The 57,671-nt window shown below is 46.6% G+C and carries 40 protein-coding genes (1 of these 40 running past the window's edge); 20 read left to right on the top strand and 20 right to left on the bottom strand.

The window, feature by feature from the left end:
* Nucleotides 1-65, top strand: the 3' end of a protein-coding gene (locus FEM33_RS10420; protein WP_139012004.1) for a sensor histidine kinase. Its footprint begins 1,465 nt before the window's first position; only the last 65 of its 1,530 coding nucleotides appear in the window; its start codon lies beyond the left edge, outside the window; it ends in the stop codon at nt 63-65.
* Nucleotides 62-427, top strand: a complete 366-nt coding sequence (locus FEM33_RS10415; RefSeq protein ID WP_139012003.1) for a response regulator — start codon at nt 62-64, stop codon at nt 425-427. The genes FEM33_RS10420 and FEM33_RS10415 overlap by 4 nt, the downstream gene beginning before the upstream one ends.
* 75 nt (nt 428-502) lie before the next feature.
* On the opposite strand, the gene FEM33_RS10410 is transcribed toward FEM33_RS10415, so the two are convergent.
* The 5 genes from FEM33_RS10410 to FEM33_RS10390 form a co-directional block, all read right to left on the bottom strand.
* On the bottom strand, nt 503-1,561 hold the full coding sequence (locus tag FEM33_RS10410; RefSeq protein ID WP_139012002.1) for a sensor histidine kinase: 1,059 nt from the start codon (nt 1,559-1,561) through the stop codon (nt 503-505).
* A 33-nt stretch (nt 1,562-1,594) separates the two neighbouring features.
* Complete coding sequence (locus tag FEM33_RS10405; protein WP_139012001.1) at nt 1,595-2,389, bottom strand: LytR/AlgR family response regulator transcription factor; 795 nt, start codon at nt 2,387-2,389, stop codon at nt 1,595-1,597.
* A 180-nt stretch (nt 2,390-2,569) separates the two neighbouring features.
* Nucleotides 2,570-3,364, bottom strand: a complete 795-nt coding sequence (locus FEM33_RS10400; protein ID WP_139012000.1) for a carboxypeptidase-like regulatory domain-containing protein — start codon at nt 3,362-3,364, stop codon at nt 2,570-2,572.
* A 25-nt stretch (nt 3,365-3,389) separates the two neighbouring features.
* Nucleotides 3,390-3,956, bottom strand: a complete 567-nt coding sequence (locus FEM33_RS10395) for a hypothetical protein (RefSeq protein ID WP_139011999.1) — start codon at nt 3,954-3,956, stop codon at nt 3,390-3,392.
* A 310-nt stretch (nt 3,957-4,266) separates the two neighbouring features.
* Nucleotides 4,267-4,638, bottom strand: coding sequence for a hypothetical protein (locus FEM33_RS10390; RefSeq protein WP_139011998.1), 372 nt, complete (start codon nt 4,636-4,638; stop codon nt 4,267-4,269).
* A gap of 139 nt (nt 4,639-4,777) precedes the next feature.
* Here FEM33_RS10390 and FEM33_RS10385 point away from each other — a divergent pair, with 139 nt between their 5' ends.
* The 6 genes from FEM33_RS10385 (at nt 4,778) to mscL (ending at nt 11,800) form a co-directional block, all read left to right on the top strand.
* Nucleotides 4,778-5,773 carry a YhdH/YhfP family quinone oxidoreductase gene (locus FEM33_RS10385; RefSeq protein WP_139011997.1) on the top strand — a complete coding sequence of 332 codons (996 nt, stop codon included), beginning with the start codon at nt 4,778-4,780 and terminating at the stop codon, nt 5,771-5,773.
* Between the two features lie 44 nt (nt 5,774-5,817).
* Nucleotides 5,818-6,729 (top strand): ribokinase, encoded by a 912-nt coding sequence (gene rbsK / locus FEM33_RS10380; RefSeq protein WP_139011996.1) that lies wholly within the window; start codon nt 5,818-5,820, stop codon nt 6,727-6,729.
* Between the two features lie 61 nt (nt 6,730-6,790).
* Nucleotides 6,791-8,353 (top strand): ADP-ribosylglycohydrolase family protein, encoded by a 1,563-nt coding sequence (locus tag FEM33_RS10375; RefSeq protein ID WP_139011995.1) that lies wholly within the window; start codon nt 6,791-6,793, stop codon nt 8,351-8,353.
* A gap of 178 nt (nt 8,354-8,531) precedes the next feature.
* Nucleotides 8,532-9,854: a sugar porter family MFS transporter gene (locus tag FEM33_RS10370; RefSeq protein ID WP_139011994.1), complete on the top strand. Its 1,323-nt coding sequence runs from the start codon at nt 8,532-8,534 to the stop codon at nt 9,852-9,854.
* Nucleotides 9,855-10,272: 418 nt separating this feature from the next.
* Nucleotides 10,273-11,100, top strand: coding sequence for a transglutaminase domain-containing protein (locus FEM33_RS10365; protein WP_139011993.1), 828 nt, complete (start codon nt 10,273-10,275; stop codon nt 11,098-11,100).
* Between the two features lie 265 nt (nt 11,101-11,365).
* The gene (mscL, locus tag FEM33_RS10360; protein WP_139011992.1) at nt 11,366-11,800 is read left to right on the top strand and encodes a large conductance mechanosensitive channel protein MscL; all 435 of its coding nucleotides are present in this window, start codon (nt 11,366-11,368) and stop codon (nt 11,798-11,800) included.
* A gap of 193 nt (nt 11,801-11,993) precedes the next feature.
* On the opposite strand, the gene FEM33_RS10355 is transcribed toward mscL, so the two are convergent.
* From FEM33_RS10355 to FEM33_RS10345, 3 genes are all read right to left on the bottom strand, one after another.
* On the bottom strand, nt 11,994-12,377 hold the full coding sequence (locus tag FEM33_RS10355; protein ID WP_139011991.1) for a hypothetical protein: 384 nt from the start codon (nt 12,375-12,377) through the stop codon (nt 11,994-11,996).
* 311 nt (nt 12,378-12,688) lie between these two features.
* Nucleotides 12,689-14,017, bottom strand: a complete 1,329-nt coding sequence (locus FEM33_RS10350) for a GAF domain-containing sensor histidine kinase (RefSeq protein WP_229214187.1) — start codon at nt 14,015-14,017, stop codon at nt 12,689-12,691.
* Between the two features lie 255 nt (nt 14,018-14,272).
* Nucleotides 14,273-14,695, bottom strand: coding sequence for a hypothetical protein (locus tag FEM33_RS10345; RefSeq protein WP_201747729.1), 423 nt, complete (start codon nt 14,693-14,695; stop codon nt 14,273-14,275).
* Nucleotides 14,696-14,967: 272 nt separating this feature from the next.
* Between FEM33_RS10345 and FEM33_RS10340 the strand changes: the two genes are divergently transcribed.
* The 3 genes from FEM33_RS10340 to FEM33_RS10330 are packed head-to-tail and all read left to right on the top strand — an operon-like array spanning nt 14,968 to nt 18,873.
* Nucleotides 14,968-15,606, top strand: coding sequence for a (2Fe-2S)-binding protein (locus tag FEM33_RS10340; protein ID WP_139011990.1), 639 nt, complete (start codon nt 14,968-14,970; stop codon nt 15,604-15,606).
* A complete protein-coding gene (locus FEM33_RS10335; protein WP_139011989.1) occupies nt 15,603-16,586 on the top strand; it encodes an FAD binding domain-containing protein in 984 nt (327 codons plus the stop codon). Before FEM33_RS10340 ends, FEM33_RS10335 begins: the two co-directional genes overlap by 4 nt.
* A gap of 4 nt (nt 16,587-16,590) precedes the next feature.
* Nucleotides 16,591-18,873: a xanthine dehydrogenase family protein molybdopterin-binding subunit gene (locus FEM33_RS10330; RefSeq protein ID WP_229214186.1), complete on the top strand. Its 2,283-nt coding sequence runs from the start codon at nt 16,591-16,593 to the stop codon at nt 18,871-18,873.
* Nucleotides 18,874-19,175: 302 nt separating this feature from the next.
* Here the strand turns inward: FEM33_RS10330 and FEM33_RS10325 are convergent, their stop codons facing one another.
* Entirely contained in the window at nt 19,176-20,468 is a 1,293-nt protein-coding gene (locus tag FEM33_RS10325) for an amidohydrolase/deacetylase family metallohydrolase (protein WP_139011987.1), read from the bottom strand.
* 637 nt (nt 20,469-21,105) lie between these two features.
* Here FEM33_RS10325 and FEM33_RS10320 point away from each other — a divergent pair.
* The gene (locus FEM33_RS10320; RefSeq protein WP_139011986.1) at nt 21,106-21,579 is read left to right on the top strand and encodes a hypothetical protein; all 474 of its coding nucleotides are present in this window, start codon (nt 21,106-21,108) and stop codon (nt 21,577-21,579) included.
* Between the two features lie 285 nt (nt 21,580-21,864).
* Here FEM33_RS10320 and FEM33_RS10315 read toward each other — a convergent pair whose 3' ends face one another.
* The 4 genes from FEM33_RS10315 to FEM33_RS10300 form a co-directional block, all read right to left on the bottom strand.
* Nucleotides 21,865-22,494, bottom strand: a complete 630-nt coding sequence (locus FEM33_RS10315; protein WP_139011985.1) for an HAD family hydrolase — start codon at nt 22,492-22,494, stop codon at nt 21,865-21,867.
* A 376-nt stretch (nt 22,495-22,870) separates the two neighbouring features.
* Nucleotides 22,871-24,508: a carboxylesterase/lipase family protein gene (locus FEM33_RS10310; RefSeq protein WP_139011984.1), complete on the bottom strand. Its 1,638-nt coding sequence runs from the start codon at nt 24,506-24,508 to the stop codon at nt 22,871-22,873.
* 241 nt (nt 24,509-24,749) lie between these two features.
* Nucleotides 24,750-25,160: a response regulator gene (locus FEM33_RS10305; protein ID WP_139011983.1), complete on the bottom strand. Its 411-nt coding sequence runs from the start codon at nt 25,158-25,160 to the stop codon at nt 24,750-24,752.
* Nucleotides 25,153-26,754 (bottom strand): sensor histidine kinase, encoded by a 1,602-nt coding sequence (locus FEM33_RS10300; RefSeq protein WP_139011982.1) that lies wholly within the window; start codon nt 26,752-26,754, stop codon nt 25,153-25,155. Before FEM33_RS10300 ends, FEM33_RS10305 begins: the two co-directional genes overlap by 8 nt.
* Nucleotides 26,755-26,969: 215 nt before the next feature.
* Between FEM33_RS10300 and FEM33_RS10295 the strand changes: the two genes are divergently transcribed.
* Nucleotides 26,970-27,539, top strand: a complete 570-nt coding sequence (locus FEM33_RS10295) for a Crp/Fnr family transcriptional regulator (protein WP_139011981.1) — start codon at nt 26,970-26,972, stop codon at nt 27,537-27,539.
* A 74-nt stretch (nt 27,540-27,613) separates the two neighbouring features.
* Nucleotides 27,614-28,339 carry an SDR family oxidoreductase gene (locus tag FEM33_RS10290; protein ID WP_139011980.1) on the top strand — a complete coding sequence of 242 codons (726 nt, stop codon included), beginning with the start codon at nt 27,614-27,616 and terminating at the stop codon, nt 28,337-28,339.
* A gap of 62 nt (nt 28,340-28,401) precedes the next feature.
* On the opposite strand, the gene FEM33_RS10285 is transcribed toward FEM33_RS10290, so the two are convergent.
* The 4 genes from FEM33_RS10285 to FEM33_RS10270 all read right to left on the bottom strand — a co-directional run bounded on the left by FEM33_RS10285 (nt 28,402) and on the right by FEM33_RS10270 (nt 37,377).
* Complete coding sequence (locus FEM33_RS10285) at nt 28,402-31,200, bottom strand: VWA domain-containing protein (protein WP_139011979.1); 2,799 nt, start codon at nt 31,198-31,200, stop codon at nt 28,402-28,404.
* Between the two features lie 169 nt (nt 31,201-31,369).
* On the bottom strand, nt 31,370-32,518 hold the full coding sequence (locus tag FEM33_RS10280) for an efflux RND transporter periplasmic adaptor subunit (protein ID WP_139011978.1): 1,149 nt from the start codon (nt 32,516-32,518) through the stop codon (nt 31,370-31,372).
* Between the two features lie 6 nt (nt 32,519-32,524).
* Nucleotides 32,525-36,898, bottom strand: a complete 4,374-nt coding sequence (locus FEM33_RS10275; protein WP_139011977.1) for a CusA/CzcA family heavy metal efflux RND transporter — start codon at nt 36,896-36,898, stop codon at nt 32,525-32,527.
* A 101-nt stretch (nt 36,899-36,999) separates the two neighbouring features.
* The gene (locus tag FEM33_RS10270; protein ID WP_139011976.1) at nt 37,000-37,377 is read right to left on the bottom strand and encodes a hypothetical protein; all 378 of its coding nucleotides are present in this window, start codon (nt 37,375-37,377) and stop codon (nt 37,000-37,002) included.
* A gap of 259 nt (nt 37,378-37,636) precedes the next feature.
* On the opposite strand from FEM33_RS10270, the gene FEM33_RS10265 reads away from it, so the two are divergent.
* Together FEM33_RS10265 and FEM33_RS10260 are read left to right on the top strand one after the other, a co-directional pair.
* Nucleotides 37,637-39,124, top strand: a complete 1,488-nt coding sequence (locus FEM33_RS10265; RefSeq protein WP_139011975.1) for a hypothetical protein — start codon at nt 37,637-37,639, stop codon at nt 39,122-39,124.
* A gap of 134 nt (nt 39,125-39,258) precedes the next feature.
* On the top strand, nt 39,259-40,287 hold the full coding sequence (locus FEM33_RS10260) for an LLM class flavin-dependent oxidoreductase (RefSeq protein ID WP_139011974.1): 1,029 nt from the start codon (nt 39,259-39,261) through the stop codon (nt 40,285-40,287).
* Nucleotides 40,288-40,434: 147 nt separating this feature from the next.
* Here the strand turns inward: FEM33_RS10260 and FEM33_RS10255 are convergent, their stop codons facing one another.
* Nucleotides 40,435-40,878 carry a response regulator gene (locus FEM33_RS10255; RefSeq protein ID WP_161597094.1) on the bottom strand — a complete coding sequence of 148 codons (444 nt, stop codon included), beginning with the start codon at nt 40,876-40,878 and terminating at the stop codon, nt 40,435-40,437.
* 310 nt (nt 40,879-41,188) lie between these two features.
* On the opposite strand from FEM33_RS10255, the gene FEM33_RS10250 reads away from it, so the two are divergent.
* The 4 genes from FEM33_RS10250 (at nt 41,189) to FEM33_RS10235 (ending at nt 49,078) form a co-directional block, all read left to right on the top strand.
* Nucleotides 41,189-42,511: an erythromycin esterase family protein gene (locus FEM33_RS10250; RefSeq protein ID WP_139011972.1), complete on the top strand. Its 1,323-nt coding sequence runs from the start codon at nt 41,189-41,191 to the stop codon at nt 42,509-42,511.
* A 210-nt stretch (nt 42,512-42,721) separates the two neighbouring features.
* A complete protein-coding gene (locus tag FEM33_RS10245) occupies nt 42,722-43,567 on the top strand; it encodes a chromate resistance protein ChrB domain-containing protein (protein WP_139011971.1) in 846 nt (281 codons plus the stop codon).
* Nucleotides 43,568-43,743: 176 nt separating this feature from the next.
* Nucleotides 43,744-44,481, top strand: coding sequence for a DUF2490 domain-containing protein (locus FEM33_RS10240; protein WP_139011970.1), 738 nt, complete (start codon nt 43,744-43,746; stop codon nt 44,479-44,481).
* A gap of 382 nt (nt 44,482-44,863) precedes the next feature.
* Entirely contained in the window at nt 44,864-49,078 is a 4,215-nt protein-coding gene (locus FEM33_RS10235) for a M4 family metallopeptidase (protein WP_139011969.1), read from the top strand.
* Nucleotides 49,079-49,237: 159 nt separating this feature from the next.
* Here FEM33_RS10235 and FEM33_RS10230 read toward each other — a convergent pair whose 3' ends face one another.
* Together FEM33_RS10230 and FEM33_RS10225 are read right to left on the bottom strand one after the other, a co-directional pair.
* Nucleotides 49,238-50,653 (bottom strand): T9SS type A sorting domain-containing protein, encoded by a 1,416-nt coding sequence (locus tag FEM33_RS10230; protein ID WP_139011968.1) that lies wholly within the window; start codon nt 50,651-50,653, stop codon nt 49,238-49,240.
* Nucleotides 50,654-51,120: 467 nt separating this feature from the next.
* Complete coding sequence (locus FEM33_RS10225; protein ID WP_229214185.1) at nt 51,121-57,618, bottom strand: CBM96 family carbohydrate-binding protein; 6,498 nt, start codon at nt 57,616-57,618, stop codon at nt 51,121-51,123.
* Nucleotides 57,619-57,671: the final 53 nt, after the last annotated feature.

The following is a 57,671-nucleotide window of genomic DNA, read 5'->3' as shown; positions in this document are numbered from 1 at the left end:
TTACGAGCAAGCTGGGCGAAGGTACCTGTTTTAACGTTCAACTACCATATCAGGAAGCATTATGAAAACCGTGCTGGTTATAGAAGATAACCTGGATATCCGGGAAAATACTGCTGAAATGCTTGAACTGGAAGGTTTTGATGTAATTACTGCGGAAGACGGACTGCAAGGTCTTGAGCTTGCCGGTAAGCATTGCCCCGATGTCATACTTTGTGATATCATGATGCCTAAAATGAATGGCTATGAAGTGCTTAAACAATTGAAAGAAAACGAAAAAACGGTAAACATCCCGTTTATCTACGCAAGCGCCAGCGTTGAGAAAAAAGAAGTAAAACACGCCATGCAGCTCGGGGCCGACGCTTACATTCGAAAGCCTTTTGACCTGAACGAACTCATGGAGCTTGTTAGTAAATTCACGGATAAATAGGTGATGTAACAGGAGAAAGGAGGGAAGGAAAAAGGAGAAAGGAGAAAGGAGAAAGGAGGGAAGGGAGGAGCTGTTTTACAGGATAGCTGCGGTTTTGCTGGTGTTTTCGGGTTCCGGAGCGATCAGCGGGATGCTGACAAGGAATTTTTCTTCGTCTGCATGCACTTCCACTTTCGACTGATCCAGCAGTTTGTATTTCATGATAATATTCTGCAATCCGATCTGATTGGAATGTACGGCAGTTTTCTTTTTACGCACATTGTTTTGCACATGCAAATGTCCGTCGTGTGTATAAAGCTGGATAGTAAGTGGTTTGCTGGCCGAAATTGCATTGTGCTTGATCGCATTTTCGAACAGCAGTTGCAGCGTTAAAGGCGGAATACGATAGAAAAGAAATTCAGGTTCCACATTCATTTCCATAAAAATCCCGTTGCCAAAACGTGTTTTCAGCAAATGAAAATAAGCTTCTATAAACTCGATCTCATCTTTCAGCGGACACAGGTCACGCGTATTCTGATGAAGCAGATAGCGGTAAACCGACGATAACTGATCCAGAAATTTCTCCGCCAATATCGTATCAATGGAAATCAGGGAAGAAAGCGAGTTCAGGTTGTTAAAAAGAAAATGGGGGTTGATCTGCGTTTTCAGCGAATTGAGCTGGCTCTGCAGATTGACCTTTTTAAGCTCGACCGTTTCCGTATAGGAGACCCGCCAGCGCTGGTACAGATACACGCCTTCATAATACGCCGCGATCTGGACCGTGCCGGCAACGGATACAAGTGTATTGAAAAAATACGGCCTGAACTGGAGATAATCTTCATCATGCCAGAGATTAAAATACTGGTAAAAAAAAGTCTGTGTAATCCGGACAACACTCGAAAAAAATACAAACCATGCAAGCTGATAAAGTACGCGCTGCCTGGTTTGTATGAGTTCGGGAAAACGTTTTCGCGAAAAAATAATTCCAATCCGGTTTACATGCCAGACAATCACGGTGCCGAGCACAAAAAAGAACGGAATACGCCAATCATCGGGATAAGGTACATTGGTGTAGCCGTACATCATCCATTGTCCCAGTAAGGCCAGCAGCGGAATGCCGATGATGCGCATCCACTTGTCGTTTAATTTCTGCATTGAAAAATGCTTGCGTTTTAAGTTTCAGCCCGGTTATCTGCTCAGCCAGTTTCTGAAATTGGCTGTCTGGCCGGCATTTACAATTACTTCGTTTCCGAAAGAAGGCCGGAGAATCAGGGCCAGCCGGCTGCCGGGATAGGTCTGTACTTTTTCAACGCCATGCTGCGCCACAATCATGGTTTCGCTGATCCGGTAAAACTGTTCCGGATCGAGCAGGCACGCCAGTTCATCCATATTGTAATGCAGCTGATACTGCTGCCCGTTCCTGGTCCGGAAGCAGCTCGACTGGCCATCATCATAAAAATACATGATAGCGTCGGCTTCCACGGAAAGCATTTTCTGGCCCTGCTTTGCCAGAAACTGATGGACATAGCCATGATCTGCAGGCTTGCAGACATCCTGTAATTTGCCCAGCAGCTTTTTGATATCGATCGGTTCCGAGGGATTTGCAGCTTGCCGGGAATTGTTTCCGGGCCTCAGATGATGCAGTTTTTCAAGGCTGCGTTTAAGGTCGTCTTTAAGGATCGGTTTCAGCAGGTAATCAATGCTGTTGATCCGGAATGCCGGCATCATGTATTCGTCATAGGAGGTGGTGAATATGACATGGCTTTTTACTTCCACCTGATTGAAAATCTCGAAGCTCTGGCCGTCTGCCAGTTCGATGTCCATAAAAATAAGATCCGGAGCTGCATGATCTTTCAGCCAGGACACAGCATCTTCAATGCTGCCCGCCACACCTTGTATGGTCAGATCCGGGTCTATTTCCGTAACCAGTTTCCGGAGTTTACGTACTGCCAGTTCCTCATCTTCGACAATCAGTACATTCATGTTTGTATATTGTTCCACAGTCATTTACTGTGTAAAGTGATTTCAAAACGTTTGCTACTAAACAGCTGCAATTATAATTAATCTGAATCTGGCCTTCAAACCGGTCAGGAAAAGAATGCTGCATTTTTAACCAGATTTCCGGTACGGGTTATGGACCGGAAATCTGAAATTCCATGTTTGTCAAAGATCAGTATAGCCAATTCCCATCTGATTGGACCGGTACGATTGATCCGTTCCGTAAAATTCCATTGTTACTTCCGGATAATAGGTGCCGTCGTTCCAGGCATCGGTAACGCGCAGTGACTGTCCGGTCGGAACGTAAACTGCGGAAACCTTGTAACGGCCGATCGGAATATCTTTGATCAGATTGTAGCCGGACGTGCCGCTTTTACCGCATCTTAATTTCAGCACTTTACCGCCTGATCCGTCGATCAGCGGACCGTCAGGGCGAAAAGTGAATTCGACGTTTTCCGAATCGCGCAGTTCCGAGTTCAGGTCGCGGTAAAGTTCCGCAGTACCGCCGTAATACAGATCCAGGCTTTTATCCGCAATATGTCCCTGAAGTTTCCATTGAAAGTTCCTGACCGGCTTTTCATCTTCAGTAAATGAGGCTGTATTGTCAGGATGGAGGTTGATCTTGTACACCTTTCCATTATACGCTTTCAGGATGTAGCCTTTTGCTGTCCATTGCCCGAGTCCCGCCACCAGTGAAAGTTTATAGGTTCCGTCTGAAGAAGAACTTACTTCGGCGCCGCGGTTTTTGTATACCGTATTTTCTGTAAATATTGTGGCATCCGGAAGCGCGTTGCCTGCTGGATCTGTCACTTTGCCGACCAAGTATCCCGACTGGCCGTCCGAGTCGTTTTGTTCGGGGTCTATTTCCCCGTTCCCGGTGCAGGAAATCAATGCAAGCAGGATGCCTGCTGTAAGAATTGCCGAACCGGCAATAGAGCGAATGAATATGTTGGCTGACATTACAAGGTTTTTACAGGTTGGGGTTTTATGCTTCAACATTTGAACCGGATAATACAGGAGCTGCTTCTTCTTTTGCAGTCAGGATGGAAAGGGCAAAAAGGGACCATGCAACTGCGGAATAAGTGCCGCCGGCAAAAAAGGCGAAGTCCGTTCTGCCCAGCAGCATGCATACCGGAAACCAGCATCCGAGCACCAGCGGCACCCATTTTTTCCAGCCGTTGATTCTCCCGCTTTTTATTACAACCCACGCCACGCCGAGCATCAGCACATTGCTTACAGGCCAGCAGGAATCCAGTATAAAAAATAGCATGGGGCGGCTTTTGGAAAAAATCTGCCAGATGTTTGAAAGATCGGCTATCACCAGCGTAACCATTACGATCCGGATCATAATCCTGCTGAAATCGTTTGTTCCGTTGTCAAGAATGCGCCGTAATCCTTCAACCGCAGCAAGCCAGCCGGTAATGTACAGCAGGCAGGCCACGCCGGAAAAGCCTGCATTGGAAAAGTCGGGATAATACTTGCCGACAAGCATGTCTATGAACAGGAAAGGGGCACCGATCAGTGCCAGAATGCCAAGTTGTTTATTTTTCATGTTGCTAAATGGATTTGATTACAATGAATTGCTTCAACAGGCAACTGGCCATGATTACCCGGCTGAACCAATTATCAATCAAATGTAAAAGCAGCATGTCCAACTTGAAACGGGCAATCGCCTGAATTGGCAAATCCGGTTTGTAAACTGACAGAGCAGGACTATTAATTGAAAGGATTGAATTTTTATTTACATGGCATGTGCAGAAGACAGGCTGTCAAAATTAAAAATCATCAATCACCCGTTTCAGCATCAGCTTTTCACATCAAAGTGAAAAGATTCCTTTCCGCTGCTTCCGTTTGCGCGGCCGTCATGCTTTTCTGATGAATGAAATCATTTCGCAACGCCTCACTTTCTTCTGCTGACAGTATAAATTCCTTTTCATCGATCCGGTCTGAAATGACGGAATCCGCAAGCTGGATTTCACTGCGATTTGATCCCGGTCAAGCCAGCCGGCTTCCGAATTTCCAAGCCTGTAATCATTCAGAGGTTCCGGGAAATCATAGCTGGAATTGGTAAAGCTGAAAAACAAAACAGGTAAGCCGGAAATGTTCATGACTTTTAACTTTATTCCATGGTCATCCTGCAGGAGATTGTCCGGAAAATGCGTGTTTTTCAAAATGATATGAATGGAATCTGCCGTCGGTATCAATCGCGTGCGATCCGGAACGAAATGCATCATGGAATGAAAATGTTTGAGATGTTAATGAACCGCCGGTTTGCAATGTTTTCTGACCGGCTGGGAATGAATGTACCAAAGTAAATGCATTTATTCAGTACGTTGGAAAAGAAAATAAGCAGGCCGTATAAAGCATACATTTATGAGCGAAGAAAAATACAAGGCACTGGAAGTTACCGAAGAAGGTTCAGGAAATTTTGAATTGAACATCGTGTACAAATCTGTAACCGAACCGCAGGATGGCGAAGTGCTGGTGCGGGTTCGTTACAGTTCACTCAATTATAAAGACGCCTTGTCTGCTTCCGGAAACCGTGGCGTGACCAGACAATATCCGCATACGCCCGGCGTGGATGCGGCGGGTATTATAGCGGTTTCCAAAAGTCCGGACTGGAAAAAAGGGGACGAAGTCATCGTTACCGGATTTGACCTCGGCATGAACACAAACGGCGGTTTTGCGGAGTACATAACGGTTCCTGCAAAGTGGCTGGTCAGACTGCCCGCAGAATTGTCTTTGTGGCAAAGTATGGCTTTCGGAACGGCGGGATTTACGGCAGGTTTGTCGATTATGGCGTTGATACGACAAGGACTCAAACCGGAAAACGGCGCTGTTGCCGTCACGGGCGCAACCGGAGGCGTTGGTTCTGCTGCTGTTGCAATGCTGGCGAAGCTGGGTTATCATGTCATGGCGGTCAGTTCCAAAGCTGCTTCACACGATTTCCTGCTTTCAATTGGTGCCCGTGAGGTTATTCCGCGTTCGGAAGTAGAAGACCAAAGCGGCAAGGCGCTGCTGAAGCCCCGGTTTGCCGCCGCGATTGATACCGTAGGCGGACAGGTTCTTGCCACGGTGATCAAAAGTCTGCATTATGGCGGTGTGGTCACGACCTGCGGTATGGTTAATGGCGGCGAGTTGCATACGACGGTTTTTCCGTTCATTCTCAAAGGCGTTCAGTTGATCGGCATTGATTCTGTTGCTACACCGTACGAGCAGCGCGCCGCGGTCTGGCAAAAACTGGCGGCAGAATGGATGCCTGCTCAGCTTGGATCACTAACGCACGAAATTGGCCTTGAACAACTTCCGGAAGCAATCCATACCATGCTGAACGGAAAAATGCAGGGCAGGACTGTGGTCAGGATTTAGTAAATACTGCCTCTTTTTTGCTTCATAAACTAAAATGCTCCATTATGTCAGGCTCCGGAAAAATTGTTGTGATCGGTAGTTCCAATACCGATATGGTTGTAAAATCCCGAAAATTGCCTGCGCCGGGCGAAACGGTGATCGGGGAAACTTTTCTGATGAACCCCGGCGGAAAAGGCGCCAATCAGGCGGTGGCGGCAGCAAGGCTGGGCGGGAAGGTTATCATGGCCGCACGGATCGGAAATGATGTTTTCGGAAAACAGGCAGTCAGCCAGTTTGAAAATGAAAATATGGATACCGCATTCATAACGGTTGACAAAGAACTTCCTTCGGGCGTGGCGCTGATCAATGTGGATGCCAACGGTGAAAACTGCATTTCAGTTGCGCCCGGTTCCAACAGCAAACTTTCACCCGGCCATCTCGAACAGCTTCTTGAAAATATAAGCGGACAAGACATTGCACTGCTTCAGTTGGAAATTCCGGTTGAGACTGCGGTCTTTGCAATCCGGAAATGCTTTGATAAAAAAAGCCGCGTTATCCTGAATCCGGCACCGGCCAGTCCGCTGCCGGAAGACCTGTTTCCATGTTTGTTTCTCATTACACCAAACGAAACCGAGGCCGGGCTGCTGACCGGGATTCAGGTTACAGACATTCAATCCGCTGCGGAGGCAGCCCGGCAGTTAAGGACAAAAGGAGTGGCGAACGTCATCATTACACTTGGTTCAAAAGGCGCGTTTTTACTGACAGATTCATATTCAGGAGTGATTGCTGCACCGCAGGTGACTGCCGTTGATACAACGGCTGCCGGTGACTGTTTCAACGGGGCACTTGCTGTGGCACTGGCAGAAGAAATGCCGCTGGAAAAAGCGGTGGCATTTGCCGGTAAAGCCGCTGCGCTTTGTGTTACGAGGCTCGGCGCACAATCTTCCATGCCTTACCGCAGTGAAATGCCGGCCTAAACGTAAATATCCTGTTTTGACCCCGTTGTTGTTAAACTGATTTATTGTAAACCGACAGATTATGAAGATATTATCTATAATTGCAATCTCGATTTTGCTGGCTGGCAGCAAGGAAGCCAGCGCGCAGCAGAAAGCAGAAGAATGGTCCGGTAAAAGCATTTCGCTTTCGCAGGAAGATCTGAAAGACAAGATTAAAGGCGGCTGGGCCGGGCAGACGATCGGCGTTACCTTCGGCGGGCCTACGGAATTCAGGTTCAACGGCACATTTATCCAGGATTATCAGCCGATTGTATGGTACGACGGTTATCTGAAGAAAACAATGGAAGAAAATCCGGGCCTTTACGACGACATTTACATGGATCTGACGTTTGTGGAGGTCCTGGAACGTGCCGGCATGGATGCGCCTGTGGATTCTTTTGCAAATGCATTTGCCTATGCAAAATACGATCTCTGGCATGCCAATCAGGCGGCCCGGTACAACATCATGAACGGCATCAAGGCTCCGGAATCCGGACACTGGCGTAACAATCCGCATGCCGATGACATTGATTTTCAGATTGAAGCTGATTTTTCCGGATTAATGAGTCCGGGCATGCCCAATACGGCGGTACAAACCGGTGACAAAATCGGACACATCATGAATTACGGTGACGGCTGGTACGGCGGTGCCTACGTCGGCGCCATGTACAGTCTGGCTTTTATATCAAAGGATGTGAATTACATCGTGAGCGAAGCCCTGAAAGTGGTTCCGGCCCAAAGTACATTTTACCGTTGTATTTCGGATGTGATCAGATGGCAGAAGCAATATCCCGACGACTGGAAGCAGACGTGGATGGAAATCCAGAAAAAATGGTCGGAAGATACGGGCTGTCCGGAAGGTGTTTTTTCAGCATTCAACATTGATGCAAGAATCAATGCGGCCTACATTGTACTCGGGCTGCTGTACGGCAAAGGGGATTTTGACAAAACTTTCCAGATTTCCACGCGCGCCGGCCAGGATTCGGACTGCAACCCTTCTTCGGCGGGCGGCATACTGGGTACAATGCACGGGTACAATAAAATTCCTGCTTACTGGAAAATGGGGCTGAAAGATGTGGAAGACATGCCTTTCAAATACACGAACATGTCGCTCAACAAAGTATATGAAATCAGTTACCGGCATGCGCTGGAAATGATCCGGCGGAACGGCGGTACGGTTTCGGAAAAGACCGTTGAAATAAAACCGCAGCAGCCCAAAGCAGTCCGTCTTGAACAGAGTTTTGAAGGCATGTTCCCGATTTCCAAAACGCCGTTTTCGAAGGCCACCGGCGAAAACGAGTTCAGTTTTGACTTTACCGGAACCGGATTTGTCCTGCTTGGCAATGCCGCAGCAAAAAAGAGCGGATCACCGGATTACATTCTGGAAGCCGATTTATACATTGACGGAAAAAAAGCGGAAACGGTAAAATTTCCGACAACTTCATTGACGCGGCGAAATGAATTGTTCTGGAAATACGGATTGCCGGATAAAAAGCACAGCGTCCGGGTTGAACTGAAAAATCCGCATGCTGATTATGAACTGCGTACATGGAGTTATCTGATTTATGCCGACAAGCCGGTCAATGGAATGGCAGGTTTTAAGTAAAAGGAAAATAAAAGAAATGCGGCCCGGGATGAAGCATTGATCTGGAAAACAGTTTGGATTTAAATTCCTTACAATGTTCTCTATATCAGCTGATTGTTTTCCTGGCAGCCGGAAGCTGACTGCTCACAGCTACTTATTTACAAATATTGGCACTACATTCACCTGAAACTATAAAGTAATGAAAAACAGCAAAGTATTAATCTGGTCAATCGTAGTTGCCCTTGGCGGTTTTCTTTTCGGCTTTGACACGGCCGTTATTTCCGGGGCTGAAAAAGCGATCCAGCAATTGTGGGGATTATCTGCTGTGGAACACGGCTTTACCGTTTCCATTGCATTGATTGGAACCGTCATCGGCGCCATGCTGGGCGGAATTCCTGCGGACCGGCTCGGACGGAAAGCGACTTTGTTCTGGATTGCGGTATTGTATCTTGTCTCTTCACTCGGATCGGCGCTGGCCACGGATTGGTATGTATTTATATTTTTCCGGTTTCTCGGCGGACTGGGCGTCGGTGCTTCTTCTGTGGCGGCACCGATGTATATCTCTGAAATTTCGCCTGCAAAGAAAAGGGGTAAAATGGTCGGGCTGTTTCAGTTCAATGTCGTTTTCGGTATTCTGATCGCCTATTTTTCCAATTATTTCATGCAGGATCTGGGTGAGCATGCATGGCGCTGGATGCTTGGCGTTCAGGCATTACCGTCTCTTGTATTCCTGATTTCAATTTTAAATGTACCCGAAAGCCCGCGCTGGCTGGTGATGAAAAAAGGTGAAGTTCAGAAAGCAAGGGAAATTCTGGAAATCATTGATCCGGACACCAGCGAAGCCACGCTGGTCGCGATCCGGCAGGCCGGCACCGAAACGACTGCCCAGCCGAAAGCCAGGCTTTTTTCAGGAAAGTATAAATCTCCGGTTACGCTTGCGATTGTGTTTGCCGTTTTCAATCAGGTTTCGGGAATCAACGCCATCATTTATTACAGCCCCCGGATTTTTGAAATGACCGGGCTTGGTGCCAAGGCAGCATTTCTGTCCTCTGCCGGAATCGGCTTTGTCAATTTTGCATTTACGCTTCTGGCCATCAATTTTATTGATCGTTTCGGACGCCGGACGCTCATGGCAATCGGTTCGGTCGGCGTCATTATTACGCTGGGGCTGGTTGCACGTGCCTTTTTTGTTCAGGATTTCTCGGGCGTACCGTTGTTTCTGTTTGTGTATATCGCATTTTTCGCATTTTCACAGGGAGCCGTTATCTGGGTTTTTATCTCTGAAATATTCCCGAATGAAGTGCGTGCCAGCGGGCAGGCGCTGGGCAGTTTTACGCACTGGTTTATGGCTGCGGTAATTGCTTTTTCTTTTCCCATCATTGCGGAGTACCTCGGCGGCGGCATTACGTTTTCCTTTTTTGCGGTCATGATGGTTTTACAGCTGATTTTTGTCTGGCGCTACATGCCTGAAACCAAAGGGACTTCACTGGAAGGAATCGAGAAGACAATGATCATTCATTGATCCTGATTTCAAATGATTCAGGTTATTGAAATGAATCCAGGTTGTGTCCGGATTATGCTGTTGTGCATTCGGTACATGAAGCAAAAATGTATACAGTCCGTTTGTTCGGCGGCATAATCCAAAGTTCTGCGTTCAAGATTTACACACATTTGATAACTGTAATTACCGGAAGTATTGCCGGGCTAACATCCGCCTTAAATAATTTATTTATGACCGAATAATACTATTAAAGCCCGAAAAAATATGTCACAATGGCTACGGACAGAAATTCCGGTTGTGACTTCCGGAAAATATTCAATAGAATTCCTTCATATTACAGCTGCATCCAAAATGGTGGAATCCTGCTTTATTGCCTGATTTTCAGGCTGGCATACATTTGTAACAATGATTTTTGAACCAATTAACAATTCAGGAATTTATGAGAATGAAAGGTAAAAGCGTCATAAATTACAATGTGTACGCTCCGACAAATGTAATCTGTATGCTGCGGCCGCGCCGCCAGGATGGACAATCCATTATTCAGGAAGGTTTCAAGGTGAATCCTTCGGTAGAGTTTTCGGAATATACCGATATTTACGGCAATCCTTGTCAGAGACTTGTCATGCCGGTCGGACAAGTGACGATTACAACCGAAGTAGAGGCTCAGGTCAACGTTACCAAACCAATTCCGACGCCCGTTCCTGCGTATGTCATGGTTGGTGATTTGCCCGATGACGTGATGCATTACATTCTTCCAAGCCGTTACTGTCAGTCGGATCTGCCGGAAATCAACGCGCTTGCCATGCAGATTGCCGGCAATTTCAAACCGGGCTACGATCAGGTTGAAGAAATCAGAAAATGGATCCACAATAATGTTACGTATCAATATGGCACAAGCAACGCAAATACAACTGCGCTCGACACTGCCAGAAACCGTATAGGCGTATGCCGTGACTTTACACATCTTGCCATTGCACTCTGCAGAAACCTCAGCATTCCAACCCGTATGACAGTCGGTTATCTGGACAAATTGCAGGAAATGGACCTGCATGCATGGTTTGAGGTTTACATCGGTGACGGCTGGTATGCATTTGATGCCGTTCAGGAACAGACAGAAGGTTACCGGATTGAGATTGCACACGGACGCGATGCTGCGGATGTTGCCATGATTACACAATTCGGAAATGCCACATTACAGTCGCTGCACGTGGAAGTAGAATTGCTCGATCCGGACCCTGCATCGCTTCCCGGTCAGAATGCCCATTGATCAAAATATTGAACCGAGGTAAGCAGGAAGACTTTTACCCGGGATTCCTGTTTTCCATGCAGTAATTTTCCATTGTTGAAAATTACTGTTTTACCGTATTTTTTAATTTATTTGGATTACAAATTTATCAAATGTATGGATGCGGTTACTGCCTCTGAAATCCTGGAAATTCCGGCTGTAATTACGCTTTATAAAACTTTCCGGACAGAATCCCTATGTGCAGAATATCATGTGTTTTTATATTAACAATTAAACTCAACTCGGTATGTTAAAGGAATTCAAGGAATTTGCTTTACGTGGGAACGTAATGGACCTGGCGGTAGGAATAATTATCGGTGCTGCATTCGGCAGGATCGTGGATTCTGTAGTGAATGATCTGATTATGCCCCTTGTCGGAAAGGCAATCGGCAATGTTGATTTCAGTAATCTGTATGTTCCGCTAAATGAAAAAATTACACCCGGACTTGCGCTGGAAGATGCCAGAAAACTGGGACCTGTTTTTGCATACGGCAACTTCCTCACGATCATTATTGATTTTCTGATACTTGCCTTTATTATTTTCATGTTGGTAAGAGGCATGAACCGTATGTTAAGGAAAAAGGCAGAATCGCCCAGCGTACCGCCTGCGCCTACCAAAGAAGAAGTTCTGCTTACTGAAATCCGTGATCTGCTGAGCCAGAAACCATTGAATGTACGATGATTTGAAATGTACTTTATTCTGATTGCACGGCAAGGAAATCGGTTTGATCCAACTGGTTTCCTTGTTTTGTTTGCATGCGCTTTCGGATGGGAAAATCCGCAATCCGGCAAATAACGGAAAGTGAATTGATGCTTTCTGCTCCGATGCGAACCGGGTATTTCAATATCCGGTCTGAATAATATTTCCTGAAATATTAACGGACCGCTGTAATTTTTTCCCGGTAAACAAATCCGGTCAAAAGTCCTTTTCTAATTTCATACCGGATATTCTGGCCCGGCCTGAAAGCAAGATAAACTTCTTTCTCGCATTCCATTTTCATCTTTTCACCATTCCTTGTTTTTACTATAAAATACCAGACTTCAGGGCGTTTCTTTCTGACATTTTTATTGTAAGAATGGCCTTGCGGATCTTTTTTTCTTTGTTTCTTCAAATAGGTCTTTTTGGGTCTGAAATGCCTTTCAACGATAACGCCGGAAATCCATAAAGATTTACCGCCGGCATAATCCGTCAGCAGAAAAATGGTCATGAAAATGACCGACCCCATAATGATTCTCTGCCAAAATGATTTGTTTTTCATTTTAAGAAACGGAAACGCATGCAGGATTTATTCCGGCCATTTACTTGTAATTTCTGGAATGCTTTGTGAAGTTTCTGTAATTACAAAACAAAAGTGTCTGAAACGGAACAGAAACCGTTTTAAAGTTAACGGTTGAATCTTCATAGCAATGATTTTTGCAGTATCAGTTTCCCAATGGTACTGATCCCGGGATGAATGGCGTCTGGAAGCGGTGTACTCCGGTGGAGATACCGGAACGGCCATGTGCGAAATTTCTGTGTCGGCAAAAAAACGGACTATCCCAGATCAAAAATCAGAACAAAATCTTGCATTTACTCAGTCCTTTCCATTGCCGGTAAGGTAATGATAAACGTAGTGCCTTTATTTATTTCCGAATATGCCTGAATGATTCCTGCATGATTTCTGACGATTTTCTTGCAATATGCAAGACCGATTCCTTCGCCGGAATTCAATTTGTGATTCTGCATTTGTGAAAAAATATCAAAAATCTTTTTCAGCTGAGAACTTTCAATGCCGATCCCGTTATCCTGAATACAGATTTCATATTGCAACGGTTCATTATCCGAAATACTCAGTTCATTCTGCTGAAATGGTCCGGTTTTTTTGCTGGTAATATTGATTACAGGCGCAACATTTTCTTTCGAAAACTTTAATGCATTTGAAATCAAATGATAAAAAAGCTGTTCCATTTGTAACGGAATTGCCTGGATGATGGGCAGCGAATTCCAGTTAATTGAGGCATTTCTGAACGCTATTTCCGAAAAAAGTTGAGCGCAGACGTCTCCTGTAATTTTATTTAAATCCACCAGTTCAAAGTCGCCGGGATTGCTCAGCGCGGAATAATCCGACAAGTCTTTTATCATCATGGAAAAGCGCTGCGCACTCGAATCAAGCCTTAAAGCAAGATCTATGATTTTGCTGTTCTGCTTGCCGGATTCATTCACAAGCATGCTGCTGAACAGCCTTATTTTCCTTAACGGTTCCTGAAGGTTATGATTGGAAATGTATTTATACTGCCTGTTTTCATCAATGGAATCCGTAAGTTGCCGGTTCAGATTCTGTACGGCCATACTACTGCTTTCAAGCAGCTGAAGACTTTGCAGATGAAAGGAAATCAGTTCTGCAAACATGTTGAACATTTCAATGGTCTTGGTGTTATTAATGCGTGCGGGTTTCGGATCAATAGCGCAAAGCGTGCCAAAGAAAGTGCCATTCTGCAGCATGATCGGGACGGAAATATAACTTTGAAAGCCGTATAATTTGGGAGTCGGATGGTCGCAGAATTCGATGTCATTTTTGACATCCTCAATGACTACCAGTTTTTGACTTTCCCGTATTTCATTGCATATGGTTGTGCTTAAAAGCAGTTCGCCGCCCGCTTCCAGGCCAAAGTCAATTTCATCCCGTACGCTGCACGCAACCCATTTCTTATCCGTTACCCTGGCAATGGCAGCAAAACCCATTCCGGTGGAGCTACAAATTACTTCCAGCATTTTAGGTACAATCGTAATTTGTTTAATTCTTTCTATATCGTTAACAAAATTGACGTTTGTAGCTACCATGTAGTCGAAAGATTGTAATACGGAGTCCTTGAACCTGACTGATGAAAGCACATTTCCGGTTAAATAGTCCTGAAGCATGCTTTATGATCTATAAAGTTATTACGCTTTTTTAAAAAGCCAAAAACAGAATGGATTAAAATACAGTTAAGCCGAAATGCCCGAACGCCGCGTGTTATACGCAATTTAAACAGCTATGTTGAACTTTTTATACCAGTCAGGATTTTACCTGATGCCCTTGTTTTGCATCATGCAGCTACGTACAGGAGCGTCAATAAAGAATTTCGTACGGAAATTTTGCAGCCCGAATCAATCTGAAATAAACGGTCTGGCTTTTCAATTGTAATATCTTGTTCTTAAAACAATCTGGTTCCCCGGGTATTCAACTCTTTTGTCGTTCTCGGCTGTGATGAAAAACCGGACCGGCTGATAAGGTGTAACAGTTTCCAGCGAACTTTTCAGTTTTTTGGAGAACAGTCCTTTCGAAGTTCCCAGATTTCCGATATTGATTGTTCCGTTCAGATCTGTATCCATCCAAACTACATAAGTGTTTTTCGGCGGGCTCAGTCTTTCGGAAGGTGACAACCGGATTATTTTCAGATTCACTTTATAGTTGTTGTTATCATCTTTTTTAACTTTCACAGCACCCTCTGCAGCCGGAACTTCTCTGGAAGTTTCAAACCGCATCTTTTTTGCACAGGAAGTAAAAAAAAGGGCTGTTACAAGCATGACGAGCAAGGGAACGTTTTTCAGTTTCATTTTTACGTATTTTAATTTGACATAATACATGATACAGAATTCAAAATTGATGCAGTTCTGATCCATGTCTGCTGTTAAAGCAAAAAAGATGCCATCGGAATAATTATTAAATTATTTCGGTATGCCGTTTACGGTCATAGGATTATATGCGTTGGTATTAACTGTTTTCTGCTTCGGTTAAATCTTTGTCTGTTACGGGTACGATATTTTTAATCCGTTCTTACTTCTTCAGTTTACAATCCCCAACCTGTAAAACACAAATCAACTTTTTTATGGGAGATAACCATAATCCTGATCAGCCTGAAAACGAAAGTTTCGCTGAATCGCGTCGTAATTTTCTTAAAAATTCGTCCTTACTGACTGCCATTGCAGTTACTCCCGGAGTTGTGGCCAAAGCAGCGGAAAATGATCTTGGTGAAAAGATAGCCTCGGCGTTTGAAAAGGTTCCTTTAAAGATGGAAATCAATGGCGTGAAACAGCAGTTATCCGTTGAACCGCGTGTTACTTTGCTCGATTTGCTGCGTGAACAACTCAATCTGACCGGGACGAAAAAAGGCTGTGATTACGGTCAGTGCGGCGCCTGTACCGTACACGTGAATGGCCAGCGCGTATTGTCCTGCCTGAGCCTTGCCGTCATGCATGAAGGCCAGAAAATAACCACAATCGAAGGATTGGCCAAAGGCGATCAGCTGCATCCGATGCAGGAAGCATTTATCAAGCACGATGGTTTTCAGTGCGGCTACTGCACGCCGGGACAGATCATGTCGGCCATTGCCTGTATCCGGGAAGGACATGCTGAAAACGAAGCCGATATACGGGAATTTATGAGCGGAAATATATGTCGCTGCGGCGCATATCCGAACATTGTGGATGCAATTACAGAAGTTAAAAATAACGGACAGAAATTATGATTCAGTTTCAATATGTACGGACTTCAACGCCAAAAGCAGCAGTAGACGCGGTTTCCAAAGCACAGAATGCCAGATTTATAGCCGGCGGTACCAATCTGGTCGACCTGATGAAAAGGGATATCATGAAGCCGGAAAAGCTGGTGGATATCAATAATATTCCGTTGAAAGGCATTGAGCAGCAGGGAAATAAGATTGTGATCGGTGCGCTCGCCCTGAACAGCCAGGTGGCCGACAACAAACTTGTTCAGGAAAAACTTCCGCTGCTTTCGCAATCGCTGAATGCCGGTGCTTCGGCACAGATCCGCAACATGGCAACGGTAGGAGGGAATATGATGCAGCGCACGAGATGCAACTATTTTTACGATACCGCTATGCCGTGCAACAAACGCGAACCGGGTTCGGGCTGCGGCGCGCTCGAAGGTTTTAACCGGATGCACGCGATTTTCGGAACAAGTGAAAAATGCATTGCCGTACACCCAAGCGATATGTGCATTGCACTGGTCGCGCTGGATGCGACGGTTGTGACCACAGGCCCGAAAGGTGAAAGGCGCATTCCGTTCTCGGAATTTCACCGTTTGCCGGGCGACAATCCTGAAAAAGACAATAATCTGATGGAAAACGAGCTGATTACTGCTGTTGAAATTCCGGATAATGCTTTTACCAGAAATGTTCATTACCTGAAAATCCGCGACCGCGCTTCTTATGCCTTTGCAGTGGTTTCCGTTGCGGCAGCTTTGCACATTGAAAACAACACGATCAAGGATGCACGGCTGGCTATGGGCGGCGTTTCACACAAGCCGTGGCGGCTGACCGGGGCTGAAAAGGCATTGATCGGAAAACCGGCCAGTGAAGAAACTTTCCGGAATGCAGCCAACATTGCCATGGAAGGCGCAAAGACGTTCAAATACAATGCTTTCAAACTGAAATTAGGACCAAACACCATTGTTCAGGCATTGAAAAATGCTGCGGAACCTGTGTGAATCAATGAATCATTCACTGAATCAACAAATCATGAACGAAGCATTTTTTGATAAAAAAGATTACAAATCGCTGGACAGGGTAGACGGCCGGCTGAAAGTTACGGGTGCTGCCCGGTATTCAGCTGAATATCAGTTGTCCGGACTGGTGTATGCGGTTCTGGTCGAAAGCAAGATTGCCAAAGGCACCATAAAAAGCATTGATTCCAAGGCAGCCGAACGCGCACCGGGCGTACTGGCCGTTATTTCGCATGTAAATGCCATTAAAGTTCCCGGTTATCAGACGAGCAACCAGCATCCTTCCGAGCCGCCTGTAAATGGTCAGCCTCTCCGTGCGTTTTACGATAATAACGTTTATTATAATGGCCAGCCGGTCGCTGTGGTTGTAGCTTCCACGCTGGAAAAAGCGCAGTACGGCGCTTCACTGGTAAAAATCCAGTATGAAAAGGAGCAGCATAAAACGGATTTTGACGCGAATATGGAAAGTGCCGTTTTGCCGGCACAGGCCAAAAAAAATCCCAAGTCACCGGTTGCCGATTACAGCCGCGGCGATAAAAACGCTTTTGCAAATGCACCTGTAAAAATAGATGCGGAATACGTGTTGCCGACAGAAGTACATAATCCAATGGAACTGCAGGCCATTACGGCGCATTGGGAAGCCGAGGATAAATTGACAGTGTACGATAAAGTACAGGGAACACAGCCAACGCAGAAGCAATTTGCCAAAGAATGGAATTTGCCGCCGGAAAACGTAAAAGTCATTGCAACCTTTGTAGGCGGGGCTTTCGGAAATGGTCTGCATAACTGGCCGCATGAAACGGCTGCAATCATTGCTGCAAAGCAGGTGAAAAAGCCCGTCAAGCTGGTGCTTACGCGGGAGCAGATGTTTACAATGGTGGGGTACCGCCCGTATACATGGCAGAAAATCCAGATGGGAGCAACAAAAGACGGGAAACTGGTGGCGATCAATCATGAATCCGTCGGCCAGACTTCCAGCTACGAAGAATTTACGGAATCGACGCTGCAGCAGACCCGGATGATGTATGCTTCTCCGAATATCAATACGCGCTACCGGATTCTGAAACTCGACGTTTCCACACCCATCTGGATGCGCGGACCGGGCGAGGCCACAGGCGCATTTGCACTGGAATCTGCCATGGACGAAATGGCTTTTTCCCTGAATATAGACCCGATTGAATTCCGGCTTATGAATTACACGGACTCCGATCCGGACAAACAACTGCCTTGGTCCACAAAATATTTAAAGGAATGCTACGATGCCGGCAAGGAAAAAATCGGCTGGGAAAAAAGAAAAATGCAGCCCGGATCGGTACGTTCCGGCGAGTGGCTGGTCGGATACGGAATGGGAACCGGTACATTCGGCGCTAACCGCGGTGTCGCAGCTGTAAGGGCAGAACTGGATGCGGAGGGCAATTTGCTGATGCAGTGTGCCATTACGGATATCGGCCCCGGAACAGGAACCGCCATGGTTCAGATTGCTTCCAATACAACCGGCATTGCAACCGACAAGATCACTTTTCAGCTTGGCAATTCGCAGTTTCCAAAGGCGGGTAATCAGGGCGGTTCTTCTACGGTAAACAGCGTTGGCCCGGCAGTTCAGGCAGCCTGTAATGCGTTGAAGGAACAGCTTAAAACCATGATTGCTTCAAATGGAGGCAGCCAAGCTGCCTTTGCATCTGCAAAAACAGACGATATCCTGTTTGTAAACGGACAAATCCAGATTGCAGGCAGCGACTCCGCCAAAGTGGACATTGGTACTTTGTTCAAACAAAACAACATCCGGAAAATAGAGACCACACAGGAATCCAAACCGGACGAAAACCGGAACAAATATTCCATGTATGCGTTCTCCATGCATTTTGCCGAAGTTCACGTTCATTCCCTCACTGGCCAGATCCGCGTCAAAAAGGTAGTATGCTGCGCAGACGCAGGCACCATTATCAGTCCCAAAACAGCCGCTAACCAGATGATCGGAGGGGCAACCGGCGGCATCGGAATGGCGCTGATGGAAAGTGCCATCATTGATCATCGTTTCGGGCGCTATGTCACAAAGGATTTTGCAGAATACCACGTTCCCGTACATGCCGACGTTCCGCATGTGGAAGTGTTTTTTGTTAACAAACCGGATACCTTGGCCGATCCGGTCGGAAGTAAAGGTTTGGGTGAAATTGCGATTATTGGCGTTGCGCCGGCCATTGCGAATGCCATTTTCAACGCAACCGGAAAACGCATCCGTGAATTGCCGATCACACCGGATAAATTGATTTAGGAAGGTGGAAATGGCTGTTAGCTGATGGCTGTTAGCTCTTAGCTATTGGCTTTTAGGGTATAACTTTCATCAATAAAAATTCAGTGAATTTATAATCTTGAATAACTTCAAGTCATTAACTTAACAAAATCAGAAGCCGCCTGAAAAACGTTAATTCAAAAAACGAATTTTCAGGTGGCTTTTAGCTTCATTCATTTCCAATTACTTATTCAGATCTTTTCCGTTCAAGTATTTATAAAACTCAATATTATATTTTCATCTCACATCTCACATCTCACATTTAACAATTTACATTTCACATCCTAACGCTGCGCAGGCCGTGGCACATTGACCGGATCAACCAATGCATTGAGCGTGTAAACAATACTTCCCGCCCGGATCGTCATTTCCGTTTCTATACGCTTTTTACCCTGTATTTTACCGTCTCTCGCATAAAAACCGAATTTTCCGTCACGCAGATTCAGTATGGTGATATCCGCATCCGAACCCACTGAAAGATTGCCGAGTTCAGGGCGTTTGATTTCCTTCGCCGGGTTCCAGGTGCTGGCTGCAATCACACTTTTAAAGTCCATGCCCATGGCCATAAACAGCGACATAATGTTGTTCATATCTTTCATGGCATTGTTCATGCTGCCCGTATGCAGGTCCGTGCTGATCGAATTCGGATAAAATCCCTGTTTGATGGCAGGCTGTCCCTGGGCCAGCAAAAAACTGGCGCCGCCGAAGCCGACGTCAAAAATCACGCCTTTTTTCTGTGCTTCCAGCACGTACGGCTTTACTTTGTTCGTGGAAACATCCACAATCGATTCTCGTCCTTTTCCGCTGTTATTGCTGTTTCCGCCGAAACAATGCGTATAAATGTCGCCTGCCCGGAATTTTTTAAGGAACAGATCTTCCAGCGGCAGAACAGGGTCTGCGCCTCCGAAATCCACCATGATCGGGACATCCGCCATTCTGCTGGCTTCAATTGCGCGGTCTGTCGGTGTCCAGTTATGTCCGTTGAAATGTGCCAGTTTGACGCCCACAACGTGATCTGGATATTTCTTGACCATTTCAGCCGTTTTAACCGCATCCATTTCTTCCAGACTGTTTTCATATTTTCCCCCTGCCATTCCTTCCCCGACAATATTCAGCATGGCGAGAACACGTGTTCTGGATAAATCGATGGTTTGCTTTTTAAATGTTTCAAACGTTTTCCATCCGGAACTTCCGGCGTCTACAACCGTCGTAACGCCCGACCGGAAAGTGAAACCGTCAGCTTGCAGGCCGTTTGGGCCGTTGCGGTAAGTTCCTTCCAGATCCGTTCCCCAGAAAAAATGAACATGGATATCAATAAGCCCGGGTGTCACGTACAATCCTTTGGCATCAACGACCTGAACAGCCAGTTCCGGACTGATATTCTTTGCAACCAGCGCTATTTTGCCGTCATTGCCGCCCGGCGTACCGGCAACAGCAACATCCATGATGCCGTCAATATTGTTTTTCGGATCAATAACATGGCCGCCTTTGATGACAATTCTATACTTTTTTTCCTGTGACCAAACAGGTTGAAAAACGCAAAACATGAAGAAAATAACAAGGGAAACTACTTTCATAAAAGGTTTGGATTTGGTTATGGAATAATGGATTTATTTGGAAGCGGCCCAATTGTCCTGTTTTGCAATATGCATTTCTTTAACAATTAAGACGCACTTCATGCTGCTTGTAACAAGGCAATCTGTTTGCAGGAATACCCGTATTCCTGTCGATTATTTTTGGTAAATCAAGCAGCGCCTTTTCCGTAATTAACTTTTTTAAAAAAACATTCTGTCCGGATGCCGTTTAGTTTTATTGATGCCGTTTTTATTTGTAACCGGTTTTAACATTTATTAGTAACCTTACAGATACAGACTTTGATTTGGTAAGTTACGGAACATGCAGGAAAGTATGCAGCGAAGGGTTTGTCAAAATCATAACAGAGCAGCAATGATTTAAACGTTTTCTTAGTTATAGTTATAAATTAAAAATGCCTGGAAAGCAGTAGCAACGTACAGGTTTAAAGTGTTTATAAAGAAAGAAATTTTATTAAACAAAATTCTTTTTCAAGGATATTTTAGCGGTTTAAATAACTTTAAATTATTGGTTAATCGCATTTTAATTTCTGTTTAGTCATTTTGAATGAATAAGCGGTTGCAGATCTTTTACTATTATCATTATGTTTGTATAATTATAACATTATAATAATTTCCTTTTATGAAAGCCAAAGCAATAAAGTTTTTCTCACCACAGGAGAACAATTCAAAAGTAGAAGTAAGTAAACCCAAACTCACAGGCTACATTTCCGGATCCGGAAAGATCATTTTACCCGTTATTGCACTTCAGGAGCTGGATATTGAAGCAGAAAAAGCACGGTTTAAAATCGGTACGGACCAGGGAAAAAGAAAATTCAAATCCGTTTATCTTATTCCTTCCGAAGACGAAAACGAAACCTTTGCACTTGTTAAAAGCGGACGCGGATATGTTATTCCGCTTGGAAAAATTCTGAAACAAGGCGGGATTGATTTTGAAAATAACAAGTACACTTTTGCTATTAATCCGTTCCATTATGACGAAGGAGTAGTCGGTTATGAACTGACTTTGTCCAGTGAAGAACCCGCAGCGCCGGCTACAGGCAAACGCCGCGGCCGTAAACCAAAAATTGCAGCAGACCAAGTTGAACAGGCGTAAGTGCCGATTTTTAACCCACTTGTTTAAACGTTATTCTTAGCCCGATAAAGCATTTTATCGGGCTTTTGTTTTATAATCGGAGCAAAGTGTAATTTTTTTATTATGCATGTGTTCAAACTTTCCGGAATTTAAACTTTCATCATTAACAACATGATAAAAATTGCCATTTAATTATTATTTCCTGTTTTAATATAAATTAAAATGTCCGGATGATTCCATTACCATTCCCTGATCCAATAAACCGCTTACTTGAAACAAGTATCAGTCCAGGTAACCTGACTGTTTTTAAACGCGTGCAAATTTTTCCTTTTTCAATCCTTCCAGAATTTCCTTTGTCGACTCGAAGCTTGTGTGATGATAGGCGCGGATACCGTGTTTCTTGGCAGTATTTACAAACATGATCCGGTCATCAAAATATACGCACTGACTTGGCGTTGCCTGCGCAATTCCCATAGCCAGGTTAAATATTCCCGGATCGGGCTTACGCATTTTTACTTCGCAGGAAGAAATAAAAGCATCAAAACAATGATGCAGCTTGAACTTCTGAACACGATAATCGTTCAGTTCCTTGCCTTCATTATTGATGGAAATAATACGGAAACCGCAGTCTTTTTTCCATTCTTTCAGCCACGCCAGCATTCCCGGCAATTCCACGGACTGCGCGTACATAAATTCCTTAAAATCTTCGCGTACAAAATCACGGGGATGATTAAAAATGACAACATCCAGATACTGATCCAGCGTAATACTTCCAATTTCATAAACGTTGAAAATGAAATTATGCAGGTTATTCAGTTCATCGTAATCCAGTCCGAATTTTTCTGCCGCCATAATCCTGGATTCATGTCCCCAGCCATTACTCAGCAATACGCCGCCAACATCAAAAAACAGAATCTTAAGGTCGCTGCTTTCCATTGCATAGAAGTTTAATCTTTACAGTAATCATTGAATTATTCAGTTTGAAACCGGAAAAAATAAAATACTGATCCTGCATTTGAATTATGAATTAAATGCTGTAAATGATTTCCATACCAGGTTTCCTGAAAAATTTAAATATACAATACTTATCCATAACCGGATTGATGCAGCAGGAAATTAATCATCAGCGGCAAGAAGCAAACCGGAAATCATTATGCAAAATGCGTTTCTGCAACGGGAATTTATGCAGCATTTGAATTTCGGTTACGAATGCACTGAATTCCTGAAACCGAAAGCGATACTCATGCAAAAGCCTTTCTTTCCGGTTCTTACACCGGCAGAAAGGCTTTTAAAATGGAATTGAGCGGTAATGTTACTTTTTCGTATTTAATTCATCCAGCAGCAAATAACGGTCGCCGTTCTTTTCCGTCTGAAGACGGCTGTTCACATCAATCTGCATGTACTGAGCCGGTTTGCCGTTGCTGAGCGGTGCCCAGTTTGGCAGTCCGGATCCATTCGGGTTTCCTGTTTTTATGAAATTTGCAAAATAATTCTGCATGTCTCTGGACACTTTATGGTCTTCTTCCGTCCAGGAATAAACTTCATTTTTGGAAAGGTTTCCCATTGCATACTCGATTTCCGCAGAGTGAACGGCACCCTTCGGAAGGGCCGTCTGAGCAGGTTTCGGATCAGCGGATTTGGTGACACCGCCGGCCAGATTCGCTACTGCATTGCCCATTTTGGCCGCCATCGCAGGGCGCGGACGTGAATAATAGTAACGAAAAACCGGTTTGCCGCCCGTTTCGCTCTGCAGGTCCGCCCATTTCCAGGTGCTGTAACCGATAAAACGGTCGCCTGCCAGATCCGTTGCAACCTGTTCCACATTGGCCCCGGAAGAAACAGCATAGCTTTTCAGGATTTTATCCGCATTTTCTCCATACAGTTTCTGAACGGCTTTCGTGTAATTCTCCACAGTCGGTTCTTCGTTGCCGAGCAAAGCGCGCGAAGACATTTCTTCCGAGTTCCAGCCGACAAGCAGCGGCACATGCGCCTGTTCTCCCGCAGCATACATTTCCAGCGGTTGTTTCGGGAAGAAATAACCGTCGATAGTAGCCATAAACCTACCGGAACCGGGTTTGTCCGTAAATTCAAGCAATTTTTCAGCCGGAACCGCACGCAGTTCTGAAAGCGATTTCACACCCACTTTTTCAGCAAATTTCAATCCGAACTGCTCGGCTTCATTCAGCGTAACGGGCGGAAGCGTCCCCAGCAACGAACCGCTTTCTCCGATAGCGCCTGCAATCAGTCCTTTGGAAAGCGGCGACACCATCAAAGCACTTACAGCGATGGAACCTGCTGATTCCCCGGCGATTGTGATCCGGTCCGGATCTCCGCCGAAAGCGGCAATATTCTGCTTGACCCAATGCAAGGCAGCATTCTGGTCCAGATAGCCATAGTTGCCCGTTGTGCGGTTTGGTGATTCCTTCGTGAGTTCAGGATGCGATAAAAAGCCGAAAACGCCCAGTCTGTAATTAACGGTCAGAGTTACAATGCCTTTTCCAGCCATGCTTTCACCGTCGTAACGGCCTTCCGAACCGTCGCCGGCAATGTTGCCGCCGCCATAGTAATAAACCAGAACCGGCAGTTTCTCATTGGCGGATTTTGCCGGCGTCCATACGTTCAGGTACAGACAATCCTCGCTCATGCCGTCGGAACGGAATCCCATATCGCCAAAAACAGGATTTTGCATGGCTCTCGGGCCAAATTTGTTTGTTTTGCGAACATCCTGCCAGTTTTTGACAGGCTGTGGTTCTTTCCAGCGAAGTTCGCCAACCGGCGGCTGCGCAAACGGAATTCCTTTAAAGGAACGGATACCGCTTTGTTCGACAACACCTTCAACAACGCCGTTATTTGTTTTTACCTGAGGCGCAGCATTGCTTTTGCCGGATTGTGCCAGCGCAAAACCGGCAAGTTGGACAGATAACAAGGTTAGTAAAATGATTTTATTCATAGGATTTCAGTATTCGGTTTTATTACAAAACAAATAAGTTTTTGTTCCGGAATAAAGAGTATGCAAAACTTAATTTATACCGTTTGACACTTTGTTTATTGTTGCAGCAAATTCGTACAGTTCAAATTTACCGAAGCAAAAAACCACATTTCTGCTATCTGCTTCCCGATCAGTCCGATTCAATTGAAATCACCAAAATCCTTTTCACATTTTACATCTCGCATTTTACAGCAAACTGTTTTCATTGACCCGGATTAAAAGCAGCCAGAATCCTTTGGATATCTTTGGTTGTAAGCGGTTTTACAATCAGTTCCTTGACGCAGGAAATGGATTTTGCACGGTTGTAATCCTGTTCGTCAATCGTGGAACTCACCAGATAAATGGTGATATTTTTACTGATTTGCGGTTTCAGTTTTTCGTAGGCATCCAGAAACTGCCAGCCGTCCAGAACAGGCATATTCAGGTCCAGCAATATCAGGTCCGGCAGTTCATTCGGATTTTGCAGGTTTACCGTAAAAAAGTCGATTGCCATTTTCCCATTGTGAAAAAAAAGGGTCTTTTCGGTAATATCGGCACGTTTCATGATGAGCTTGATGGCAAATCTGTAAATTTCGTCATCATCGATTACCCAGGTTGTGCTTATCTTATTCATTGAATGTAATTTTAAAAACTGAACCTTTTCCAGGCTGACTTTCAACCTGTATTTGTCCGCCCTGCGATTCGATCTGGGTTTTGGTCAGAAAGAGGCCGACGCCGTGCGCATCTTTCCGTTCATGAAAGGTTTTGTACAAGCCGAAAATTTTCTTTCCGTGCAGTTCCAGGTCAATGCCAAGGCCGTTGTCGCGGCATTCCATGACCGTTTTCATCTGTTCATTCCGGTAAGTCCTCAAAACGATGACCGCATCTTTATCCGGATTCCTGTATTTGATTGCATTTGAAATCAGGTTTGTAAGAATGCTTTCGAGATAAATATGCGGAAAACTGATCCGTTCCGTTTCGTAAACCTGTTCCACTTTCACGTTATTCACTTTAAGGTCCGATTCAAAAATTCCGAGGACTTTTTCCGTGATTTCCCTGAAACTGATTATATCGGAACTGATCGGATCTTCCTTGATTTTTATAGCCTGCGACAGATCTTCCAGTGTTGCATTCAGTCCATCGGATACGTTTTTCATTTTGTCAAAGAGCGCGGCATTGTATTCATCCAGCGTTTCGGTTTCCACCAGCGATGAAATGAGGACCATGTTACTGGCATGGTTCCGGATGTTGTGCGAAAGAATATGCGTAAAATTTTTCAGTTGCTGAATGTGCTGCGTGGTAAGTTCAAGCGACTGGCTCAGCGCGATTTCGTTGGTTTTATAACGGTCAATATCCATTAAGGTACCCAGGATTTTAACCTTTTTTCCATTCCGGTCGTAAAGCACCTTGCCGGTGGAACGGACCCAGATCGTCTTGCCTTCCGCAGTTACAATCGTGAGTTCCATATCCCAGTCCGAACCTGTCAGGATTGCAGCGCGTATGGCTTTTCGCAGCGTTTCGCGGTAGGGCGGTTGAACCTGTTTGATCGGGTCGTAATGATCAATGGAATATTCGTAAGGAAGCTCGAAAATGTCATAAACGGTTTGTGACCAGGTTTTTGCACGTGTGGTCAAATCAATTTCCCAGCCTCCGACACGGCTTATTTTTCCGGCTTCGGAAAGCAGGAACTCGCTGGCTGCCAGTTTTTCTTCCACAATATGCCTTTTTCTGATTTCAGCTTCCAGTTCACTCACAGACCGGAGGGAAAAAACGGAAGGCAGGATTTTATACAGCGCGTAAATGGTAAAAACCGATACAACAGCCGTTACAAGCCGGATCAACGCACTGAGGCGGTATGCCGGCCACCAGAAAATGACGGCATCCATCAGATGCGTAATTCCGCATAGCAGGATAAATGCAACGAACAACAAGTAAACACCATGGAACGGAATGTCTTTTCTTTTATTTAAAACATTCAGCATCAGCAGCGGAATGGCAAAATACGCAGCCCAGATCCCGAGATCCGAAAGGATATAGAGCCAGCCATGAAAGTCTGACCAGTTTCCGCAATACCAGCGCGGCGGCCAGTCTTTTGTATGTAGTATACCGTTGAAAAATTCGGAGAACTGCTCACCAAACGACGCCTTTTGATTGATGGCAGCGCCATTTCGTCCGCATATAATGGTACCCAGTTCACTGTCAGTTCCGGAAACAGGCGAAGGCTTCAAAATGCAGAAGGTTGAGTAAAAGAAAATTAACTTATTTGACAACTACGTAGTGTAATTTATTGCAAATATGTAAATAAGTTCAATGAAACTTAGTAATATATATCATATTTATTCGCTCATCAAGTTATTGAACAGCAAGCAGCGGAAACCTGAAACCGGTTTTTAAATTCCGGAATAACGGAAAATATCTGCCCCGGCCGTCATACCTTAGTCGCATGGAAGAAATAATCAGTTATATGCTTCAGTTCGGCCGGCTAGATGCACAGCAGATCGAACTGATCAAAAGCAGGTTGCATGAAATTACACTGAAAAAAGGAGCGTATTTTTCGGAGGCCGGCAAAGTAGCCAGGCAAGTCGGATTTCTGCATGAAGGCGTGCTCCGGGTTTGTTATTACGGCATCAGGGGAGAAGAATTTACACGCTGTTTTGTCCGGGAAAATCAGTTTGCAGTGGACCTGAACAGTTTTTACAATGAAATTCCCTGCTCTGAATATGTAGAAGCACTGACGGACTGCCGGATGTTTGTCCTGAGCAAACCGGCATTTACCGAACTATCCGGTACCATAGCCGACTGGAACCCGATGTTTGCAAAAATGTCGTCGAGTGCATTGATGCGGAAAGTGTACGAAAGCAGCCGTATGCTCAGTGAAGACGCCACAACGCGTTACCTCAGCTTTCTGGAAATCTATCCGGGACTTTCCAACCGGATTCCGCTTTCCGCACTGGCTTCCTATCTGGGAATCACACAATCCTCACTGAGCCGGATCAGAAAAAACATTTCGTAATGCTTTTTGCCAAATGACAAAAAAGAATGGGTTTGAATACCCGAGCTTTGCTGCTGTATTTAAAACAGAACATCATGAAAAAAACAGCATTGATCACGGGTGCTAACAAAAGCATCGGTTTTGAAACGGCCAGACAATTACTGAACCTCAACTATACCGTTTATATCGGAAGCCGCGATGCCGAAAAAGGCCTGAAAGCAGTTGAACAACTGAAATCGGAAGGATTTGAAGATGTGGAAATGGTTCAGATCGACGTAACGGATGCAGCATCCATCCATGCCGCGGCTGCGGAACTGACCAGTAAAGTTGCTCGGCTGGACGTGCTGATCAACAACGCCGGAATTCCGGGCGTCATGCCTCAGAATGCTTCCGAAATCACGCAGGAAAATCTCAGGAACATATTCGATACCAACTTTTTCGGTGTGGTGCAAACGACGCAGGCATTTATCCCGCTGCTGAAAAAATCGGATGAGCCGCGCATTGTCAATGTTTCCAGTGATCTGGGTTCTCTGGGCAACCATACCAATCCGGATTATGCGCACTTTGATGTAAAAGTAACCGGTTACTGTTCGTCCAAAACGGCGCTGAATGCATTTACCGTCATGCTTGCTTACGAGTTCAGGGATTCGAAATTCAAAATAAACAGCGTCAATCCCGGCTACACGGCAACGGATTTCAATGGCCATACCGGTTACAAGAAAGTGGAGGAAGCAGCCGAAGTAGTTGTCCAGTACGCCATTATTGGTGCGGACGGCCCGAATGGCAAATTTTTCAGCGATTACGGCGAAACGCCCTGGTGATTCGGAATGGTAATCTGCCGCCCTGAAATCTGCTTTCATACTGATTTCAGTGCGGCTGCTTTTTACGGCTGTGCGGCTTTTCTGGCCTGCGCTTCAAGGATCAGCTGCGTTCCGGCGCTTTCTGCGGTAACATGTGCATACGTTCCGTTCCCCAGTTCGCTTAATCTTTTCAGAAAAGGTCTGTGATGCTGGTTTCTTCCGAATGTCAATATGCTGAGGTGAATGTCTTTCTTTGCACTTTCGCTGATCAGTTGCTGCACTTCTTCACTAACCGGAAATTCGCCGTCTGTTGCCAGAATAATCCGGTTATTGCCGCCGCGGATGTAGTGTTTCTCTGCAACTTTACAAGCCAGCCTGATTCCATCATTTCCGTCCGTGTCGCCGTCCGACTGCAGCATATCAATCTGTTTTGCAATTACAGCCGCCTTTGCACCCGAAGTCGGTTTCAGTGCAATGCGTGCTTTGCCCGAATAGGTGACAATGGAAATCCGGTCGGAATCCCTCAGCAACGCAAGCAGCGACTTGATCGACTTTTTCAGTAACGGCAATTTGTAAGGTGAATTCATGGATGATGAAACATCCATCAAAAGCACCATATGATTGTCTGCAAAGCCATTCAGCGAAAGATTGCCCGCGTTCCGCCCCGCGTCTTTATCCACGAAAACCGTATCCACTCTGACGCGCTCCACATACACGGTATCATGCATGATTGGTGCGTTTCCCCGATTATCAGTTGGTTTCTGTTTGCCGGGCCGGATGAAGGCAGAATTGTTATTTTCAGTTTCCGGCTTCAGACTTATGTCCTGATTTTTGTCGTTTAACTTGTTTTTATCCGTCTGCAATGTCGGCAATTCCGGCAAAGGCGTTCTTCTGAATGCATAAACATCCGGCTGGTTTACAGCTTTAAGCAATCCCGAACCGGCGAGTTCAACAAACTTGTTGTACGGATAAACCAGTTCGTTATTGTAAAAATAGTAAAAGGGCTCATACGGAGTTTGAGACGTTTTCAATGCCTTTGTGTTTAGCCTGGTGATCATTTCTGCAAACTGTGCGGAATTGCCGGCCAGATCTTCATACGGAGCATACGGGCATAAGCCATTGTTTCGTCCATAGCGCTTCAATCCTTTCAGATTTGCATATTCATCCTGGATCAGTTTTGTGGAAAAAGCTTTCACTTCATCGGTTGCCGGCAACTGTGACTTTTTTTGAATTAAAAAATCTTTTACCGCAAACAAAATCTGCTTGTCGGCATCGAGGGTTCTCAGCAAAGCGTTTCCCGCAACATGCCATGAACCGGCCGGGTTTTCAGGCGGGTAGCTTTCATGAATGCGCCTTACATCGTTGTAAAGCTGTTCTTTTTTCTGGTCAAAAAGATCAAAAAGCAATGCATAGCGGTCCAGAATGGCATCGGAGCGCTGCAAACGATCCTGTATATATGTTTTGCCGGCCGTATAGCGGATCAGTTCAATACTTAATGCATCCATTTCCTTCAACATACTGAAAAGCACTTCCGCCTGACCGTTTACCGAAGCGCGGTATGCTTCGGGAATGGCCGAACCGGCATTTACAAGCAGTTCATAAGCCGAAACCGGAACCTTAAACTTTTCATGTTCGTAAGTGAGCTTTGCTCTTGATTTGCTCTGTTCCGGATGACGGTAATATTCCGCCGTGGACTGATAATTCCTGAGCATGAGCTGCAAAGCATGCATCTGGCGCAGCGATTCATTGATAAATTCTACGTATCCGTTCAGTGCCCGGATCGTGAGCGGCGGTACGGGTGAAGCGGACGGCTTCGTGCGGAACGGGAGCAATGGCTGATCTTCAAACGGCGGAGTTCCGGCAGTTGTTTCCGGCCCGGCGTTTTCCTGTTCCATGGCAAATACCGGACTGCATGCAGGAAAGTAAAGCAAGCGCCGGACCGGTTTGCTGTAATCCACGAAAGCCTTGTAACTGATCAGCAAATCATTGTTATAGTAATTCAGCAGCCATAAATAAACATCATTGCCGTGCTCCGCAGACTGCCGGGCGGCATAAGTATGGTCATCCAATGCATGGCGTTTCAGCGTTTGCATGGCGACAATGGCTGAACGGAACGATTTTACAGCATCGGAAGCCGGGTAAGCAATGCCGGCATGTGCTTTCCCGAAATCCGGAAGCAGCTTTTCATCCGCCAGCATACTTTTACGGACAAGCTCCAAAGGCCATTTCGAACGGCTGTCTGCATGCAGGTAAAACGGCAGGGAATCAAGAAGCTGCTGCTGGCTTTGCAGTACCTGCCACATTTCTTTTTCCATATTCAGATACGGATCCGCAGCTTTATAAGGCTGATACTGGCGATAAATATGCTGAATTTGGCCGTAAAACTTCGCTTTTTCCTGACCAAACTGCCTGAAAATGGCCTGCATTTCTATAACAAGCTCATCGGATTTTTTAAAATCATCTGCTTTGTAAGCCTGTAATTGCACGTAAGTTTCCAGCGCTTTTGCGGTTTGATCCAGCCGTTCCAGGCTTTTCCATAAAGCTGTGGCATTGGCCACAAGCACTTCTTTATCAGTAACTTTGATCCCTTTTCCGGCAATTGCTTTTTGAAAGTAAAAATCTTCCAGCGGCCCGGAAGACGGCAACCTCAGCAGAAAATCCGGTCTTTTCCGAAATTTTTCCCGTTCCGACTGATACGCACTGAGCATGTTGAAGCGGCTGTTCAGGACTTTTACCGATTCATTGATAAAATCAACATACTGATTGAACGTCTGCTGCGATGCTTCAGACTGCGCATATGCACTGAAACGCGATTTCGTAGGTTGCGCGCCGGAACGAAAGGAAAGGGCACAAAATGTGCTCAATAGTATCAAATATTTCATAGTGTGTGTGAAAATGCCTGATAATAAATTGCGGCAAATGCAAAGTTCGGAATTTCAGAATAAAAAGAAAGCATACGGAATTGTTGTTTACCCTTCTGCTTTTCAGTTACGCGTACCCGTCCGGCTGTGGCAGAAACGGTCCGGACGAGTACGCGGAAAGCTGTTAAATTCAACCTTCTTCTTCGGTATTCTTGATTTTCATGAGCAGGGCATAAGCGTTTTTAACAACCATTCTGGTGTTTGCGGTGATATTTTCAGCCTCGATCTGCTGCTTTCCGCTATGGACAACACCGGGTTTTACTTCGGTCATCTGAAACTGGCCTCCGGTATTTTCTGTAAAAATGTAATGTCTGTTTTCCCATCGTACAACGGCTTCTTTGGGAACTGTAAGTGCCTTTTTGTTATTTACTGACACCGTTCCGTTCATAAACATGCCGGGAACAAGCGCTGGGCTGTATTTTTCAAAATGGCAATGTACCTCCGCCATTCGGTCCTGATCCAGGTTTTTACTGATCAGAATGATTTTTGCAGTGAATTTTTTATCCGGTTCGCTGTTGGTAAAAGCAGTAACATGCTGGCCGATGGACAAGGAGCCGAGGTCTTTTTCAAATACATGCAGTGCCAGATGGATATCGCCCGGATCGACGAGCTCGAAGAGCATGTCCGTGGGCGAAGTGTACTTGCCCACATTGACATTCACTTTGGATACATACCCGTTGATCGGCGAAACAATGGCAACGCTTTTGGAAATATTGTCCGGTTTCAGCTTTGCAGGATTGATGCCGATCACCTGAAGTTTTTGTTCCAGCGCATTTCTCAGGATACGCTGCGTTTGCATTTCGGCCCTTGCCTGCTGAAAAACCTTATCGCTGCTTGCTTTGCTGGCGTTCAGGTCGCGCTGGCGGTTGAACTCGGATTCGGCAAGAATAAAATTTTCGCGGGCAGTGAGATAATCCTGCTGAAGCTGAATAAACTGCATGTCTTCCAGCTCGGCAAGCACCTGACCTTTTTTTACATGCATACCGGGCAGCATTCCGGTCGATTTCAGATAGCCGCCAAGCGGAAAGCTCAGGCTGACGGTACTTTGCGGCGGAACGTCGATTTTTCCCTGAAGAGCAAGTTCGCCGCTGATGTTTTCAAGCTGTGGCGTGGCGACTTCAATGCCGGTGCTTTTCAGCTGTGCGGGCGTAAAGGAAACCGTTTGTTCCGAAGCGGCAGCGGTTTTTATTGCAGGCGTTTCAACTGCTTCTTTTTTCAGTTCGCCTTCGCAGGAAAACAGGAGCAGCAAACCCGAACAAACCATGATATATCGTGTCATATGATTTTACAGATTATTTAGTTTCATGAACTGAATAACAGCCTGATTATAGCTGTCCAGTGCATGGATGTATTCGTTTTTGATCGTAATAACCTGATCGGCAAGAATCGTCCAGCGGAGAAAATCTATTTCCCCGGCCTGAAACTGCTGATCGGCTGTCAGGATGATGAGATCGGCATTTTTGAGCCCCTTTTCCTGATAATAGCGTAAACTTTCCCTGAATTTCTCCATTTGCTGCCTTGTAACGGCATGCTCGTTTTGCAGCTGCATGCTGACGTACTCCGTTTGTTTCCGTTCTTTTTCCAGATTCAGTTTCGCCGCTGCCACACGTGCCGACTGCGCTTTGAAAAACAGCGGAATCCCGACTCCTGCACTGAAATAACTGAAACGGTCTTTGCTGCTGAAAAACAATTCCTGATCACCCAGTATCTGCGAACCGACAAGGCTTTGATTATTGTAGCCAAATGTCAGGTCGGGAAGCAGTCTGGATTTTTCATTTTTCCAGCGAAAATGTGCTTCGTTCTGCTGCTGTCTCACTAGTTCCGCCGCCGGAAGCTGCTCCAGAGCAAGAACGGAATCTGCTTCGGTGAATAAGTTTTCGATAATTGGGTTTTCGATCTCCGGAATGTACTGCTGTGTATCCTGAAGCAGCAAATTAAACTGACTGACCACAATGGACATATCCTTGTTCAGCATATTCAGCTGGTTGGTGATCTGCTGGCGGTGCGATTCCGCCGCTGTTTTTTCCAGCACGTTTGCTTCGCCTTTTTCAAAACGCAGATTTGATTTCTCCTCAAAAAGCCGGTAAATGCTGTCGGCGTAGGTCAGCAGTTTTTTTCTTTCGTTCAAGGCCGCATATTCGTAAAAAAGCTGCCGGACACTGCTCCGGATATCCTGTTCGGCAAGGCGGGTGCGGGCTTGTGAAATCCTATATCCGGCTTCCAGCAACTTGCGCTGACTGGAATAAACCGCAGGAAAACTGAAAGTCTGACTGATGCCGAAACGCGTGTCGTTATGCAGGCTGTTCACTTTTCCGTAATCGGCATTGATGCTGGTTTTGGCAATGTCCAAAGATGCAGACTGCATTTGTTCGCTGGCTTTTTCATTCAGCCTTGCACTTTGCGCAAGCAGGTTTTTTTTCAAGGCAATGCTGATGGCCGTATTCAGATCAACAGGCGCGGCAGTCTGTGATTGTGCGTGGCTGAAATGGAACAATGCCAGCAGCATCATGGTAACAGCCATTTTTTTACCCGGAACTGCTGGTTTTGACTTTTTATCAAACAAAAGATAAAGTGCCGGAAGTACGAACAAGGTCAACAGCGTTGCCGTCATCAGTCCGCCGATCACAACCGTAGCCAACGGCCGCTGAACTTCTGCGCCGGCGCCGTTGCTGAGCGCCATCGGTAAAAACCCGAGCGAGGCCACCGCGGCAGTCATCAGAACGGGGCGGAGCCTGTTTCGCGTGCCCGCCAGCACAAGCTGTAACGAGTCCTGGATTTTTCCTTCTTTCCTGATCCGGTTAAATTCTGAAAGCAGCACGATCCCGTTCAGCACGGCCACGCCGAAAAGCGCGATAAAACCGACGCCTGCCGAAATACTGAACGGCATACCGCGCAAAGCCAGCGCAAAAACGCCGCCGATTGCAGAAAGCGGGATTGCAGTATATATAAGTGCTCCGTCTTTCACAGAAGAAAAAGCAAAATACAGCATGATAAAAATGAGCAGCAACGCCACCGGAACCGCAATGCCCAACCGCGTCTTGGCCTGCTGAAGATTTTCAAACGCGCCGCCGTAGCTGACGGTGTAACCGGCTTCAAACTTCATCTTCGAACCCACTTTCTGCTGTAATTCTTCTACGATAGACTGCACGTCACGGCCTCTTACGTTGAATCCGACGATAATCCTTCTGCGGGTATTTTCCCGCTGGACCTGGTTCGGGCCTTCCACTTCCCGGATGCTTGCCACCTGATAAAGCGGAATCTGGATGCCGCCGGGTGTTGAAATGGGCAGGTTCTGTACGTCGCTGATATTCCTGCGGCCTTCGTTACCGACACGCACGACAAGGTCGAATTTCTTTTCACCTTCATAAATCTGTCCGGCTGCGACTCCTGCAAATGCGGCATGGATCGTGCGGTTGATGTCATCAATGTTCAATCCGTACTTTGCAATTTCGCTCCGGTTGAAATCAATAACGATCTGCGGCATGCCCGTTACTTTTTCCACATACCAGTCGGCCGTGCCTTTTACCGTCCTGGAAATGCTGCCGAGCTGCTCCGCATAGGAAGCCAGTTTGTCCAGATCTTCCCCGAAAATCTTGCAGACAACATCCTGTTTGGCGCCGGTCATCAGTTCATTGAAACGCATTTGTACCGGATACTGGAATCCCGTTGTTACGCCGGGCATGACTTCCTGTACAGTTGCAGCCATTTTTTCTGCCAGTTCCGGAAAACTTTCCGCATTTTTCCATTCCGCTTTATCTTTTAAAACAATGATCATATCCCCGCCTTCAATCGGCATCGGGTCGGTCGGGATTTCCGCACTGCCGATTCTGGAAACGATCTTTTCGACTTCGGGATATTTTTGTTTCAGGTTTTCGGAGATTCGGTTAAAAGCATCAATGGTTGTACTCAGGTTAGTACCCACCAGCAGGCGGGTTTCCGTAGCAAAATCGCCTTCTTCCAGCTGCGGAATAAATTCGCCGCCCATTTGCACAAACATCAGAACGGCAACCGCAAACAGCGTAAAAGCAGCAAGCACCATCCCTTTTTTGATCCGCAATGCATGCGTCAGCATTTTTTCATAACTGTTTTCAATGCGCGTCATCACACGGTCTGAAAAGTTGGGCTGATGGGAAATATTTTTACTGATAAACAAAGAACTGATCATGGGAACGTACGTCAGCGATAATATAAAAGCGCCGGTGACGGCAAACGCAACTGTCTGCGCCATCGGCCGGAACATTTTTCCTTCAATGCCTGAAAGTGAAAGGATCGGCAGGTAAACAATCAGAATGATCATCTGGCCGAATACGGCTGCATTCATCATGCGTGATGCAGAGCCGGCTACTTCCTCGTCCATTTCCTGCTGCGACACTTTATGAACAGCGGCATACTTTTGTGAAAAATGCATGTGATGCAGAATGGCTTCCACGATAATAACGGCCCCGTCCACGATCAGTCCGAAATCCAGTGCGCCGAGGCTCATCAGATTGCCGCTCACACCGAAAAGATTCATCATCGTAATGGCAAAAAGCATGGACAGCGGTATCACGGAAGCCACGATAAGGCCGGCGCGGAGGTTGCCGAGAAAAAGCACAAGGATCAGCACCACGATCAGTGCGCCTTCCAGCAGATTGTGCTCTACGGTTCCGATGGCATTATCGACCATTTTGGTACGATCCAGAAAAGGCTCGATTTCCAGACCTTCCGGAAGCGTTTTCTGGATTTCGGCAATGCGCGTTTTGACGTTTTCAATCACTTTTGAAGAATTGCCGCCTTTGAGCATCAGGACAATTCCTCCGGAAAGTTCGCCTTTGCCGGCCATCGTCAGTGCACCGTAGCGAATGGCCGAGCCAAGCCGGACTTCGGCTACATGACTGATCAGAACGGGTGTTCCGTTGCTGCTGTTTTTGACCACCATATTCCGGATATCGTCCATGGAACCGGCAAGTCCGACGCTTCGGATGTAGAGCACGGCAGGCCCTTTTTCAATGTAAGCGCCGCCCGTATTCTGATTGTTCCGGTTCAGTGCGGTGAATACGTCACTGATCGTAAGACCAAGCGCTTTCAGGCTGGACGGAACAATGGCCACTTCGTACTGTTTGAGCTCACCGCCGAAAGTCGCTACGTCTGCTACGCCTTCTGTTCCGAGCAGTTGTCTCCGCACGATCCAGTCCTGCGTGGTGCGGAGATCGGCGAGTGAATATTTCTTTTCGTAGCCGTCTTTCGGTTTGATCACATACTGATAAATTTCCCCGAGCCCGGTCGTAACCGGCGCAAGCTGCGGCACACTGGCATTTTCGTTTATTTCAACCTGCGAAAGCCGTTCGGTTACCTGTTGTCTGGCCCAGTAAACGTCCGAATTATCATCAAATACAATGGTGATCAAAGAAAGTCCGAAACGGGAAAGGCTCCGGCTTTCTTTGAGTCCGGGAATATTGCTGATCGCCTGTTCGATCGGGAAAGTGATCAGGCGTTCCACATCCTCGGCGCCGAGTGCGGGTGCGGTGGTGATGATCTGGACCTGGTTATTGGTAATGTCGGGAACGGCATCGATGGGCAACCGGCTTACTTCATATGCGCCGAGGGCAATCCACAGCAGCATGAAAATGCCGATCACCAGTTTGTTCTTGACAGAGAACCGGATGATTTTATTAAGCATAACAAACTTTTAAATAAATACATAGCAAATAAGCCATGCGGGTGCAGCTGGGTGCACGCATGGAAAATCCGGACTGAAGCAATCCGTCAGAAAATATGTATTCAAGCTTGCGGCGGGCGGAAAAGAGAGCCTAGCGTAGTGTTATAATATACCTGAGGCCGGTAAGAACCGTTATCCGTTTTGAACGGCGAAAAGGTATTTTTAAAAGTAAACGTGTTTGTAAAAGGGACAAAAAGAAAATGTGCATGCTGGATTTCAAACTTTTTGAAAGGCAGCTGCATGTCTTTCTCGTCATCATTATCGTCAAGATCCTCGCCCCAGTAGTGCATGGACAGAAAGTCCGTAAAGCTTATGCGCTGATCAAGCGCCTTGTGTTCGGTAAAGTGCCGGATCAGGGACGGAAATTTCAGCACCTGATACAAGGAAGTTGTATCCAGGATGACAATGGTGAGGATAATATGTAGAAAAAACCTTTTCAAGCTACTAAAATAAGTTAACCTCGGTTGCATAACAAGAAAAAAAACCTGTTTTCACGCATTTTCCGGCGTATATGCCCTGTATTCTTGAAATATAACTAATTAAGATTATTATAGGTATAAACAGGAATAACACAGGCATACGGCCGGATTTGTTGGAAAGCGAATGTTTCCTGTTTTAATTTGCATGCCCGGCCATCCGTGCCGTAAGCCGCAGCTGCCGACCTGCGGGTTTGCTGCCGAACACCTTTATCCAGCTCAGATGCGCTCAACGTTACTGTTCCTTATTTATATATCTCTTGTTGCATTCGGATTGTATCACCATGAAATGTGGCGGGACGAAATCCAGGCATGGAACCTTGTGCATGACAGCGCATCCATTCCCGACCTTTTCCATAATATCCGGTATGAAGGGCATCCGGTTCTGTGGTTTCTGGTGCTGTGGCCGTTTTCCAAGTTTAGCCACGATCCGCATATCATTCAGGTTGTTCATTTCGGCATGGCTGCGTTTGTGGCATTTCTGGTTATTTATAAGAGTCCGCTGCGGTTTTATCAGCAGATTGCAGTGCTTTTCAGTTATTTTCTATTCTTTGAATACGGACTGATCAGCAGGAATTATCTGATCGGTATTGCGCTATTGCTTGGCATTGCCGTTTTATGGAAAAGTGACCGGAAAAACAGTTGGTCAATCGGTATTCTTATTTTTCTGCTTTTTCAGAGCAATGCATTTATGGCACTGATTGCGGCCGCGGTTTTGCTGATGCTCATGCTGGAACTGTTTCAAAGCCGGATTCTTTTCAGGCCTGGAAACATAGTATCCGTCATTTTTGCAATGGCCGGAGGACTGCTATTTCTGGTAACGATTGTTCCGCCGCCGGATAATTCCTATGCGCCCATCTGGAACCTGCATTTCTGGCCGGGGCTTGCCGTTACTACAATCGGGAAAATAACGGCCGGATTGTTGCCGGTCCCGGAATTCAAAACCGCTTTCTGGGGAACCAGACTGATTGAAAACAGCATTGTAAACGCCATGATTGCCGTTCCGGTTGTAGCTGCGCTGCTTTGGTCGCTGCGAAAAAACACGTCTGTTTTTATATTTACCTTCACATCGTTCGGACTGATGCTGCTGTTCCTGTATCTGAAACCCGTCGGGACTTACAGGCATTACGGGCATTTTTCAATGGCTTTGCTGTTTGCATACTGGATTTATGCCTACCGGTCGGAACAGCCGCGGATGACAAGTTTTATTTTCAATTCAGTTTTTTTTGCCCAGCTTCCGATCGGTCTTTTTGCCGCTTTTACAGACTGGAAAAATCCCTTTTCCAATGCAGTCCATGCAGCTGATTATATTGAAAGGAACATGCCTGAAAATGTCCGGATTGCGGGCGCATTCAATTACCTGTCCACGCCGGTAGCAGGCTATCTGCAGAAGGAAATCCGTTTTCTGAACGACGGGAGATTTTCGGATTACGTAATTTGGAGAGAAAAATACTGGAATTACAAGGCAATCCATCTCAGTCAGGCCGAGCTGTTCAGCCGTTTTGTTGAAACGGTTGATGTTCGCAAAAGCAATGTGCTGATTATGAACTATACGCGTGATCCGTATACGCTGAACGATGCAGCCGGAGAAGGACAAGTGCAGATCATGAAGCTGAATGGCCGGAATTACAAGGTTACATGCGTGAAAGTGTGTGCAGGAGCCATTGTGGAGGATGAGAATTATTATTTGTATACGTTTTCGGAGATTTGATTTTTGTGAGCAGTGAAATGTGAGCAGTGAAATGTGAGCAGTGAAATGTGAAAAGTGAAATGTAAAATGTGAGTTTAAAATCTTTTTTGGGTTATGGAAATATATGTTTTGGGATCATAAACGGGATAAAACGCATGGAAATTGGAATTGACAGTTTTGCTTCGGCCATGTTCGGTACAAATGAAAGCAACGCGATCAGCAGCGTGGATGCAATGAGCCAGCTGCTCGACAGGATTGAGCATGCCGATCAGGTTGGGCTGGATGTATACGGAATCGGGGAGCATCATAAAAAGGAATTTCTGGATTCGGCTACGGCGGTTATCCTTTCCGCTGCCGCAGCGCGCACCAGAAAGATTCGTCTGGCCAGCGCCGTAACCGTACTGAGCGCCGCCGATCCGGTGCGGGTATTTCAGAGTTTTGCTACGCTGGACCTTATTTCCAGAGGCAGGGCGGAGCTTGTGGTGGGAAGAGGTTCTTCGGTTGAGGCTTTTCCATTATTCGGTTTCAGCCTGAATGATTACGATCAGCTGTTTACTGAAAAACTGGATCTGCTGCTTAAAATCCGAGAAAGTGAATTCATTACCTGGTCGGGAAAATTTCGTCCGGCATTGAACAATCAGCCCGTATACCCGCGGCCTTTTCAGGAAAAACTGCCTGTGTGGCTTGGCGTAGGCGGCACGCCGGAATCCTTTGCACGTGCAGGCGCACTCGGATTGCCGCTGATGGTGGCGGTAATAGGAGGGGAAACGTACCGTTTCCGGCCCTTGGTGGATATTTACCGGGAAGCCGGCAGAAGGGCAGGCTTCAAGCCGGAGGAGCTGAAAGTAGGCCTGCATTCACCGGGGTATGTCGGCAAAAGCACAAAAGAAGCCATTGATGAATACTATCCGGGATATGCTGAAATCTGGACGAAACTTGGAAGGCAGCGCGGCTGGCCGCCGGTGACACGACAGCAGTTTGACATGCAGATTGCGCCCAGAGGCGTTTTGATGGTCGGCGGCCCGGAGCAGGTTGCCGAAAAAATACTGGCGCACAGCGAATCACTCGGCGGCATTTCACGCGTTACCTTTCAGATGGACAATGCCGGACTTACACACGAACAACTGATGCAGTCCATGGAACTGATCGGAAGCAAAGTAGCGCCGATCCTGAAGAATGCGTGATCTGTAAAAGGACCTGTTACAGCAGGAGCAAGTTACAGTGCATGTCCAGCATTACAAAAGCCGTCCGGTTCTGAATCCGGACGGCTTTTGTAAGTTGGGCTTTCCCTGACAAACTGGCCTGGCTTGTAAAATCACATATGCCGGGATTCACTCAGCCGGCTGAACTTCACGTCCCAGCCAGAATCTGCAGATAGACTGCATGGTGCTTTTTACTTTGTCGAATTCCATAGGCTTTATAATGTATGCGTCCGCACCTTCCTGATAACATTTGATGATCCTGTCCTCGCGCGTGTCACTGCTCATTACGACAACGGGAATGTCTTTCAAATGTTCGTGAGATTCCACCGCAGGTTTTTTGATCAGCTTAAGAAGCTGTAAGCCGCTCATTCCCGGCATGTGCAGATCCAGAATAATCAGCTTCGGAAATTTGTCATGTTGTTCCTGTATTGATAATGTACCCAAATGCCGGTGCAGGATTTTTCCGTCTTCAAAAAACTTTACTGAATAGGATTCGGGCAATTGTTTCAGTATTTGATATAGCAGAAAATGCTGATCCGGGCTATCATCTACAATATAAATTTCTCCATTCATAACCATTGTAATTTACTAAGCCATCGCTTCTATCAAATAATATACCATGAATTGATGAATCCCGAAGTTTCAGGAAATTAGATCAAGATTGATTATGATTATAATCGGGTTAAGCTGCATAATATACTCATTTTCACAAATGAAATATTTTGGGCGCGGTATTCAGCTGTGGATTTCCGGGAACGGACCTGGCTGAAATTCATTTTGGTTCGGTATAAGGAAGCGGATTCTGTTCATGGTCCCGGCATGCTTTTTATTGAAAGTGCCAGGCTTTCATAACCAAAGAATCATCATTATAAAGTACGCAGCCATGGAACTACCGAAAACTGACCTGCACAAGGACCACAATCTGAAATACAAGGATTCATACGTGCTGAACTCCACTGCAGACCTGGATCCGTTGATGGAACGGATCGGCGATGCAAGCTGCGTGATGCTGGGCGAAGCTTCGCATGGTACGCATGAATATTACAGCTGGCGCACAGCCATAACCAAAAGACTCATTCTGGAAAAGGGATTCAGTTTTATCGCCGTAGAAGGCGACTGGCCCGACTGTTACAGGGTTAACCGTTACATTAAAGGCTTTGCGGACAAGGACAAGACATCAACCGAAATTCTGCAGAACTTCAGACGCTGGCCAACCTGGATGTGGGCAAACTGGGAAATTGACGCACTTGTAAACTGGCTGAAAGCATACAATCTGGACAAGGCCGTAAATAACCGCATCGGGTTTTACGGACTGGATGTTTACAGCCTCTGGGAATCCATGGAAGCAATGGAAACGTATCTCAGGAAAAATGATCCCGGAGCTGCCAGCATCGTCCATGAAGCCATGCGGTGCTTTGAGGCGTACGAAAAAGATGAGGAGAAATATGCGCGTGCGCAATACTTTGGCGACAGTTCATGCCGGAATGAAGTGATCCGGCTGCTTACGGAAGTCAGAAAGAAAACGCCTGTGTATGACCACGATCCGGAAGCAGCCCTGAATATTGAACAAAATGCTTTTATTGCCGTAAACGCCGAAAAATATTATTCCAATATGGTCGGTTTCGGCGAAAATACGTGGAACCTCCGGGACCAGCATATGATGGACACGCTGTTCCGGCTTACGCAGTTTCACGGACCGGATTCCAAAGCAATTGTCTGGGAACACAACACGCATATCGGTGATGCCCGCTACACGGATATGGCTTTGCACGGCATGCACAACACAGGTCAGCTTGCAAGGCAACAGTTTGGCGAAAGCAGTACGGTTCTGGTCGGCTTTGGTTCGTATCAGGGAAGTGTGATTGCGGGCGCACAATGGGATGCACCGATGGAAATAATGGAAATGCCCGCAGCCAGGGAAGGAAGCGTTGAACATCAGCTGCACAAGGAATCGGCGGAAAACAAGTTGCTGATTTTTGACAGTGAGCAGGAGTCCGGTCAGGATCAATGGAGCAGGAAAAAACTTCACCGGGCGATTGGAGTTGTGTACGACCCAAAGCATGAAAAAAGAGGAAATTACGTGCCAACTGTACTCAGCCGGCGCTATGATGCATTCCTATATCTGGACCAGACCACGGCGCTGCATCCCATGCATTTAAAACCGGATGGAAGCCAGATGCCTGAAACTTATCCATTTACATTTTAAGAGAAAGGGCTGGAATTAAGAATTACAGTAAAAAACCGCTAACGGCTTAAAGCCGACAGCTAAAAGCTAATTAAAAGCATATGCATAAATAAGGGATTTTTACGTCGGACAGAGCCGCATGATTAAACAAAAGTGCCGTAGAATAATTTTGTTTGCCCGTCTGTTTGTTGCTTACTTTTGCATTGAATAATTTAAACTGCATTCTCTAAAATGAACTGGATTACCCGTGAAAGGCCAAAAATTGACAGAATTGCCTGTCCGTGGTTAATCAAGCGGTTCATTGATCCGGATGCCCGTTTCTACTTTGTGCCGTTTCATGAGGTGCTTGCAAAAGCTTCGGAACTGAATGCCATTCCTTTTGATATTCCGGATACCGAGTTTACGCATTATGAAGACCGCTGCACCTTCGATTACTTTCTGGAAAAGTACAAGCTTGAAGATCAGGCATTAAAAGATATGGCCCCGATTGTTCGCGGTGCTGATACGGATGATCATTCCCTTACAGGCCAGTCGTCCGGTTTATGGGCCATTTCTGCGGGCTTGGCTTTCAATTTTGCGGATGATCATGAACTGCTTGAAAAAGGGATGCTTGTTTACGATGCGCTTTACAGCTGGGCCAAATATCTGCAGAAGGAAAAGCATACGCAAAGTCCTTCCGAAAAGATGTTGCTGACTGTTTTTCATACTTACCTTGAAAAAAAGAAACCGGAAAACCTTAAAACACCGAAATGGGCCAAAGAACTGAAAGAAATTATTCAGGATCAGATGGATACCAATCTGAGTTTAAGTTTGAAGGAAATCGCCGAAGGTCTTCAGATTCATCCGACTTATGTATCCAGGGAATTTTCCAAATATTTCAGCAACCTTTCTTTCGGTGAATACATCCGCAAATTAAGGATCGAAAAAGCCATCGAGCTGCTGGGCAACACCGGGCATACGTTGTCCGAAATCGCTTACCTTACCGGATTTTCGGATCAAAGTCATTTTACAAGGATTTTTAAAGCACATACCGGGCAGAATCCATCGGATTACAGGAAAAATTTACTTAAAAAGTAAACTGTATACAAATGGTCATTTCCGTTCTATTTTAAATAACGCATGCGATCGGATATTGCAGGAAAGTCAGTGTGACAGCGTTCCCGAGCCGGTTTTGAAAAGTGGACTGGTGCAAAGATTCAGGTGAAGCACATTTAACTGACTTCCTGTTTTGTCAATGTTAATTAAAAATGAAAATGAAAATCAAAAATTATCTGCTTTTGTTCGGCCTGCTTTTTACCTGTCCTTCATTCGGGCAGAAACAGGTGAATGTGCAAAGTCAGGCTTGGCTGGGCTATTTCAACCAGACGCGACTGACAAACAAATGGGGAATCTGGCTGGATCTGCATGCCAGAAGAACCGACTTTCTGGATCGCTGGTCTACCCAGATCGTTCGCCCGGGCATCACGTATTATGCAAATGATCATTTGCGCTTTACTGCCGGTTATGCTTTTGCAAGAAGTTTTCCCGCCGCCGGGCTGCATACCGTTCGTCCGGAAAACCGTTTATGGCAGCAGATACTCTGGACCAGCCGCCAGCGCAGACTACAGACGCAGCAATGGGTGCGTCTGGAAGAACGGTTTAACAGGAAAATTGCGAATGATCAGTTGCTGGACGGGAATAATTTCAACTTCCGCTTTCGTTATCTTCTGAATCTGATGGTGCCCTTAAACCGGGATTTTATAGAACCGAATACTTTGTTTTTTGCTTTTAATGACGAAGTCCATATCAATGCAGGCAAGCAGATTACATATAATCTGTTTGATCAGAACCGGTTTTTTGTCGGGCTTGGTTATCAGTTTACAAAAGGTTTGAACATGCAGGTAGGTTACATGAACCAGTTCCAGCAACTGCCGTCGGGCAATCATTTCAACAGCAACAATGTGTTGCGTGTATTTGTATTTCAGAACCTTGATCTGCGAGCTAAAAAGTAATGCCGTTTGCAAAAGTAATTTTATAACATGATGAATATTTCAAAATTTACGTATACGGTCAAGCGTGAATAAATTCTTTCATTGTTTCTGCGTAAATCGGTTTACAGTTGCAGCGATCCGTTTTGCATCATTTGCACCATTAACAAGTGCAATAAACGGAAAAACTGAACAGGTAAATATTTGGAAATTGTTCTGATAATGAGGTGGATAAGCCAAGTGATATTATTTCATGTCATTACTTAGTTTACGGTTTGGGAAGGCGTGTCAATGATAGCATCTTTATAAAGATTAACTGATTCGATGTAAGTGGAATAGTTGATTTCTGCTTGCACATAACCGGTCAGTTTTCAATGTATATCCTTACACTTCAACACCGACCGTTATGAAACATCCGATTTTTACCTTCTTGTTTCCTTTGTTTGCAGCCGCTGCCATGTGCCAGCCATTGCAAAAGGAAAATCTCAAAATGTTTGCTGCCGGTTCCGGTGCAATGGCCACGCTGGATCCGGCTACCAATTCTCCGGGCATGCTGCGGTTTGCGGCCGGCAAAGGTTTCAGACTGAGCGGTGCCACTGCAAAGGAAAAGGCATTTGCGTTTTTAAAACAGAATCCCGGCGTATTTGCAATCCGGCAGGACAAGGATGCTTACCTGCTTAAAAAGGACGAAACGGATGGTTACGGATTGAAGCATGTGACACTGCAGCAATATTTTCAGGGAATCCCGGTATTTGACGGCGCTCTGAAGTTTCATTTCAACGGCAATGCCGAACTGGCATCGGTTAACGGCAATTTTATCAGAATAGACAAACTGAACACCATTCCGAAGATTTCTCAGGAAGATGCGTCAAAGGAGGCGATCCGGATTGTGACCGGGCAGAAAAAAATCAGACCGGAAAAACCGCTGGAAGTTTTCAAGTCGACCTTGATGATTTTTCAGAAAGGGCTGCTGCAGGGCAAGCCCGGGCGTAAACATCTGGTTTATGAAACAGAAGTCCGGAACCATGCGGACATAAGGGAGTTCGTATACATCGATGCGCATTCCGGAGCCAAGGTGGAGCAGTATACAGGTATTCATCGCCTGCACCGCGCGGTATATGACGGTTCTGTTTATGAATCCAATCTGATATGGCAAGAAGGCGACAAATTTCCCGGTAAGCTGAATGAGCACCAGCAATATCAGCTGGAAATTACGAGGCAAATGTATAACATGATGAAAAACGCATTTGATTATACCTCCTATGATAACAAGGATGGTGTGATGAACATCGTCAACACGGAAGAAATAGAAGGCTATCAGGCATACTGGAATGGTGAATCGGTCATTCTTTACCCGTTCAGTGCATCGGATGACATTGTGGGGCACGAATGGGCACATGGCTATATAGAAAGTACGAGCGGTCTTGTTGCTTCCGGACAATCAGGAAATATCAATGAGTCTTTTTCGGATATCTGGGGCGAAACGCTGGATCAGATCAATAATTACATGGATGAAAAGGAGGACAATGCCATAAGAACGGGATGTAAAAGCTCCACGCGATGGATGGTGGGTGAACGAACTACCATGTTTCATTACCTGCATGATATGTGGGACCCGAACTGTACCGGCGATCCCGGCAAGATCTCGGATCAGGAATACTTATGCTTTACAGCAACGGAATTTCAGGATTATGTGAATTCGGGCATTGTTAACCATGCCTATGCCTTGCTTGTGGACGGCGGATATTACAACGGACAGGCCATCAAAGGAATCGGGCTGACCAAAGCGGCGCATATCTTCTGGCAGACACAGGCGAATTACCTGACCCAGACAACCACCTTTGCAGAACTGGCAGATGACCTGGAAGCAGCTGCCAATGATCTGGTTGGCCAAAATTTGAAAAAGCTCTCCACTGCAAATTCAGCTTCCGGGCTTTCCGGAGAAATCATTCAGCCTTCGGATGTTGCGGAATTGCTTAAAGTAATTGCGGCGGTAGAGTTGAGAGGCCCTGTCAATTGTCCTTATCCGATTCCGCTGTTTTCACCCGTATCCGCCATGTGCGTCGGCGGTTCGGCGGAGAATGCGTTGTTTTATGAAGATTTTGAATCCGGGATGGATGGCTGGATTGCTGCCAACACTTCCGAAAGCACAGACTGGGTTCCGAATAACTGGATTAACGAAAGCAAACCGCCGCTGAACAGAACCGGCCACGTTGCCTACGGTACTTCCCTGACAGATGAATGCGGGGCATATGGTACCATTACGCTGACAAGCCCGGTCATTGACATTCCGGCACAAAAGCAAGGGCCGTACTATATGGCATTTGATCATTATTTTAAAGTTTCGCGGTATGATGACGGCTGCAATCTCAGGTACCGTATCAATGGTGGAGCCTGGCTTTTGATTCCGGCATCCGCTTTTACCGACAACCCGTATAATGTTCCTGAATACGAAACATACTTCTCGGATGAACACCCGTTGTACGGCGAGCCGGCGTTCATCGGAAATAATATAGGAGATCAAAATAATACCTGGGGACAAAGCCGTATCAATCTTACAGCTCTCGGACTGGATGCAGGCGACAATATCCAGATTCAATGGGTATTGGGTACAAATGGTTGTGGCTGGACAAATGCATGGTATATTGATGATGTAAACATCTATTCATGCGCCGTTCCAACGGTGCAGTTTGCAGCCGAATCGCTTACAGTTCGGGAGAATGATGCAGTTGCAGGAAATGCTTCTGATACGTTTCCATGCCTTGATTATGTTGAAAAGAAAATAACACTGAAAATCAACGAAGCACCGACTGCGCCGGTCACGGTGAAACTGATTCCGGTATCCGGAAACGCCGCCATCGGGAGCAATGCGGATTTCACAACCGGTTCGCTGGACTTTACTCTTCAGCCGGGCAAACTTTCCCATGATGTGTCGTTGAGGGTTTACAATGATCCGAATACGGAAGAGGATGAAACATTCAAGTTCAGGTTTACGGCAACAGGCGGAGGTGCGCTGTATGAAAATTTCAATCAGGAATTAACATTAACAATCCTGGACGACGATTTTGCACCGGACGAAACACCCAAGGAGCTGCCCTCAGCCGACTTTAACAATGAAGAAATTCCGCTTGGCTGGAAAATTATTGACGGGCCGAGAATTCCGTTTACATGGTATGTGGCCGAAGGCAACCCGCTGGATTCGGCCGGCGTTCCGCATCTGTTTATTTATGGCATGTTTGAGGACATAGGCGGAATCTTTCTGCCGGAAGAACAGCCTGTCAAAACTTCCTTTGAGTCCGCTACCTTTGATGCTGTCGGGTACAAGGATCTGCTTGTTTCTTTCATTCAGGAATACAAGCATTCAGCCAGAGCCAAGGCAAAGGTGGATGTATGGGACGGGGAAACCTGGCAAAATCTTCTGACCCACACAAAAGATCTGGGCACATCTGAGAATCCTGCCACGATCCATATTCCCATACCCGAATCGTACGCTAACCACAATATGAAGGTCCGGTTTACTTATGAAAACAAGGATTGGGCTTACTGGGGCATTGACAACATTAAAATTACAGGAACCAGGAAACTGCCTGAGATTGCTTCCGCCGTAACGCCCGAACCGCCGTCAGCATACCTCGGTCCCCATGCGACGGTGTATTTCCATGATCCGGCAACGGGCGATCTGATGGCTAAAATAAAAAACCTCAGCGACCATGATTATGGGTGTACAACGGTCCGGATTGACCGGGAAGGGTCGGATGAGACGGATTGGTTCGGAGATTATCATATTACCAACAAGACCTACAGCGTCGTTCCGGCGCATAACAACCTCTACGGTTCCTTTGAAATCACACTTTACTATGGTGCCCGCGAACTGCCGGCTTTCAACGGTTCGAGGATCAAATCAATGGGTAAAAGTCAGGGCGGGATTTCGCCGGGCAACACAGCCGCCACTTCGCAGGCAGAACTGGTTACTGTAACGGCGTATGGTTCGGGCAATGCATTTACATCCACTTTTCATACCGGATTTTCCGGATTCGGCCTGTCGGATGCGCCCGTCGGGCCGCTTCCCGTAACGCTTTCCCGTTTTGAAGGCAGACATACTGCCGAAGGAAACCTGCTGAGCTGGACTACTGCAACGGAACGCAGCAATGCGTATTTTGAAGTTGAAAGAAGTCTGAACGGAAAAGATTTTATGATGTTGGGCAGGGTAGAAGGACGGGGCAATGCGGAGGCGGAAAGTAAATACAGGTTTATGGACAGCAGCTATCCGGCGGGTATCAGTTATTACAGGCTCCGGCAAGTCGATACGGACGGAAAATCTGCATTAAGCCGGATTATTTCCATTGATGCACTGACAGCCCGTGACCTGAATTTTTATCCCAATCCCGTCCAGTCGCAGCTTACGCTGGAAGTGCCGGACAAAGCTGTACAGACAGTAGATATAAAAATCATCAATTCATCCGGGCAAGTCGTACTGACAAAAGTGAATGCAGGTAAAAAGAACAACGGATTCGGCATCGATTTAAGCCAGTTGCCTGCCGGTATTTATCAGGTTGTAATGACCGGAAAATCAGGATTGTCGGAAAGCCGGACTTATAACCTTTCCATTCTGAAACTTTGATGAAAGAAACCGGCTTTGCAGTCATGTTACTGATTGCAAAGCCGGTTTTTATATAAAGATGTCTGTTGACCGTTACTCGTATTTTGGGCAAGATATTATGTGTTCAAACAGCTTACAAATTCCTGATTTAGACTGTAAACTGAATTTCTGGAACTGTTCCTAATGTTTAATCAGCATTTTACCCGACTGGATTTGATCACCGGTACGAAGCTGATACAAGTAAATACCCTCGGCCAAATGCTGAACGTCGATTACTTCTGCATGTTTTCCGGCCTGCTTGCGTTCGTTTACAAAAGTGGCAATGCTGCGTCCCTGCTTGTCAAACAACGTCAGGTTTACAGTTGCGGCTTGCTGTAATGTGTAACGGATTGCCGCTTTGTCGCGGGCAGGGTTCGGGTAAAAGCCTGTTGCAGTAATTTCATCGGAAAATGCTTCGGTTGCAGCCGGCTGTAATCGGCCTGCGATTTCCGGGAAAATACTTTCACGTGCCGCTACTGATCCGGATGGAATGGCCGCAACAAGGTAATTGGTCAGTGCGCCGGCAGCAGGTGCCGCCAGATTGCCGCCTAATGTGACAGTTCCTGCGGGGAAAACCTTGGTGTAAACATTAAGGTAAGATGTGCCCGGATCGGTCGTGTAAACTTTATCCGTCAGCTTTTGCCATCCGTTCAGCCATTCGGGTAAAACTTTTGCTCTCGGATCATAAGCCACATACACGATAGCTTCCCGGTCCAGATTGAATTTCAGAAATGAGGGCCGCTTGTCTCTCTTGGTTTCATTACCGGTTTGTATAAAAGTAACTCCCTGCAAAAAGTCGGGCAGCGAAACCAGATTATAATCCCTGTCAACGTACAAGGGAACATTTACGCCCATGTTCGCCACTTCGTACGCGTCTCCGCTTTCTGTTTTCGGGTCCGTAATCAGCGACGGAAGGGAACGTGCTTCAATCCAGTCTACATAATAAGGTTCTGCGGCAGTTTGTGTGTCCACCCGCAATCCCATATGACCCAGTGCCGGGTACGTTTTGTCCGTTGCTTCCAGCACCGGATCTTTGCTGTATCCGCTTCCGCTGTTGAGATACACGTCAATCTTTCCCTCGGCGCTTTTTACTATTTTGATGGAATATTGTTTGTCCGGATCAAGCGTTATATGCTTTTGATCCAGCACAATCGGGTAAAATTCATTCCCGTCGGACCTGCCAAGGATCAATCTAAGGTTGTAATAAGGATGATATTTGAGTATATATCCGTAATCCGCATCAGGCGACGGTTTGCCGAACACAATGCCGTATTCCCGCCAGTAACCGTTTTTCAAAGGATAAACTTTGGTTTCCAGCACATAGCTTGCGGCGCTGTATTTATTGCTGGTCGTGAGTGTGCCTCCGGCGCCGTCAATAAGATTGTAAGCAAGGCCGTTGACAATTGACCATCGGGCATAACCGGTTGTGAGCCAGTCTTGTCCCAGTAAGTCCCGGGTGAAATCATCTCTGAAAATTACCTGTGCTTTCGGGGATAACGGCAAGGTAAGTAAAGTGAACAGCCAGAGGAATTTAAATGGAGTAGAGTTAATTTTCATATTCAAGGTTAAAAGGAATTTTTATAAAAGTTTCAAACCGGTTACTTCCGTATTCCTGTTCTGATAAACAGCGGAAAATAAAAAACAGTTAACGATTAATAAGCCGGAATAAATGGAATATTACTGAATCCATGCTGAACGGGTACATTCCTGTTCCTATCCGGTTTTATCATTCCAAAGCTTGCCGACATTGCAAAAGTATCTGAGTTACGCCTACTTTTTAATTCATTTCCCAAGGATTTTTTCAATTCCTATGGTTTTAATTACGGCACCAAATTCAAAAACCTGTATCAGAATGGTACTGATTTCTGATTTTTTATTAAGTTACTTCAATTGTGTTTCATTTTCACTATAATTCTCGATTTTCATCTGCTCCGGAAATTTAAGCCCGATATGGTTTCCAATAAAAAAAGACCATCCAGCCAAACAGCTGAGATGGTCTCTGTAAAATAGTTAATTCAACAATGCTAATCAGTAACCAGCACTTTCAAAGTTTCCGTTGCCGCAGCCGATTGTATTTTTAATAAATAAATCCCGGCACTCAAAGAAAGATCAGTAACGTCTATTTCAGTCTTTGATCCCGCCGGAAGTTGTTTTGGCGTTTTGATATCAAACGATCTGCCGTTCTGACTGATGAGTTCAAGAGAAACATCTTCTGCATGCTGACGGGAAATCTCGACGGTGAAACGCTTCCGGATCGGGTTCGGATAAATGGTTGAATTTACAAACTCAACCTTTGATTCCTGACCAAAGAATTCCTCCGCACTGGTTCTTGCTCCGGAAGTCGTGGTACCTGTAATCAGTAACTGCGGCTTGTTGGATGTATTTTCCCTGCTGTTAAAAGTAAGATTCCGGTTCTGGTTGCTCGGGTTTTTCAACGCAATGCTCACTACTTTGTCTGCTGCAAGCTGCGCCTGAACGTAAGCCGTTACATCAATTTCGTAGTACTTCTTTGTGTTGGTAACGCCCACCAGACCCAGAACCGTTGATGAACTTGCCGGGGCATTGTTCAGGTTGATTCCGCCTTCTGTCCAGCTATCGTTGTCAACACCGTATGCAGACAGATTCACCGTTGTCGTATTTTCAGTATTGTTACCGTAGATACGCAGCTTGGCCGAACTTACCTGGCTCAGGCTGCTCAGCGAGAACTTCAGGTAAGCCGAACGGGTAATACCGTCTCCACTTCCGGATTTTACGACCAGACTTGTAGCACTTCCGTAATTGGTACCTGCATAGCTGCCGTTGCGAACATAAGAATCTGCAAGCGGCGACAAGGTTACTGATGTAGATGCAGTGCCATTTACCGTTACTGTAATGGTTTCGTCATCCGATAATGCCGGCGATCCGTTATCGGTCACTTTCACCGCAAAAGTATAGGTTCCCGCACTTGCCGGTGTCCAGCTGAACACGCCTGTTGTTGCATTGATGGCGGCTCCGCCTGGTGCATTGACAAGCGAGAACGTTTTGCTCTGGCCTGCATCAGCGTCGGTTGCTATCGCAGTAAAGCTCAGTGCCTGTCCCACCGTTACCGTTTTATTGCCGATGGCAGCTAAAACCGGCGCTGTATTAGTTGATGTGGTCTGCTGCATCACCTCAATGGCTGATAATTTTGGAATGTTAACCGATCCACTCGTAAAGTTGATGTTCAGGATGCCGTCGGTAACCGTTACAGCAAAAGTTTCCTGCACGGGACGGAGAGCGCCGCCTGCTACGGCGTAAATATCATAGTTGGTTAGTTTGCGACTTCCTTCAATGTCTACGTTAAACCTGCGTTTGCCCGATCCGCCTGTGCCGCCACCCGGAGCGCCGAACCAGGTTTCTGCAAAGTGCAGCACCACGTTCATGGTTCCGTTGGTAACAGGGATGCTGTAATTGAAAGATTCCGAAGAACGCTCTGAACGGTAAAGTACATCGTCAGTCGTATTCAGGATGTCCACCGTATTGGCAAGTGTTCCGGTTCTGTTGATTCCGCCAAAGTAGCTGTCGGCTGCAAACTGACGGTTGCCGGAAGCAGTAAAGGCTGCTCCGCCCGCATTGATGCGGATGGCCAGTGGCGTACTGCCTACTGTTACGGTAATATCCTCTACATCAGACATGGCAGGCGATCCGTTGTCCGTTACTTTCACCGTAAAGATGAAGGTGCCTGTAGTACTTGGTGTCCATGTAAATACACCCGTTACCGGATCGATTGTTGCACCGGCCGGCGCTTTTATCAATGAATAGGTTTCTGTCTGGCCGGGATCATCCGTTGCTGTTGCGGTAAAGGTTAATGTCTGGCCGACCGCCGCAGTTTTATTGCCGATAGGCGTCAGAACCGGTGCATTATTCGCGTTTGTAACTGTCAGTGTAACCGGCAGGCTGGCACTTGTATAGCCATCTGACGAGAAAGTAACCGTTGCATTGTATGTTCCGATGGCAAGGCCAGTCGGATTGATACCGAATGACAGATTACCAATGGCAGGAGAAGCAGGCAGTATCAGCCAGTTGCTGTTTGCTGTTTTGCTGATGCTGACAGGCGGTGTACCCAGATTGGCAGACAATGTAACCGTCTGTGCTGCGGGTGCTGCTGTTCCCAGTGAATGAATAAAGTTCATCGCAGATGCCGACAAGGTCAGCTCTTTTACCGATGCTTCATAAGGCTTGATGTTGCGGGCAATCACAACAATATCCTGATAATCCAGTCCTGAGGTAGTTTCTTCAAATGCGATTACGTAGGCATGTTCCACAGTCTGTCCGGCTGCATCTTTCAGCGGGTACACTCTTACATGGTGCGGCAGTGCGCCTGTAAAAGTATTAAGTGCATCTTCGCTGTACAGATGACGGTTGGCAAAGTATGGCCAGCGCGAGTAAAAGCCGAAAGAGTTGATACCCGGATCAAAGGAAGATGCTCCGTTGATCTGTACGTCCACAGTCTGGTAATTACTATTGGCAACTGTAAAAAGCTCTGTTTTTGCATTGGCATCCCCGGAACTGTACCAGCCAAAGCCTGTCACGGTACCCGAAGGACCCTGTGGCCCGAATACGGATAAAGGTTCAATCGTCACAGGTCCGTCCGATGCCCGCAGGAAAGCCTGCACAGGTATTTCTTCTCCCAGTAAAGGCGCCTTGGCCGTAGTGGTATTGCTATGGATAACATTGGTGCTTTTGTTATCATCACCTACGTTCACTTTAATGTTATGCAAATCCATAACCATCTGCAAAGAAGGCTCATTTGTGCCTGACAATCCGGCAGTGCCAAGTCCTCTGAGTACAACAGTCTGCACAGGATTACCGGTGCTGCTCACCAGCAGGCTGGCTGTTTTGATTCCGGCAGTAGTAGGATTGAAAGTAACGTTGAAGGTAACAGCACTTCCGCGGGCAATCGTTACCGGAGCAGCTACTGTCGCCGTCGGTGCCAAAGATACCTGGAACTGGCTTTTATCTGTGCCGCTCAGGGAAATGCCTGTTACGGTCAGGTTGCTGTTGCCGATGTTTGCCAGTGTAATGGCATGCGGCTTGCCGGCCGCACCGCTTACGACATCGTTGTCGACGATTTCCGAAGGACTTACCTCAGCAATGCCGGCCTGAACCGAAGTAGCTATTGCTTTCAACATTACGATCTGAGAAGTTTTCCCTTTGGTGTTGTTCCAGTTGTATTCGATCACATACAGGTTGCCTGTCTCGACGTCTTCGGTGATGTCCAGCGGGTTGGTAAAGCCCGAAAGCCCTGTGATGCCCTCTGTGCCCGAGCCGGTCTGCGCACCGATGATGTCGTAAATCTTGTCGTTGCTGCTGGCAGAAGTAACCGAAGGGTCTTTGACCTTCGAGCCGGGTTCAAGGACAATGATGTCGCTGCCGCCACTGAAACGGCACACCAGCAATCTTCCTTTCAGAGCGCCGTTGAAGGCATTGCTCTTGTATTCGATGGCGCCGTTAGGGGATTTGTTGAGCTCGAAGTTGTAGGCCGCGCCGCGGTAATTGGCATCGGGTCCCTGCGTTGCGGGGTACTTGGGGTTGTCCAGGTAGCCGCGGTTGGCCACGTACTCGCCGCGAAGCGGGTTGGGATGGCCGTAGTAGCCCACCGGCTTCAAGGGGTTCACCCGGAAAAGCCAGTCGTTCTGCACCTTGATGGAATTCGTTGTATCAACAAAAGGGCCGTTATAGAAGCTGCCGTCGGGCCTTCTGGTACCAATTACTGAAGCTGGCGAGTTACCACCGGCAGCCGAACCATTTGTAGGTACATACAGCTGCCCGTTGCTGTGCCATACCAGGTCTACGGCGTTTCGTACGCCAGAGGCATAGATGGTCAAAGGCGAGTTGCTTGCATACGGGTTATAGGTACCGTCTGACATGCGGTAGCTGTTGGACGGTGCGGCATTGATCAAAGCCTGGTTGGAAGTCGTTCTCACATCCAGCGGCAAGGTAATACCGGTAAGTTTTTTAAGATCAAGTCTGAGCACAGTCGCTGCCAGCAAACTTTCATCACGCTGCCAGCTACGGTCAAAATTACCCATTGAGCTGAGGCTTCCCTGGTTGAAGTACAGGGCGCCGTCCGGCCCGAAAGCGATGCTGTTGACCAGGTGGTCGGCCTTCGAACGCGGCAGCTTGGTCAGTACCAGCTGCTCGTTCTGAAGGTTAGAACCGGTCAGCTTGGAGATGTTGCCGTCAAACTCGGGCGCATTGGTCAGCCCTGCGCTGCAGTGCGATACCCAGGCGATCAGGTTGGTAGCTGTTGAAGAGGGGTCAAAGGTCAGACCCACCGAGGAACGCAAACCATATTTGGCCGTCAGTGAATTAATCTCCTGCTGATTGGAAAGCATGCCGGTCTGGTGATCGACCGTGAAGCGTTCAATAACTCCGTCCAGCCGGAGGGCATAGAACTTGCCGTCCGGGCCAAAGGTCAGACAGGTGTATTTCTTGCCGATTGTGCCGGGGATGACCTGCTTGGGTGCAAACTCGGCGGCAACCGGGTTAGGCGTGCTGGTCGTGGTGCTGCCGGTAGTGAAAGTAGCCTCGTAAGGCTTGAAGGCTGCACCACTATAAGATTTCACCTGATCAGTAACCACAAATTTGTATTTGGTATTAGCTTCCAGGGCATACCGGGGCGAGAAGCTGATGGCGTCCCCGCCGCCTGTGCCCTGGGTAGTTCCAAGAATTTCAGCTGTGGCAGTGCCAACAACTTTGTACAGCTTGACAGTATTCAACGAAATCGTGCTGTTGTCCACACCGCCTTTGAAACCATCTACAATTGGAACATAAATATTGTTGGCCGCAATGCTGGCGATATTTACACTGACATTGGTAGCGCCGTTGATTGGCGTGGATGAAATTACGTAAGGCTGGTTGGCACCGGATGCAAGTACAGTAACCTGTACCAGGGTGCTGGCACTCGTATAACCTTGTGCAGATGCCGTAACAGTCGCAGTGTAAGTGCCTACTGCCAGAGACAAAGCCGCTTTATAATCAAAAGTCACATTGGGCTCGTCACCGTTGTGGCTGGCATCAAAGCTCAGCCAGTTGGCTGCGCCGGGTCCATATTCAGCTGTTATCGAGATAGGAAGGTTATCCTGAATCGTTGAATGACTTAAGTCCAGTGAAAAAGTCCTGCCTGTTGTGGTCGTCGCTTTTTCCACTGCCAAACTATATTCGCTGGCCGACCATATCAGGTAAGGTGAAACATTTACCGGCGTGATGACAGCCGTGTTTATTTTTGCATTGGTACCGCCATCGGCATTGATCGTCAGATAACCGTCACTTACTTTTACCTGCACCTTACCAGTTTTGAAGCGCGTACTGCTGCCGGCGGCCCCGCTGGGCACAAAGCTTTTGATTGCATTGACGCCTTCGACGTTGATCGTGTGGCTTTCAGGGTATACACCAATTTCACCATCCCCTGATGTAACGGTTACTTCATAGGAGCCATTTGGAACTTTAATTTCCCAGTAGCCCTCTATCTTGGTGCCGTTGAAATCACCGCTGATGTCATCAGCCTGCATATGCATCAGACTGGCCAGCAATACATCATCCGGCGTACTGCGTCTGCGGCCGTTGCCCAGGTTTGAGGCTCCGTCTCCCGACAAATCCAGCAGCGTACCATTTGAGCGTCTGCGCCATCCGTATTCAAGGCCTGTGCCCTGATTGGCTCCGGTTCTTGGTCCCAAAGGTTGGCCGTAATCTCTGACCCAGCCAGCAGGCGGTACCGTTCCGGCATTCTGGAAGTTGACCTGGATTTGCTGCTGCGTTACACTGGGAGTAGTTATGGTGAGGTTGATCAGCAATGTGGCAGGCTGATAACCGTTTGCCGTAGCAGTTACAACGGCTTCATAGATGCCCGGCGCCATGGTCGTCGAGAAGTTGGAAGGCCCGAAGCTGATCGTTCCTGCGGAAGAAACTGAAGGTAAATTCAGCCAGCTGCCTTCCGTGCTGCTCAAGGTAATGGCGGGTGTGCCTTCACTCGCAGCCAGTATGGTGGACTTGCCGGTAACAGCCTGTCCTTGCACGGCTGTAAAGTCAAGACCAGATGGCTTGAAGGTCAATAATTTGGCAGCCGAGTCATCTTTTGTGATCGAGAAGTTGTCAAAGGTAAAGCTGACCGATGTGGTTGCATTGCGGTGCGTGGCATAAAGGCCTGCATACAACGGTTTTCCCGCCAGTGACATGCTCGCAATGTCGACAGCAGGTGTGGCATAGCCAGCGCCAGCATTGATATAGTTTACTCCGTCTGTGGAGTAGAAGCCTTCCATTTTATTCGTCACAAGGTCCAGCACCAGCCGCAGCCTTACGGTTTTGGTATTAAGTCCTGAAATGGTCGCTGTAACCCGCTGGTCAGGGTTGCTGGATGCTGATGCTGTGGATGACACATCATTAACTTCCTTGCGCATCTCGACCTTGTTGCCGGTGATGGCCAGCTTGACAAAGGTCTTGTCGTTTAGGCCTGCCCAGATACCGCCCTGCTCGGAGCCCGTACCGTTGTAGGGGTTGATCACAGTGGTCTCTATGGTGAGCTTGCCGCTGGAAGGGATGCCTACGCCCAGGGCAT

It is taken from the genome of Dyadobacter flavalbus (assembly GCF_006149045.1).
Classification (GTDB): Bacteria; Bacteroidota; Bacteroidia; order Cytophagales; family Spirosomataceae; genus Dyadobacter; species Dyadobacter flavalbus.
This window is presented reverse-complemented; position numbering and strand designations above follow the sequence as displayed.

Coding starts and splice junctions, on each gene's coding strand:
- FEM33_RS10230 (WP_139011968.1), bottom strand. CDS start 50,653: ATGAAAATTAACTCTACTCCATTTAAATTCCTCTGGCTGTTCACTTTA.
- FEM33_RS10290 (WP_139011980.1), top strand. CDS start 27,614: ATGAAAAAAACAGCATTGATCACGGGTGCTAACAAAAGCATCGGTTTT.
- mscL (WP_139011992.1), top strand. CDS start 11,366: ATGTTAAAGGAATTCAAGGAATTTGCTTTACGTGGGAACGTAATGGAC.
- FEM33_RS10350 (WP_229214187.1), bottom strand. CDS start 14,017: ATGCTTCAGGACTATTTAACCGGAAATGTGCTTTCATCAGTCAGGTTC.
- FEM33_RS10235 (WP_139011969.1), top strand. CDS start 44,864: ATGAAACATCCGATTTTTACCTTCTTGTTTCCTTTGTTTGCAGCCGCT.
- FEM33_RS10330 (WP_229214186.1), top strand. CDS start 16,591: ATGAATCATTCACTGAATCAACAAATCATGAACGAAGCATTTTTTGAT.
- FEM33_RS10320 (WP_139011986.1), top strand. CDS start 21,106: ATGAAAGCCAAAGCAATAAAGTTTTTCTCACCACAGGAGAACAATTCA.
- FEM33_RS10245 (WP_139011971.1), top strand. CDS start 42,722: ATGAACTGGATTACCCGTGAAAGGCCAAAAATTGACAGAATTGCCTGT.
- FEM33_RS10340 (WP_139011990.1), top strand. CDS start 14,968: ATGGGAGATAACCATAATCCTGATCAGCCTGAAAACGAAAGTTTCGCT.
- FEM33_RS10275 (WP_139011977.1), bottom strand. CDS start 36,898: ATGCTTAATAAAATCATCCGGTTCTCTGTCAAGAACAAACTGGTGATC.
- FEM33_RS10370 (WP_139011994.1), top strand. CDS start 8,532: ATGAAAAACAGCAAAGTATTAATCTGGTCAATCGTAGTTGCCCTTGGC.
- FEM33_RS10345 (WP_201747729.1), bottom strand. CDS start 14,695: ATGAAACTGAAAAACGTTCCCTTGCTCGTCATGCTTGTAACAGCCCTT.
- FEM33_RS10415 (WP_139012003.1), top strand. CDS start 62: ATGAAAACCGTGCTGGTTATAGAAGATAACCTGGATATCCGGGAAAAT.
- FEM33_RS10390 (WP_139011998.1), bottom strand. CDS start 4,638: ATGATGCATTTCGTTCCGGATCGCACGCGATTGATACCGACGGCAGAT.
- FEM33_RS10365 (WP_139011993.1), top strand. CDS start 10,273: ATGAGAATGAAAGGTAAAAGCGTCATAAATTACAATGTGTACGCTCCG.
- FEM33_RS10255 (WP_161597094.1), bottom strand. CDS start 40,878: ATGAATGGAGAAATTTATATTGTAGATGATAGCCCGGATCAGCATTTT.
- FEM33_RS10400 (WP_139012000.1), bottom strand. CDS start 3,364: ATGTCAGCCAACATATTCATTCGCTCTATTGCCGGTTCGGCAATTCTT.
- FEM33_RS10325 (WP_139011987.1), bottom strand. CDS start 20,468: ATGAAAGTAGTTTCCCTTGTTATTTTCTTCATGTTTTGCGTTTTTCAA.
- FEM33_RS10295 (WP_139011981.1), top strand. CDS start 26,970: ATGGAAGAAATAATCAGTTATATGCTTCAGTTCGGCCGGCTAGATGCA.
- FEM33_RS10280 (WP_139011978.1), bottom strand. CDS start 32,518: ATGACACGATATATCATGGTTTGTTCGGGTTTGCTGCTCCTGTTTTCC.
- FEM33_RS10260 (WP_139011974.1), top strand. CDS start 39,259: ATGGAAATTGGAATTGACAGTTTTGCTTCGGCCATGTTCGGTACAAAT.
- FEM33_RS10395 (WP_139011999.1), bottom strand. CDS start 3,956: ATGAAAAATAAACAACTTGGCATTCTGGCACTGATCGGTGCCCCTTTC.
- FEM33_RS10315 (WP_139011985.1), bottom strand. CDS start 22,494: ATGGAAAGCAGCGACCTTAAGATTCTGTTTTTTGATGTTGGCGGCGTA.
- FEM33_RS10385 (WP_139011997.1), top strand. CDS start 4,778: ATGAGCGAAGAAAAATACAAGGCACTGGAAGTTACCGAAGAAGGTTCA.
- FEM33_RS10405 (WP_139012001.1), bottom strand. CDS start 2,389: ATGAATGTACTGATTGTCGAAGATGAGGAACTGGCAGTACGTAAACTC.
- rbsK (WP_139011996.1), top strand. CDS start 5,818: ATGTCAGGCTCCGGAAAAATTGTTGTGATCGGTAGTTCCAATACCGAT.
- FEM33_RS10410 (WP_139012002.1), bottom strand. CDS start 1,561: ATGCAGAAATTAAACGACAAGTGGATGCGCATCATCGGCATTCCGCTG.
- FEM33_RS10335 (WP_139011989.1), top strand. CDS start 15,603: ATGATTCAGTTTCAATATGTACGGACTTCAACGCCAAAAGCAGCAGTA.
- FEM33_RS10250 (WP_139011972.1), top strand. CDS start 41,189: ATGGAACTACCGAAAACTGACCTGCACAAGGACCACAATCTGAAATAC.
- FEM33_RS10305 (WP_139011983.1), bottom strand. CDS start 25,160: ATGAATAAGATAAGCACAACCTGGGTAATCGATGATGACGAAATTTAC.
- FEM33_RS10240 (WP_139011970.1), top strand. CDS start 43,744: ATGAAAATCAAAAATTATCTGCTTTTGTTCGGCCTGCTTTTTACCTGT.
- FEM33_RS10375 (WP_139011995.1), top strand. CDS start 6,791: ATGAAGATATTATCTATAATTGCAATCTCGATTTTGCTGGCTGGCAGC.
- FEM33_RS10355 (WP_139011991.1), bottom strand. CDS start 12,377: ATGAAAAACAAATCATTTTGGCAGAGAATCATTATGGGGTCGGTCATT.
- FEM33_RS10285 (WP_139011979.1), bottom strand. CDS start 31,200: ATGAAATATTTGATACTATTGAGCACATTTTGTGCCCTTTCCTTTCGT.
- FEM33_RS10265 (WP_139011975.1), top strand. CDS start 37,637: ATGCGCTCAACGTTACTGTTCCTTATTTATATATCTCTTGTTGCATTC.
- FEM33_RS10310 (WP_139011984.1), bottom strand. CDS start 24,508: ATGAATAAAATCATTTTACTAACCTTGTTATCTGTCCAACTTGCCGGT.